62 protein-coding genes (2 of these 62 running past the window's edge) are annotated in these 53,626 nt (G+C 65.8%); 45 read left to right on the forward strand and 17 right to left on the reverse strand.

Features of this window, described 5'->3' with window-relative positions:
- From accC to EEB15_RS22390, 16 genes are all read left to right on the forward strand, one after another.
- A protein-coding gene (gene accC / locus EEB15_RS22315) for an acetyl-CoA carboxylase biotin carboxylase subunit (RefSeq protein ID WP_141512234.1) crosses the window boundary here: on the forward strand, positions 1–1,258 show its 3' portion. Its footprint begins 95 nt before the window's first position; the window shows 1,258 of its 1,353 coding nt (coding positions 96–1,353); its start codon lies off the left edge, out of view; it ends in the stop codon at positions 1,256–1,258.
- Complete coding sequence (gene pxpB / locus EEB15_RS22320) at positions 1,255–1,914, forward strand: 5-oxoprolinase subunit PxpB (RefSeq protein ID WP_141512150.1); 660 nt, start codon at positions 1,255–1,257, stop codon at positions 1,912–1,914. The genes accC and pxpB overlap by 4 nt, the downstream gene beginning before the upstream one ends.
- Positions 1,911–2,903, forward strand: a complete 993-nt coding sequence (locus tag EEB15_RS22325) for a biotin-dependent carboxyltransferase family protein (RefSeq protein WP_141512151.1) — start codon at positions 1,911–1,913, stop codon at positions 2,901–2,903. The genes pxpB and EEB15_RS22325 overlap by 4 nt, the downstream gene beginning before the upstream one ends.
- Before the next feature lie 2 nt (positions 2,904–2,905).
- Positions 2,906–3,313, forward strand: a complete 408-nt coding sequence (locus EEB15_RS22330) for an acetyl-CoA carboxylase (RefSeq protein ID WP_141512152.1) — start codon at positions 2,906–2,908, stop codon at positions 3,311–3,313.
- Positions 3,314–3,315: 2 nt separating this feature from the next.
- Positions 3,316–4,089 carry a LamB/YcsF family protein gene (locus EEB15_RS22335; protein ID WP_141512153.1) on the forward strand — a complete coding sequence of 258 codons (774 nt, stop codon included), beginning with the start codon at positions 3,316–3,318 and terminating at the stop codon, positions 4,087–4,089.
- Positions 4,090–4,173: 84 nt separating this feature from the next.
- Complete coding sequence (locus tag EEB15_RS22340; RefSeq protein ID WP_141512154.1) at positions 4,174–4,920, forward strand: SDR family oxidoreductase; 747 nt, start codon at positions 4,174–4,176, stop codon at positions 4,918–4,920.
- Positions 4,917–5,618 (forward strand): amino acid ABC transporter permease, encoded by a 702-nt coding sequence (locus EEB15_RS22345; RefSeq protein ID WP_141512155.1) that lies wholly within the window; start codon positions 4,917–4,919, stop codon positions 5,616–5,618. The genes EEB15_RS22340 and EEB15_RS22345 overlap by 4 nt, the downstream gene beginning before the upstream one ends.
- Before the next feature lie 4 nt (positions 5,619–5,622).
- Positions 5,623–6,375 carry an amino acid ABC transporter permease gene (locus EEB15_RS22350; RefSeq protein WP_141512156.1) on the forward strand — a complete coding sequence of 251 codons (753 nt, stop codon included), beginning with the start codon at positions 5,623–5,625 and terminating at the stop codon, positions 6,373–6,375.
- A 25-nt stretch (positions 6,376–6,400) separates the two neighbouring features.
- A complete protein-coding gene (locus EEB15_RS22355) occupies positions 6,401–7,135 on the forward strand; it encodes an amino acid ABC transporter ATP-binding protein (protein ID WP_141512157.1) in 735 nt (244 codons plus the stop codon).
- A 39-nt stretch (positions 7,136–7,174) separates the two neighbouring features.
- Positions 7,175–8,020, forward strand: coding sequence for an ABC transporter substrate-binding protein (locus tag EEB15_RS22360; RefSeq protein WP_141512158.1), 846 nt, complete (start codon positions 7,175–7,177; stop codon positions 8,018–8,020).
- A gap of 168 nt (positions 8,021–8,188) precedes the next feature.
- Positions 8,189–9,568 carry an ABC transporter substrate-binding protein gene (locus EEB15_RS22365; protein WP_141512159.1) on the forward strand — a complete coding sequence of 460 codons (1,380 nt, stop codon included), beginning with the start codon at positions 8,189–8,191 and terminating at the stop codon, positions 9,566–9,568.
- 20 nt (positions 9,569–9,588) lie between these two features.
- Positions 9,589–10,434, forward strand: coding sequence for a carbohydrate ABC transporter permease (locus EEB15_RS22370; RefSeq protein WP_141512235.1), 846 nt, complete (start codon positions 9,589–9,591; stop codon positions 10,432–10,434).
- Entirely contained in the window at positions 10,431–11,279 is an 849-nt protein-coding gene (locus EEB15_RS22375) for a carbohydrate ABC transporter permease (RefSeq protein ID WP_141512160.1), read from the forward strand. Before EEB15_RS22370 ends, EEB15_RS22375 begins: the two co-directional genes overlap by 4 nt.
- Positions 11,280–11,377: 98 nt before the next feature.
- Entirely contained in the window at positions 11,378–12,448 is a 1,071-nt protein-coding gene (locus EEB15_RS22380) for an ABC transporter ATP-binding protein (RefSeq protein WP_141512161.1), read from the forward strand.
- Between the two features lie 12 nt (positions 12,449–12,460).
- The gene (locus EEB15_RS22385) at positions 12,461–13,216 is read left to right on the forward strand and encodes a FadR/GntR family transcriptional regulator (RefSeq protein ID WP_141512162.1); all 756 of its coding nucleotides are present in this window, start codon (positions 12,461–12,463) and stop codon (positions 13,214–13,216) included.
- A gap of 69 nt (positions 13,217–13,285) precedes the next feature.
- Positions 13,286–14,992, forward strand: a complete 1,707-nt coding sequence (locus EEB15_RS22390; RefSeq protein WP_141512163.1) for a M3 family oligoendopeptidase — start codon at positions 13,286–13,288, stop codon at positions 14,990–14,992.
- A 24-nt stretch (positions 14,993–15,016) separates the two neighbouring features.
- On the opposite strand, the gene EEB15_RS22395 is transcribed toward EEB15_RS22390, so the two are convergent.
- The gene (locus EEB15_RS22395) at positions 15,017–15,850 is read right to left on the reverse strand and encodes an aldo/keto reductase (protein WP_141512164.1); all 834 of its coding nucleotides are present in this window, start codon (positions 15,848–15,850) and stop codon (positions 15,017–15,019) included.
- 41 nt (positions 15,851–15,891) lie between these two features.
- Here EEB15_RS22395 and EEB15_RS22400 point away from each other — a divergent pair, with 41 nt between their 5' ends.
- The 8 genes from EEB15_RS22400 to EEB15_RS22435 all read left to right on the forward strand — a co-directional run bounded on the left by EEB15_RS22400 (position 15,892) and on the right by EEB15_RS22435 (position 22,759).
- Entirely contained in the window at positions 15,892–16,584 is a 693-nt protein-coding gene (locus EEB15_RS22400) for a TetR/AcrR family transcriptional regulator (RefSeq protein ID WP_141512165.1), read from the forward strand.
- A 155-nt stretch (positions 16,585–16,739) separates the two neighbouring features.
- Positions 16,740–17,294 carry a TRAP transporter small permease gene (locus EEB15_RS22405; RefSeq protein WP_141512166.1) on the forward strand — a complete coding sequence of 185 codons (555 nt, stop codon included), beginning with the start codon at positions 16,740–16,742 and terminating at the stop codon, positions 17,292–17,294.
- Positions 17,291–18,568: a TRAP transporter large permease gene (locus tag EEB15_RS22410; RefSeq protein WP_141512167.1), complete on the forward strand. Its 1,278-nt coding sequence runs from the start codon at positions 17,291–17,293 to the stop codon at positions 18,566–18,568. Before EEB15_RS22405 ends, EEB15_RS22410 begins: the two co-directional genes overlap by 4 nt.
- Positions 18,569–18,597: 29 nt before the next feature.
- Positions 18,598–19,596, forward strand: coding sequence for a TRAP transporter substrate-binding protein (locus EEB15_RS22415; protein WP_141512168.1), 999 nt, complete (start codon positions 18,598–18,600; stop codon positions 19,594–19,596).
- A 20-nt stretch (positions 19,597–19,616) separates the two neighbouring features.
- Complete coding sequence (aroQ, locus tag EEB15_RS22420; protein ID WP_141512169.1) at positions 19,617–20,066, forward strand: type II 3-dehydroquinate dehydratase; 450 nt, start codon at positions 19,617–19,619, stop codon at positions 20,064–20,066.
- Positions 20,063–20,896: a shikimate dehydrogenase gene (locus tag EEB15_RS22425; protein WP_141512236.1), complete on the forward strand. Its 834-nt coding sequence runs from the start codon at positions 20,063–20,065 to the stop codon at positions 20,894–20,896. The genes aroQ and EEB15_RS22425 overlap by 4 nt, the downstream gene beginning before the upstream one ends.
- Positions 20,897–20,921: 25 nt before the next feature.
- Positions 20,922–21,851, forward strand: coding sequence for a VOC family protein (locus EEB15_RS22430; RefSeq protein WP_141512170.1), 930 nt, complete (start codon positions 20,922–20,924; stop codon positions 21,849–21,851).
- Between the two features lie 41 nt (positions 21,852–21,892).
- Positions 21,893–22,759 (forward strand): sugar phosphate isomerase/epimerase, encoded by an 867-nt coding sequence (locus EEB15_RS22435; protein ID WP_141512237.1) that lies wholly within the window; start codon positions 21,893–21,895, stop codon positions 22,757–22,759.
- Between the two features lie 283 nt (positions 22,760–23,042).
- Here the strand turns inward: EEB15_RS22435 and EEB15_RS22440 are convergent, their stop codons facing one another.
- The 3 genes from EEB15_RS22440 to EEB15_RS22450 all read right to left on the reverse strand — a co-directional run bounded on the left by EEB15_RS22440 (position 23,043) and on the right by EEB15_RS22450 (position 26,211).
- Positions 23,043–23,702 (reverse strand): NAD(P)H-binding protein, encoded by a 660-nt coding sequence (locus tag EEB15_RS22440; protein ID WP_141512171.1) that lies wholly within the window; start codon positions 23,700–23,702, stop codon positions 23,043–23,045.
- Between the two features lie 26 nt (positions 23,703–23,728).
- Positions 23,729–25,528, reverse strand: coding sequence for a DEAD/DEAH box helicase (locus EEB15_RS22445; RefSeq protein ID WP_141512172.1), 1,800 nt, complete (start codon positions 25,526–25,528; stop codon positions 23,729–23,731).
- A 233-nt stretch (positions 25,529–25,761) separates the two neighbouring features.
- A complete protein-coding gene (locus tag EEB15_RS22450; protein ID WP_141512173.1) occupies positions 25,762–26,211 on the reverse strand; it encodes a hypothetical protein in 450 nt (149 codons plus the stop codon).
- Between the two features lie 207 nt (positions 26,212–26,418).
- On the opposite strand from EEB15_RS22450, the gene EEB15_RS22455 reads away from it, so the two are divergent.
- The 9 genes from EEB15_RS22455 to EEB15_RS22495 all read left to right on the forward strand — a co-directional run bounded on the left by EEB15_RS22455 (position 26,419) and on the right by EEB15_RS22495 (position 35,633).
- A complete protein-coding gene (locus EEB15_RS22455; RefSeq protein WP_141512174.1) occupies positions 26,419–28,620 on the forward strand; it encodes a DUF1631 family protein in 2,202 nt (733 codons plus the stop codon).
- Positions 28,621–28,783: 163 nt separating this feature from the next.
- Complete coding sequence (ettA, locus tag EEB15_RS22460; protein ID WP_141512175.1) at positions 28,784–30,445, forward strand: energy-dependent translational throttle protein EttA; 1,662 nt, start codon at positions 28,784–28,786, stop codon at positions 30,443–30,445.
- 155 nt (positions 30,446–30,600) lie between these two features.
- Complete coding sequence (locus EEB15_RS22465) at positions 30,601–32,787, forward strand: DUF1631 family protein (protein WP_141512176.1); 2,187 nt, start codon at positions 30,601–30,603, stop codon at positions 32,785–32,787.
- On the forward strand, positions 32,784–33,458 hold the full coding sequence (locus EEB15_RS22470) for a phytanoyl-CoA dioxygenase family protein (protein ID WP_141512177.1): 675 nt from the start codon (positions 32,784–32,786) through the stop codon (positions 33,456–33,458). The genes EEB15_RS22465 and EEB15_RS22470 overlap by 4 nt, the downstream gene beginning before the upstream one ends.
- A gap of 40 nt (positions 33,459–33,498) precedes the next feature.
- Entirely contained in the window at positions 33,499–33,966 is a 468-nt protein-coding gene (locus tag EEB15_RS22475; protein ID WP_141512178.1) for a group II truncated hemoglobin, read from the forward strand.
- Positions 33,967–33,990: 24 nt separating this feature from the next.
- Entirely contained in the window at positions 33,991–34,758 is a 768-nt protein-coding gene (locus EEB15_RS22480; protein ID WP_141512179.1) for a hypothetical protein, read from the forward strand.
- Between the two features lie 33 nt (positions 34,759–34,791).
- Positions 34,792–35,064: a DUF2164 domain-containing protein gene (locus EEB15_RS22485; RefSeq protein ID WP_141512180.1), complete on the forward strand. Its 273-nt coding sequence runs from the start codon at positions 34,792–34,794 to the stop codon at positions 35,062–35,064.
- A gap of 3 nt (positions 35,065–35,067) precedes the next feature.
- On the forward strand, positions 35,068–35,400 hold the full coding sequence (fdxA, locus tag EEB15_RS22490) for a ferredoxin FdxA (RefSeq protein ID WP_141512181.1): 333 nt from the start codon (positions 35,068–35,070) through the stop codon (positions 35,398–35,400).
- A gap of 32 nt (positions 35,401–35,432) precedes the next feature.
- Complete coding sequence (locus EEB15_RS22495) at positions 35,433–35,633, forward strand: hypothetical protein (RefSeq protein ID WP_141512182.1); 201 nt, start codon at positions 35,433–35,435, stop codon at positions 35,631–35,633.
- A gap of 15 nt (positions 35,634–35,648) precedes the next feature.
- Here EEB15_RS22495 and EEB15_RS22500 read toward each other — a convergent pair whose 3' ends face one another.
- Both EEB15_RS22500 and EEB15_RS22505 read right to left on the reverse strand, forming a co-directional pair.
- A complete protein-coding gene (locus EEB15_RS22500) occupies positions 35,649–36,977 on the reverse strand; it encodes a TAXI family TRAP transporter solute-binding subunit (RefSeq protein ID WP_141512183.1) in 1,329 nt (442 codons plus the stop codon).
- Positions 36,978–36,985: 8 nt separating this feature from the next.
- Positions 36,986–37,999, reverse strand: coding sequence for a P1 family peptidase (locus EEB15_RS22505; protein ID WP_141512184.1), 1,014 nt, complete (start codon positions 37,997–37,999; stop codon positions 36,986–36,988).
- Between EEB15_RS22505 and EEB15_RS22510 the strand changes: the two genes are divergently transcribed.
- Complete coding sequence (locus EEB15_RS22510; protein ID WP_158290196.1) at positions 37,998–38,702, forward strand: thiol:disulfide interchange protein DsbA/DsbL; 705 nt, start codon at positions 37,998–38,000, stop codon at positions 38,700–38,702. The genes EEB15_RS22505 and EEB15_RS22510 overlap by 2 nt on opposite strands.
- A 40-nt stretch (positions 38,703–38,742) precedes the next feature.
- On the opposite strand, the gene EEB15_RS22515 is transcribed toward EEB15_RS22510, so the two are convergent.
- Positions 38,743–39,075, reverse strand: coding sequence for a hypothetical protein (locus tag EEB15_RS22515; RefSeq protein WP_141512186.1), 333 nt, complete (start codon positions 39,073–39,075; stop codon positions 38,743–38,745).
- 121 nt (positions 39,076–39,196) lie between these two features.
- Between EEB15_RS22515 and EEB15_RS22520 the strand changes: the two genes are divergently transcribed.
- The 3 genes from EEB15_RS22520 to EEB15_RS22530 all read left to right on the forward strand — a co-directional run bounded on the left by EEB15_RS22520 (position 39,197) and on the right by EEB15_RS22530 (position 41,795).
- The gene (locus EEB15_RS22520) at positions 39,197–40,027 is read left to right on the forward strand and encodes a creatininase family protein (protein WP_233259582.1); all 831 of its coding nucleotides are present in this window, start codon (positions 39,197–39,199) and stop codon (positions 40,025–40,027) included.
- A 5-nt stretch (positions 40,028–40,032) separates the two neighbouring features.
- Positions 40,033–41,382, forward strand: a complete 1,350-nt coding sequence (locus tag EEB15_RS22525) for a hypothetical protein (protein ID WP_370283817.1) — start codon at positions 40,033–40,035, stop codon at positions 41,380–41,382.
- Positions 41,383–41,519: 137 nt separating this feature from the next.
- Positions 41,520–41,795, forward strand: a complete 276-nt coding sequence (locus tag EEB15_RS22530; protein WP_141512187.1) for a hypothetical protein — start codon at positions 41,520–41,522, stop codon at positions 41,793–41,795.
- Here the strand turns inward: EEB15_RS22530 and EEB15_RS22535 are convergent.
- The gene (locus EEB15_RS22535; protein ID WP_141512188.1) at positions 41,792–42,436 is read right to left on the reverse strand and encodes a cation transporter; all 645 of its coding nucleotides are present in this window, start codon (positions 42,434–42,436) and stop codon (positions 41,792–41,794) included. The genes EEB15_RS22530 and EEB15_RS22535 overlap by 4 nt on opposite strands.
- Positions 42,437–42,509: 73 nt before the next feature.
- Here EEB15_RS22535 and EEB15_RS22540 point away from each other — a divergent pair, with 73 nt between their 5' ends.
- Complete coding sequence (locus EEB15_RS22540) at positions 42,510–42,947, forward strand: Cd(II)/Pb(II)-responsive transcriptional regulator (protein ID WP_141512189.1); 438 nt, start codon at positions 42,510–42,512, stop codon at positions 42,945–42,947.
- A gap of 36 nt (positions 42,948–42,983) precedes the next feature.
- Here the strand turns inward: EEB15_RS22540 and EEB15_RS22545 are convergent, their stop codons facing one another.
- The gene (locus EEB15_RS22545) at positions 42,984–43,253 is read right to left on the reverse strand and encodes a hypothetical protein (RefSeq protein WP_141512190.1); all 270 of its coding nucleotides are present in this window, start codon (positions 43,251–43,253) and stop codon (positions 42,984–42,986) included.
- Between the two features lie 3 nt (positions 43,254–43,256).
- Positions 43,257–44,222, reverse strand: coding sequence for a glycerophosphodiester phosphodiesterase (locus tag EEB15_RS22550; protein ID WP_141512191.1), 966 nt, complete (start codon positions 44,220–44,222; stop codon positions 43,257–43,259).
- A gap of 76 nt (positions 44,223–44,298) precedes the next feature.
- Between EEB15_RS22550 and EEB15_RS22555 the strand changes: the two genes are divergently transcribed.
- The 6 genes from EEB15_RS22555 to EEB15_RS22580 all read left to right on the forward strand — a co-directional run bounded on the left by EEB15_RS22555 (position 44,299) and on the right by EEB15_RS22580 (position 47,552).
- Positions 44,299–45,210, forward strand: coding sequence for a hypothetical protein (locus EEB15_RS22555; protein WP_141512192.1), 912 nt, complete (start codon positions 44,299–44,301; stop codon positions 45,208–45,210).
- Between the two features lie 155 nt (positions 45,211–45,365).
- Positions 45,366–45,782, forward strand: coding sequence for a hypothetical protein (locus EEB15_RS22560; protein WP_141512193.1), 417 nt, complete (start codon positions 45,366–45,368; stop codon positions 45,780–45,782).
- A 12-nt stretch (positions 45,783–45,794) separates the two neighbouring features.
- Positions 45,795–46,298 (forward strand): GFA family protein, encoded by a 504-nt coding sequence (locus tag EEB15_RS22565; protein ID WP_141512194.1) that lies wholly within the window; start codon positions 45,795–45,797, stop codon positions 46,296–46,298.
- A complete protein-coding gene (locus tag EEB15_RS22570) occupies positions 46,295–46,537 on the forward strand; it encodes a hypothetical protein (RefSeq protein ID WP_141512195.1) in 243 nt (80 codons plus the stop codon). Before EEB15_RS22565 ends, EEB15_RS22570 begins: the two co-directional genes overlap by 4 nt.
- A 12-nt stretch (positions 46,538–46,549) precedes the next feature.
- Positions 46,550–47,182: a glutathione S-transferase family protein gene (locus EEB15_RS22575; protein WP_141512196.1), complete on the forward strand. Its 633-nt coding sequence runs from the start codon at positions 46,550–46,552 to the stop codon at positions 47,180–47,182.
- Positions 47,183–47,192: 10 nt separating this feature from the next.
- The gene (locus EEB15_RS22580) at positions 47,193–47,552 is read left to right on the forward strand and encodes a DOPA 4,5-dioxygenase family protein (protein ID WP_141512197.1); all 360 of its coding nucleotides are present in this window, start codon (positions 47,193–47,195) and stop codon (positions 47,550–47,552) included.
- Position 47,553: 1 nt separating this feature from the next.
- Here EEB15_RS22580 and EEB15_RS22585 read toward each other — a convergent pair whose 3' ends face one another.
- The 5 genes from EEB15_RS22585 to EEB15_RS22605 are packed head-to-tail and all read right to left on the reverse strand — an operon-like array spanning position 47,554 to position 51,150.
- A complete protein-coding gene (locus EEB15_RS22585) occupies positions 47,554–48,291 on the reverse strand; it encodes an amino acid ABC transporter ATP-binding protein (protein ID WP_141512198.1) in 738 nt (245 codons plus the stop codon).
- The gene (locus tag EEB15_RS22590) at positions 48,275–48,928 is read right to left on the reverse strand and encodes an amino acid ABC transporter permease (protein WP_141512199.1); all 654 of its coding nucleotides are present in this window, start codon (positions 48,926–48,928) and stop codon (positions 48,275–48,277) included. The genes EEB15_RS22585 and EEB15_RS22590 overlap by 17 nt, the downstream gene beginning before the upstream one ends.
- Positions 48,929–48,934: 6 nt before the next feature.
- Positions 48,935–49,597: an amino acid ABC transporter permease gene (locus EEB15_RS22595; RefSeq protein ID WP_141512200.1), complete on the reverse strand. Its 663-nt coding sequence runs from the start codon at positions 49,595–49,597 to the stop codon at positions 48,935–48,937.
- Between the two features lie 6 nt (positions 49,598–49,603).
- Positions 49,604–50,398, reverse strand: coding sequence for a transporter substrate-binding domain-containing protein (locus EEB15_RS22600; protein WP_141512201.1), 795 nt, complete (start codon positions 50,396–50,398; stop codon positions 49,604–49,606).
- Entirely contained in the window at positions 50,395–51,150 is a 756-nt protein-coding gene (locus tag EEB15_RS22605; RefSeq protein WP_141512202.1) for a GntR family transcriptional regulator, read from the reverse strand. Before EEB15_RS22605 ends, EEB15_RS22600 begins: the two co-directional genes overlap by 4 nt.
- Positions 51,151–51,299: 149 nt before the next feature.
- On the opposite strand from EEB15_RS22605, the gene EEB15_RS22610 reads away from it, so the two are divergent.
- Positions 51,300–51,752, forward strand: coding sequence for a VOC family protein (locus EEB15_RS22610; RefSeq protein ID WP_141512203.1), 453 nt, complete (start codon positions 51,300–51,302; stop codon positions 51,750–51,752).
- Between the two features lie 38 nt (positions 51,753–51,790).
- On the opposite strand, the gene EEB15_RS22615 is transcribed toward EEB15_RS22610, so the two are convergent.
- Positions 51,791–52,648 (reverse strand): ParA family protein, encoded by an 858-nt coding sequence (locus EEB15_RS22615; protein ID WP_141512204.1) that lies wholly within the window; start codon positions 52,646–52,648, stop codon positions 51,791–51,793.
- 107 nt (positions 52,649–52,755) lie between these two features.
- Positions 52,756–53,626, reverse strand: the 3' portion of a protein-coding gene (locus EEB15_RS22620; RefSeq protein WP_141512205.1) for a GlxA family transcriptional regulator. The gene runs 101 nt beyond the window's last position; 871 of the gene's 972 nt are visible here — the last part of the coding sequence; its start codon lies off the right edge, out of view; its stop codon occupies positions 52,756–52,758.

The following is a 53,626-nucleotide window of genomic DNA, read 5'->3' on the forward strand; positions in this document are numbered from 1 at the left end:
TTCCGAAGCGGATCGAGACGCGGTCTATGTGCGCCAGGCCGACCAGGCCTTGTGCATCGGGCCTGCAGCGCCGGGGCGCAGCTACCTGAACCAGGCGGCGATCCTGTTCGCCGCGCAGGTGAGTGGTGCCCAGGCGATCCACCCCGGCTACGGGTTCCTGTCGGAGAACGCGGGCTTCGCCGAGCGGGTGGAGCAGGCCGGGCTGACCTTCGTAGGGCCGAGCGCCGCCTGCATCCGGACCATGGGCGACAAGGTTGCAGCCAAACACGCCATGCGGGCGGCCGGCGTGCCTTGTGTGCCCGGGCCCGACACCGCGCTGCCCGATGACCCCGACGCCGTACGCGCCGTGGCGCGGGACATCGGCTATCCGGTGATCGTCAAGGCGGCGGGTGGCGGCGGCGGCCGAGGTATGCGAGTTGTGCAGGGCGAGGCCGAACTGCTGGACGCGTTGTCGCTGACGCGCGAAGAAGCCCGCCGCGCCTTCGGCAACCCCGAGGTCTACATCGAGAAATTTCTGCTGCACCCGCGCCACGTCGAGATCCAGGTGCTGGCCGATAGCCACGGCAATGCGCTGTGGCTGGGCAGCCGCGACTGCTCGCTGCAGCGCCGCCATCAGAAGGTGCTGGAAGAGGCGCCGGCGCCGGGCATCGACGCGGCTGTGATCGCCGCCGTCGGCGAACGCTGCGCGCATGCCTGCCGGCAGATCGGCTACTGCGGCGTCGGAACCTTCGAGTTCCTCTACGAGAACGGCGCGTTCTATTTCATCGAGATGAACACGCGGCTGCAGGTGGAGCACCCGGTCACCGAATTGACGGCGAACATCGACATCGTGCAGCAGCAGCTGCGCGTGGCGCGCGGTGAGCGGCTGGCCCTCACGCAGGCCGACATCGGCTGCCGCGGCCACGCCCTCGAATGCCGGATCAATGCCGAGGACCCGGACACCTTCGCACCGTCGCCGGGGCTCATCGGCGAGTGGGTGCTGCCCGGCGGCTACGGCGTTCGCGTGGACAGCCATGCCGGCACCGGCTACCGCGTGCCGCCGTACTACGACTCGATGATCGCCAAGCTGATCGTGCACGGAGCGACGCGCGACGACGCGCTGCTGCGCATGCGCGCGGCGCTGGACGAGATGCGCGTCGGCGGCATCGCCACCAACCTCGCGCTGCACCGGCAGATCGTGCGGGACGTGGGCTTCTCCGCGGGCGGCGTCGACATCCATCACCTCGAGCGCTGGCTGCAGCAACGGAGCGCCGCATGAAGCGGGACATTGCGACCATCAGCCTGCTGGGCACCAGCGCCTTGTTGTTCGAGGCCCCCGGCGAGATGGAGCTGTCCGTGCAGCAGCGCATCTGGATGCTGGCCCGCGAGGCGCGGGCCTGGCCCGAAGTTCGCGAGGCCGTTCCCGGCATGAACAACCTGATGCTGAGTTTTGGGCGACCACCGCACCGGCTCGATGAACTCCAGATGCGGCTGCATGCCGCGTGGGACGCGGCCCGGCCGCTGCCGCTGGATGGCCGCATCGTCGAATTGCCCGTGGTGTACGGCGGCGATGCCGGGCCGCACATGGCCGATGTGGTCGCCCACACGGGGCTCAGCGTGGACGAGATCGTCGAGCGTCATTGCACGCCCCTCTATCCGGTCTACGCGCTTGGCAGCCATCCCGGCTATTGCTACCTGGGCGGCATGGACCCGCGCATCGCCACACCCCGGCGCAAGGTGCCCGTGGTCAGCATCCCGGGCGGCGCGGTATCGATCGGTGGCGTACAGACCGGCGTTTCAGCGTCTGCGGGGCCCAGTGGCTGGAACACCATCGGCAGCACGGCGATGCACTTCTTCGATCCGGCGCAGGACCCGCCTGCGCTGATGCAGCCCGGCGACAGCATCCGCTTTCGCGCCGAAAAGGTGATCCGATGATCGAAGTCCTTTCCGCCGGCGCGCTGGCCACTGTGCAGGACCTGGGCCGCACGGGCGCTTTGCGCTGGGGCGTGGGCAGTTCGGGCGCGATGGACCCGCTGGCACTTGCGGCCGGCAACCTGCTGCTGGGCAATGAGGAAGGCGCAGCGGGGGTCGAGGTGCCGGTCTTTCCGTTCCAGATTCGTTTTACCGCCGACTGCGCGTTCGCGGTCACGGGCGCCGACTGTATGGCCCGCCTGGACGATGCGCCGATGCTGCCGTGGTGGAGCCACGAAGCCAAGGCCGGCCACGTGTTGCAGCTGGGTGTGCCGCGCCAGGATGGGCCGTGGCGCGCCAGCCGCGCCTACCTATGCCTGGCCGGGGGCATCGACGTGCCGAAAGTGCTGGGCTCTCGCAGCACGCAGCTGCGCGGCGCTTTCGGCGGCCTGGACGGGCGGCCCCTGCGCCGTGGAGACACCCTGCGCGCCATGGCACCGGGCGCCGGCCAACGCATCACCGGATTCGGCCTGCGGCCGCCGGCGCTGGACCTGCCATTGCAGGCCGACGGCGTGACCGCGGTACGCGTGTTGCCCGCGGCCGAGTACGGCAACTACACGGAAGCTTCGCATGCGGCTTTCTGGTCGGAAGGCTGGAAGATCACGGCGCAAAGCGACCGGTATGGCTATCGGCTCGCCGGCACACCGCTGGAGCCCATTGCGCACATCGAGACGCGTTCGCACGGCATCGTGCCCGGCGTCATCCAGGTGCCGGCCAGTGGCCAGCCCATCATCCAGATGTGCGACGCGCAGCCGTCGGGCGGCTATCCCAAGATCGGCACGGTGATCGAGGCCGACCTGTGGCGGCTGGGTCAGGCGCCGATCGGCAGCAGCATCCGCTTCGTCGAGACCACGTGGGACGACGCGATCACCGCGCTCGACCAGACCCAGGAATGGCTGCACGAGGCACGCCGCCTGGTGGACTTGTACCGCGACCAGCGGGCGAGGAGCTGACCATGCGCATAGACGACGTGCGCCAACTGTCGGCCTGGCTGGAGGCCACCGACATCGACATGCTGGAGCTGCAAGGGCCGGGAGAGCGCCTATGCTTGCGGCGCAACGGCAACCGGATCGAAGTTGCCTCCGATGGTGCTGAGGAGTTGGCCGGGCCGCTCACCGTCGTGAAGGCCGAGTCGGTCGGTGTTTTCCTGGACGGACATCCGCAGCGCGCCGAACCCCTGGCGAGTCCGGGCACACGTGTGCGCGCCGGTCAGGCGGTGGGTTTGCTGCAGATCGGCGCGCTGCTGCTGCCCGTCGCTGCTCCGCACGACGGCACGGCCCTGGCGACGCTGGTCGCGCCGGGCACGGCCGTGGGCTACGGGACGCCGCTGATTGAATTGCGGCCGTATGAGGAGAACACTTGATCATGGACATCGACCTCAATGCCGATCTGGGCGAAGGCTACGGCGCCTGGCGCATGGGCGAGGATGAGGCACTGCTCGACATCCTTTCGTCCGCCAACGTGGCCTGCGGCTTTCATGCCGGCGACCCGGTCATCATGGAGCGGACGGCGCGACTCGCGCTGGCGCGCGGCGTCGATGTTGGCGCGCACGTGGGCTTTCCGGACCGCCAGGGGTTCGGGCGCCGTGTCATGCAGATCGAGACTGCGGAACTCGCCGCCATGGTCACCTACCAGTTGGGCGCGCTTGCGGGAATCGCACGGGCCGTAGGGCATCGCATGACACACATGAGCTTCCACGGCGCGCTGGGCAACCTCGCCGCCGCGGACGCCGCCCTCGCGGGTCCGCTGGTGCGCGCGGTCGCCCAGTTCGACCCCAGCCTCATCATCAGTTCCTCGAGCAGCCGGGCCATCGAGACGGCGGCGGCCGAATGCGGTTTGCGCGTCGCCACCGCTTTCCTGGCCGACCGGGCCTATGACGACGAAGGCCTGCTGGTGCCGCGCAAACTGCCCGGCGCGGTGATCCACGACGAGGCCGCGGTGCTGGAGCGGGTGCGCCACCTTCTTGCGCATGGGAGCATCGTCACCCAAAGCGGCCGGACTCTGGCGATGCACCCGCGCTCGATCCTGGTTCACGGCGACACGCCGGGGGCAGTCGAGCTGGCGCGGTCCGTACGGCGCGAAGTCGAAGCCGGCGGCGGCAGGATCGTCCCCATTTCCCACCAGCTGGCCGTGACATAAGGGCGGCTTATCGCACCACACCCAATCCGTCTTGGCGCAAGAGCCCCACGATCGATAAATTGACACAAAGCGTAAAGGAAAGCCATGCCCTTCACTGACTACAAGACCGCCCTCGTGACAGGTGCCTCGTCCGGCATCGGCGCGGCCGTCGTCGAGCGGCTGTGCAAGGAAGGACTTCAGGTGCACGCCCTGGCGCGCGGCGCCCAGGCACTGGAGGCGCTGGCCCAGCGCACCGGCTGCGTTCCTCATGCCATGGACGTGAGCGACCTCGCCGGCATCACCCGGCTCACCGGCGAAGTCGAGTTCGACGTGCTGGTCAACAACGCGGGCGTCGACCGGCCCAAGCCCTTCCTGCAGGCCGATGCGCAAGACATCGACCTCTTGATCGATGTGAACCTGCGGGCCGTCCTGCACCTGTGCCGCCTGGTGGTGCCGGGGATGGTGCAACGCGACCGCGGCCATGTCGTCAACATCAGCTCCATCGCCGGCGCCTACAACTTCGGCGGCAACTCGACCTACCACGCCACCAAGGCCGCAGTGAGCATGTTGTCGCGGCAGCTGCGCATCGACGCTTTCGGCAAGCGCGTCCGTGTGACCGAGATCTGCCCCGGCCGGGTAGCGACCGATATCTTTGCCCATGTGCATGGCGACTCCGCGGAAACCTACGAGCGCTTCGTCAAGGGCTTCGAGCTGCCCCAGGCCGAAGACATCGCCAACGCCATCGCCTTCGCGATCGCCGCGCCGGTGGCGGTGAACATCGGCCACATCGAGATCACGCCGACCATGCAAGTCCCCGGCGGCCTGCAAACCACGCGTCCGGAGAGCGCATGAAGGGCTTCGATGTCATGGCGATCCTGCTGAACCCGGAGTTCGGCAGGATGCTCTGGCACGGCGTGCAGATGACGATGGTGATCGCGCTGTGTTCATGGCTGTTGGGGATGACCCTCGCGGTGATCCTGCTGGTCGTGCGGCTCACCCCGAGCCAGATCGCCGAGCGTGTCGTCAAGGCCTATATCTCCTACCACCAGAACGTGCCGACGCTGGTGCAATTGATGCTGTGGTACTTCGGTATCTCCAGCCTGATGCCCGCTGCCGTGCAGGGCTGGCTCAGTGAGCACAACGGCGAAGCGGTGTTCGCAGTGATCGGCCTGGGCCTGTGCCAGGCGGCGTATTTCAGCGAGGACTTGCGCTCGGGATTGCGCTCCATCCCTGCGGGCCAGGCCGAAGCGGCGCGCGCGCTGGGCCACAGCTACGTGAGCGCGATGCGCCATGTGCTGATGCCGCAGGCGGTGCGCAACGCCTTGCCTGCCCTCGTTAACCACAGCGTCTCGCTGTTCAAGAACAGCAGCCTGGCGATGGCCATCGGCGTCGCCGAGTTGACGCATGCGGTGAAGGAAGTCGAGAACCTCAGCTTCCGCGCGTTCGAGGCCTACCTGATCGCAACCATCGTGTATCTGGGGTTCTCGCTGCTGATCATGGTGGCGGGCGCCTCACTGGCGCGGCGCACGCGAATCCCGGGGGCGAGGTAGCGCGATGACATCCGTCTACGAAATCCTTCGCGACAACTGGCTGCTGATCCTGATCGGCCAGTACCCCAACGGCCCCCTGGGCGGCATCGCCTGCACGTTGATCCTGTCGGTGCTCGGCATCGCGCTCGCGTTTCCGCTGAGCGTGCTCCTCGCGCTGGCCCGGCTGTCGCCTTGGCGCCTGCTGAACTGGCCGGCTACGGGCCTGGTGTACGTGGTGCGTGGCGTGCCGCTGCTGATGGTGATCCTCTGGGTCTACTTCCTGGTGCCGCTCGTGATCGGACACAACGTGTCCGGCTTCGTCACCATGTTGGTCACACTGGTGATCTACGAGGGTGCCTACTTGTCGGAAGTGGTGCGCGCCGGTATCGAGGCATTGCCCAAGGGCCAGATGGAAGCGGCGCGGTCGCTGGGCCACAGCCACCTGGGTGCCATGCGCCTGGTGATCCTGCCGCAGGCACTCTTCAACATGCTGCCCAGCATGCTCAGCCAGTTCGTCTCGACCATCAAGGAAACGACGCTGGGCTATGTGATCAACGTGCCCGAACTCACGTTCGCGGCCAACCAGATCAACAACCAGCTCCTGACCAAGCCGTTCGAGGTGTTCTTCATCCTTGCGGTCATCTACTACGTCGTCTGCTGGTCGCTGACCCGCGCGGCCACCGCCCTGGAGCGGCGCATCGAAGCCAAGCGCGCCGGAACGCGCGGCGCGGCGAAGGCACAAGCTCCGGTCCTGGCTCCGCTGGCGGCGGAGCCGTGACATGGGCCAACCGGAGTCATCCAACATGATCGCTTTCTCCAACGTCAACAAGTGGTATGGCGACTACCAGGCGCTCACCAACATCAACGCCGAGGTCAAGAAGGGCGAAGTGGTGGTGGTCTGCGGGCCTTCGGGTTCGGGCAAGTCGACGCTGATCCGCACCGTGAACCGGCTCGAGGAGATCAAGTCCGGTGAGCTGATGTTCGACGGCCAGAGCGTGCACGCGCCGATGAGCAGCGCTCAGCTGAACCGCCTGCGCAGCCGGATCGGCTTCGTGTTCCAGAGCTTCAACCTGTTTCCCCACCTCTCGGCCCTGGACAACGTGCTGTTGTCGCCGGTGCACGTGCGCGGCGCCAAGCGAACCGAGGCGCGCGAGAAGGCGATGCAGCTGCTCGAACGCGTGGGCCTGGCCGCGAAGGCACATTCTTTCCCGGCGCAGCTGTCCGGCGGCCAGCAGCAGCGTGTCGCCATCGCGCGGGCCTTGGCGATGGAGCCGCCGGCCATGCTGTTCGACGAGCCGACCAGCGCGCTCGACCCCGAGATGGTGGGCGAGGTGCTGGCCGTGATGCGAAGCCTCGCGGCCGATGGCATGACCATGATGTGCGTGACCCACGAGATGGGTTTCGCGCGCGAGGTGGCCGACCGCGTCTGGTTCATGGACGCGGGCTCCATCCTCGAATCGGCCGAGCCCGAAGCGTTTTTCGGCAATCCCCAGCATCCGCGCGCGCAGCGCTTCCTATCGGACCTGCGCTCGCATTGACGTCAACCGCATCCCGCAACTCAACCCTAGGAGCCAGCCATGTCTGTCCGCACATACACCGTTCGCCTCGCCGCCGCAGCCATCGGCCTCGGCGCTTTGTCATCCGCCGCGCTGGCCGACCAGCTGGGGGACATCCAGCAGCGCAAGGAGTTGCGCTGTGGAACCTTCGCCGACGTGCCGCCGTTCGCGGCGCCCGATCCCAAGACGCGCGAGATGGTGGGCTTCGACGTCGACCTGTGCATGGCCATCGCCAAGCGCATGGGCGTCAAGGCCACCGTCACGCCACTGTCGGTCGAAGCGCGTGTGCCCGAAGTGAAGATGGGCCGCGTCGACATCACGGTGGCCAACCTGGCCTACACGCTGGGCCGCGCCGAGCAGATCCAGTTCAGCGACCCGTACTACCTGGCCAAGGAAATGCTGGCCGTGAAGGCGAGCGATCCCGGCACCGGCAAGGCCGATTTCAAGGGCAAGCGGCTCGCTTCCACCAAGGGGTCGACGTCCGAACTCTCGATCAAGCTCAACGGCTCCGAGCCCGTGACGTTCCAGGACACCGGCTCCGCCTACATGGCGGTGCAGCAGAACAAGGCGCTGGGGATGGTGGCCAACACCATGACCATCACCAAACTCGTGAACCAGTCGAAGGCTTCCGGTGTCGAGCTCAAGATGATCGCGGAGCCGATGGCTTTCCAGCCGATCGGCGTTGGCATGAAGAAGGACGAGCCGGCACTGCTGGCGAAGATCAACACCACATTGGTGGAGATGGACAAGGCCGGCGAGATCAACCAGATCTGGAACAAGTGGCTGGGCCCGAACACCGAATTCAAGATGACGCGTGAGGACAAGGTCGTGCCGCTCAGCGAGCTGAAGTTCACTCCGCTGCCCTGAAAGGGCCGTAGCGCGCCACCGTGGATGCCGGATCAAAGTCCGGCATGACGATGCCGGGGATTCGGGTTTTCCCCTGAAGAAGTTAAGTTGTCTTACATCATATGATATCCACCTCGCGATGCCAACGGTCGCGGGCCCCTTTCGGAATCCATGTTGAGGAGACAGCGAATGAAAATCAGGACACTCTGTATCGCCATGGCCGCGGCTGGCGGCTTGCTCTGCACGGGTCAGGCGGCCGCGCAGCAGAAGCTGACCGTGTGGTGGCAAAAAGGCTTCTACAAGGCGGAAGACGACGCGCTCTACGCCGCCATCAAGAAGTTCGAAGCCAAGAACCCGAAGTACAAGATCGATCTGTCGCTCTATGCGCCGCAGGAGATGATCCCGAAGGCGGTGGCCGCGCTCGACGCGGGCAACGTGCCCGACGTAACCTACGGCGACGTGTTCGACTTCCAGGTCACGGCCAAGTGGGCCTACGACGGCAAGTTGGAGGACGTGTCCAGCATCATCGACCCGATCCGCTCCAAGTTCGAGCCTTCGGCGCTGTCCACCACGTTCCTGCTCAATAACACGACCGGCACGCGCGCCTACTACGCGTACCCGATCAAGCAGCAGACCATGCACATCCAGTACTGGAAGGACATGCTGGCCGACGCGGGCTTCAAGGAAGCCGACATTCCGAAGGACTGGAAGGGCTACTGGAGCTTCTGGTGCGACAAGGTGCAGGCCGGCTACCGGGCGAAGAGCGGCCTGCGCTCGTTCGGCATCGGCCAGCCGCTGGGCGTCGACTCGAGCGACTCGTTCTACTCGTTCCTGACCTTCATGGACGCCCACAACGTGAAGCTGGTCAGCGACTCCGGCAAGCTGCTGGTCGACGACCCGGCCGTGCGCACGGGCCTGATCAACACGCTGACCGACTACACGCAGATCTACGCGAAGGGCTGCACGCCGCCGTCCTCCACCAACTGGAAGGACCCGGACAACAACGTCGCCTTCCACAACAAGACCACGGTGCTCACGCACAACGCCACGATCTCCATCGCGGCCAAGTGGCTGGACGACATGAACAACAGCACGCTGACCGAGGCGCAGCGCGCGACGGCCAAGAAGAACTACACGGAGCTCATCGCCACGGCGGGTTTCCCGAACAAGCCGGACGGCACCAAGATGGTCTACCGCGCGGCTGTGAAAACCGGCGTGATCTTCAAGGACGCCAAGGACAAGGAAGGCGCCAAGAAGTTCGTGGCTTTCATGCTGGATGAGGCCAACCTCACGCCGTACGTCGAAGGCTCGCTGGGCCGCTGGTTCCCCGTGACCAAGGCCGCGCAGCAAAGCGCCTTCTGGAAGAGCGATCCGCACCGCCTGGCCGTGTACAACCAGTTCATGAACGGGACCACGCCGTTCGAGTTCACCAAGAACTACAAGTTCACGGTGCTCAACAACGAGAACGTCTGGGCCAAGGCCGCCAACCGCGTGCTTTCCGAGAAGGTGCCGGTCGACAAGGCCGTTGACGAGATGATCGCGCGTATCAAGGCGGTTGCGTCGAATTGACCCAAGCTACCGTCGCTTCGATGCCCGCCGCGGCCCGGCCGCGGCGGGCGCTGTCCCAGTACGAGTGGTGGGGCCGCATGCTGGTCGTGCCCTACCTGCTCGTCTTCGCGGTGTTCGTGCTGTACCCGGTGTGCTATGGCCTCTGGCTGGCGCGGCACCCGGCCAGCTACACCAAGCTGTTCGACGACCCCATCTTCTTTCGAAGCGCGGTCAATACGTTCGTTTTCCTGCTGGTGGCCATCAACGTCAAGATGATGGTGGCCCTGCTGCTGTCGGGCTTCTTCATCCAGGCACGGTGGTGGATCAAAGCGCTGTCGGCGCTGTTCATCCTGCCATGGGCCGTGCCGTCGATCCCCACCATTCTTTCCGTGCGGTTCATGCTCAACCCCGAGTGGGGCGTGATCAACACAACCATCTTCCGCCTGACGGGCCTGGACGGCCCCAACTGGCTGAACGACCCGACGCTGGCGTTAACTTTCTCAATGCTGATGCACATCTGGAAGTCGCTGCCGTTCTGGACGCTGATCCTGATCGCCGGCCGGCTGGCGATCCCGGGTGAGCAGTACGAGGCCGCGTCGGTGGACGGTGCGAGCAGCTGGCAGAAGTTCCGCTTCATCACCTGGCCGTCGATGCGCACGCTGTACGTGACGTCCACCATCCTTTCGGCCATCTGGACCCTGGGCGATTTCAACAGCGTGTACCTCCTGACAGGCGGCGGGCCGGCCGACCTCACGCACGTGCTGGCAACGCTGGGCATCCGCTACTTGCGGCTGGACCAGGTGGACGTTGCGATGGCGTCGATCGTCGTCGCGCTGCCGCTGGTCCTGCCGCTGGTGTACTTCATGATGAAGCGACTCTCGAAATGAAGTTCACGCTCAAGACCGTCACCACCGAAGCCAAGCTGCTGCTCATCGGCATCCCGGTGTTCCTGTGGACCATCATCCCGGTCTATCACATGTTCCTGTTCGCGATCTCGGAGCGGGACTCGGCGACATCGGGGCGCTTGTGGCCCAAGAACCCGACGCTGCAGAACTTCGACGTCGTCTTCAACCAGAAGCACTTCTACCTGGGGCATTTCTGGCAGCAGCTGGGCAACTCGCTGATGATCGCCATCGCCGTGGGCCTGATCACGCTGGTGGTCGCCACCACGGCGGCCTTTGCCATCAGCCGGCTCAAGGTGAGGGGCGGCCGCACGGTGATGAACATGGCGCTGTTCACGTACTTCATCCCGGCAGCGTTCCTGGCCGTGCCGATGTACAAGACCATGGCCAACTACGGCCTGCTGAACAACCGCTGGTCCCTCGTGCTGGCGATGGTCACCATCGCCTCACCGTATTGCATCTGGGTGTTGAAGCAGGCGTCGGACAAGCTGCCCTTCGAGCTGGACGAAGCGGCGCGCATGGACGGCGCCACGCCCATGCAGCTTTTTTACCTGGTCTACCTGCCGTTGATGGTGCCCTCCATGGTCGCCGTCGGCACCTACGCGCTGCTGCTGGCCTGGAACGAATACCTCTATGCCTTCCTGCTGCTGTCCAACGAGACCGACCTGACGCTCGCCGTTGCGCTGGGCAACTTCCTGGCCGCCGACGATTCGCCGTGGGAACTGCTGATGGCCACCGGGTTCGTCTACGCGCTGCCTCCGGCCGCGATCTATTACGCCTTCAAGCGCTACATGGTCGGCGGGCTCACCGCCGGCGCCGTAAAGTCATGAACCACCCCCGAAGCGCCTTCGGCGCCTCCCCCTCAAGGGGGCGCAGCCAGTGGCCCGGCAAAGCCGGTTCCACGGCTGCCCCACGATAAAGCACGGATATGGCATCAGTTTCATTCAGCGCCGTCGAAAAAAGCTTCGGCAAATTCAAGATCATCCACGGCATCAGCTTCGATATCGCCGACGGCGAGTTCGTGGTGCTGGTGGGCCCTTCGGGCTGCGGCAAATCCACGCTGCTGCGCATGCTGGCGGGGCTGGAGGAGATCGGCGCCGGCGAGATCGCGATCGACGGCAAGGTCGTCAACGACCTCGACTCCAAGGATCGCGACATCGCGATGGTGTTCCAGAGCTACGCGCTCTATCCGCATATGACGGTGCGCGACAACCTGGGGTTCTCGCTGAAGCTGCGCAAGGCCGACCCGAAGCTGATTGAGGAGCGCGTGCAGAACGCGGCGCGCATCCTGAATCTCGATACGCTGCTCGAGCGCTATCCGCGTGAACTGTCGGGCGGCCAGCGCCAGCGCGTGGCCATGGGCCGGGCCATCGTGCGCGACCCCAAGGTGTTCCTGTTCGACGAGCCGCTGTCGAATCTGGACGCCAAGCTGCGCGTGGCGATGCGCGCCGAGATCAAGGCGCTGCACCAGCGCCTGAAGACGACCACGGTGTACGTGACGCACGACCAGATCGAAGCCATGACGATGGCCGACAGAATCGTGGTGATGCACGACGGCATCGTGGAACAGATCGGGACGCCCCTGGACCTGTACGACCGCCCGGGCAACCTGTTCGTCGCGCAGTTCATCGGCTCGCCGGCCATGAACGTCGTCGAGGGCGTGCTGCGCCGCGAAGGCGGCCAGGCCTGGGTAGAGGCGTTGGGCCAGCGCTGGCCGGCCCCGGCGCATGGCGATGGTTCCGACGGCCAGAAGGTGCACTACGGTGTGCGGCCGAGCGACATCGTCCCCGCGGCCTCGGGCGAAGGCGTGGCGGCCACGGTGATCGTGGTGGAGCCGACCGGTGCCGAGACCGAGTTGCTCGTCGAAGTCGGCGACGTGCAGATCATCGCCGTGATCCACGGCCGCACGCAGGCCGAGCCCGGGCAAACCGTCTACCTCCAGATCAAAGGCGAGAGCGCCCACCTGTTCTCCACTGCGGACGGCAAGCGCCTGAACTGAAAAGTACCCTGCATGGCCACGATGAAGAACGTTCACGGCAACACCGTCGATCACCTCGGCGAGGCGATCGTGGCCGGGCGCTATTCGACGGGCGCATCGATTCCGCCGGAGCCGAGGTTGTGCGAAGAGCTGGGCGTGAGCCGAACCGTGATCCGCGAATCGGTCAAGTCGCTCGTGGCCAAGGGCTTGGTGTCCACCGGCCCCAAGGTCGGCACGCGCGTGCTGCCGGAAGACCAGTGGAACTGGTTCGATCCGGACGTGATCCTCTGGAAATCCAAGGCGGGCCTGACCCGCGAATTCCTGCGCGACCTGCAGGAGCTGCGCCGCGTCGTCGAGCCGGCGGCGGTGCGCATGGCCGCCGAGCGCGCCACCGCGCAAGACCTGGCCGACATCGCATCGGCTTTCGAAGGCATGCGCCATGCGGTGGAAGAGGGCGGCGACTACGTCACCAACGACCTGCTGTTCCACCAGGGGCTGCTGCGCGCCTGCCACAACCGCATGATGGTGCAGATGGGCAAGGCGTTGAGCGCGCTGCTGCGCACGAGTTTCGAGATCTCCACCAGCCGCAAAGACGGCCCCAAGCTCTCGCTGCCGCTGCACCGCGCGGTGATGGAAGCGGTCATCGCACGGGAGCCGGCGAAGGCCGAGAAGGCCATCCTCGTGCTCATCGATGGCGCCCATCAGGACATCGAACAGGTGTTGTCCAATCGCAAGAAGCTGCCGCGCCTGAATGTTCCGGCTTCCCGCCTGAAGGCCGCCGCCGCCTGAGTTGGCGCCGCTCCCGCAGACGGGGGCCGGGGCCTTGCATTCGGGACGCGATTCAAGTTGAATCGCGCGATGACCCGATACAAGCACTATGCCCAGCGGCCGGAGTTCATCACGCCTGAGTTCCTCCAGGCCGAGTTCGGCACCCTCATTGAAACCCTGCCCGCGGCCGAAGCGGCCGCCGACGCAGCGCCGTGGCTCGAAGCCATTTCGCGCTGGAATGCCTTGCGCGCCTACTCCGAAGGCGAGCACGCACGCCTGAACTACGCCTTCAGCAAGAACTGCCTGGATCCGGAACTCGAGACGCAAGACCGCTACCTGCGCGAGAAGATCCTGCCCGTTCGAGAAGAGGGCGACGCGCAGTTCCTTCCCGCGCTGGGCGGTACGCGCCACCGGCCGGCCATTGCCGCCCAGTACGGCAGTTATTTCCTGGACCGCATGGCGGCCGGACTGCAGACGGTGGACCCGGTGAATTCGGATCTGCGTATCCAGTTGGGCGAGCTGGCCATGCAGTACGACAAGGCCGTTGCATCCGGCGAAGTCACCGTCGGCGGCGAAGCCATGACGCTGACCAAGGCGGTGGGCATCGCCAACGGGTCGGACCAGGCGGCGGTGCGGCGCGAGGCCTACATCGCCTACCGCGAGTGGTTCGTGCAGAACCGTGAAACGCTCGCGGGAATTTTTTCGAAGATGGTCGCGCTGCGCGACCAGATGGGGCGCAACCTGGGTCACGCCAACTTCGTGACGCTGGGCTACGCCGGCATGAGCCGCACCGACTACGGGCCGGCGCAAGCGGCTGAGTTTCGCCGGGGCGTGCGCGAGCACTTCGTGCCGCTGCGCCGCAAGCTGATGGCGCGGCAGGCGCGTGAACTGGGTGACGCGGTGCTCAAGCCGTGGGACGCTTCGTATCACCAATCCTTGGGCATCCCCCTCGGCGCCGTGCCGGTGGAAGGGCAGCTGGATGCGGCGCAGAACGTGTTCTCCAAGCTGTCGCCGCGGCTGGCCAAGCACTTCGAGCACATGCGCGCCAACCACCTGATCGACCTGGAAAACCGCAAGGGCAAGCGCGGCGGCGCCTTCTGCACTTCCTTTCCCGACGAGGGGCAGGTGGCGATCTTCTGCAATTCGACCGGCCAGGCCGACGACGTGCGCACGCTCACCCACGAAATGGGCCACGCCTTCCAGGCCTGGGAGTCGCAGGCCATCGAGCTGGTCGAGCTGCAGTGGCCCACGGCGGAAGCCGCCGAGATCCATTCGATGGGCATGGAGTTCCTGTCCCTCAGGCACATCGACGCGTTCTTCGCCGACGCCGAGCACGCGCGGCGCTTCCGCAAGAAGCGCTGGACCGGCGCGGTGGAACTGATCACCTATTGCTGCGTCGTGGATGAGTTCCAGCACTGGGTGTACGAAAACCCCGCAGCCTCGGCCGACGAGCGCGACGCGCAGTGGGACCGCATCTGGGAAACCTACATTCCCGGCCTCGACTTCAGCGGCATCGAACAACATCGCGCCGCGCGCTGGTATGCGCAGTTGCACATCTTCCGCCTGCCGTTCTACTACATCGACTACGCCATCGCCGAGACGGGTGCGATGCAGCTCGCGGTCATGGACGCGAAGGACCCGGCGGCCGCGATGGAGACCTACATCGAGCTGTGCCGCATCGGCGGCACGCGCGGGGTACTCGACATCTTCAAGTCGGCGGGGCTGCGTTCGCCTTTCGATGCCGGCGTGATGGCGGATCTGGCCGCGCACGTGGCGCGGGAGTGCGAACTGGCCTGAGGATCGCTTCCGCTTCGAATTCCGTCATAGCATTTCAAGCGGCGTCGAACCGTCGGGCGGCGGGAACAGCGTGTCGAGTTCTTTCAGTTGTTCGGCCGTGAGCGGGTGTTCGACTGTATGGGCGTTCTGCTCCAGCCGCTCGCTGCTGCCGGTCTTGGGAATCGCCACCACGCCGTCTTGTGCAAGAAGCCACCCGATGGCGGCTTGCGCCGGCGTCATCCCGTGCCGCTTCGCGAACGCCGCCAACCCGCGGTCTCGAACCAGCCTGCCTTCTTCAAGCGGCGAGTACGCCATCACCGGGGTGCGCCGCTCGCGCAGCCACGGCAACAAGTCCCACTCGATGCCTCGCCGGCCGAGGTTGTAGAGCACCTGGTCGGTCTGCACGGCGCCGCCGCCGGGCACGCCGTGCAGTTCTTCCATCGCCGCCAGGTCCAGGTTGCTCACGCCCCAGTGGCGAATCTTGCCCGCACGCTGCAGCGCCTCGAAAGCCTCCACCGTTTCCGCCAGAGGCACGCCGCCCGCCCAGTGCAAGAGGTACAGGTCGATGGTTTCGATGCGCAAGCGCTTCAGGCTGTTCTCGCAGGACGTCGGCATCGCACGCCGCGACGCGTTGTGTGGATAGACCTTGCTGACGATGAAGACATCGGTGCGCCGGCCCGCGATGGCTTCGCCGACCAGCGTCTCGGAACGGCCGTCGCCGTACATTTCGGCCGTGTCGATCAGCGTAAGGCCCAAGTCGATGCCTCGGCGCAGGCAGTCGACTTCTGTTCGGCGTCCGGCCAGGGCGTCGCCAATGTGCCAGGTGCCCTGGCCGAGCGCGGGCACCGTTTCACCGCAGGGAAGCGTGACGTATTTCATGACCGCAGTATCGCTCCGGCGCCGCCGTCTATACTGCCAAAATGAACGAACTGGTACATCGCCGCGCCGCGAAACCACCCATGAAGAGCGTGCCCGCGGCGGGCAAACGCGAGCCGACGCGCACCAACGATCCCGAGCGCACGCAGGCCAATATCCTGCAGGTGGCGGAGGTCGAGTTCGGCGAAAAGGGGCTCGCCGGCGCGCGCATCGACGAGATCGCGGCCGCGACGAAGACCAGCAAGCGGATGATCTACTACTACTTCGGCAGCAAGGAGGGCTTGTACCTCGCCGTGCTGGAGGAGGCGTACCGGCGCGTCCGCGACATCGAGGCCGAGTTGCACCTGCAGGACCTGGAGCCCGAGCAGGCGCTGCGCCGGCTGGTGGCCTTCACCTTCGATCACCACCTCAACCACGAGAGCTACATCCGCCTCGTGATGTCCGAGAACATCAACCGGGGGCAGTACCTGGCGCAGAGCGCACGCATCCAGGAACTGAACGTGCCCGCCATCGCGGCGATTCGCAACCTGTACCAGCGCGGCGTCAAGCGCGGCGTGTTCCGCGCGGGGCTCGACCCGGTGGATATTCACGCGTCGATCTCGGCGCTGAGTTTCTTCAACGTTTCGAATCGGCACACCTTCGGGCTGATCTTCAAGCTCGACATGCAGTCGGCCGCGTACGTCGCCCACCGCCGCGACAACGTCGTCGAGATGATTGCGCGCTTCGTGAAGCGCTGACCCACCCCCGAAGCGCCTTCGGCGCCTACCCCTCAAGGGGGCGACACCAGCGGCCCGGCAAAGCCGGTTCCGCGGTGCCCCTGGCTCTGGTCCGGGTTATCCCTAATTTGAGAACTAACCAGTTCGTACAAAATGCGAAGCAGGAGACCCCACCCATGATCCAGAAAGCGATCGACCTGCTGTGCCGGCTGTTTTCCGTCCTCATGGTCGCGTTCCTCGCGGCCATGGTTGTGATGGTGTTCGGCAACGTTGTACTGCGCTACGGCTTTAACTCCGGCATCACGGTGTCGGAAGAGCTGTCGCGCTGGCTGTTCGTCTGGATGACGTTTCTCGGCGCGGTCGTCGCGCTGCGCAACCACGGGCACTTGGGCACCGACAGCCTCGTGTCGCGCCTGCCGGTGGCGGGCAAGAAGATCTGCCTGGGCACGGCGCACCTGATCATGATTGGCCTGTGCGTGGTGATGGCCCGGGGCGGTTGGCAGCAGACGGTCATCAACTACGGGACGTCGAGCGCGGTGATGGAGGCGTCGATGGCCTGGCTCTACGCCAGCGGCGTCGTGTTCGCCGTGCTGGCCGCGCTGATCGTCGCGCACGATTTCTGGAAACTGGTGTCCGGTCAGCTTGCCGAAGACGAACTGATCGGCGTCGTCGAGTCGGAAGAAGATGTGGTGCCCGGCAAGGCCGCCGCACACGGAGTGCCCGCACCATGACCATCGTCGTCTTCCTGGGCTCGCTGTTGGGCACCATGGCGTTGGGCTTGCCCATCGCCTTCGCACTGCTCGCATGCGGCGCCGCGCTCATGTGGCACATGAACATGTTCGATGCGCAGATTCTTGCGCAGAACGTCATCGAAGGCGCCAACAGCTTCCCGCTGCTGGCCGTACCGTTCTTCATGCTGGCCGGCGAGATCATGAACACCGGCGGGCTGTCGCGGCGCATCGTTCACCTCGCGATGACACTGGTCGGCCATGTCAAGGGCGGGCTGGGCTACGTGGCAATCATCGCGGCGGCACTCATGTCGGCGTTGTCGGGATCGGCCGTGGCCGACGCCGCCGCGCTCGCGGCCCTGCTGCTGCCGATGATGACGCGCGCGGGCTACAACCGGGCCAGCTCGGCCGGCCTGCTGGCATCGGCCGCCGTGATGGGCCCGATCATTCCGCCCAGCATCGGTTTCGTCGTGTTCGGCGTCGCGGCCAACGTGTCCATCACCAAGCTGTTCATCGCGGGCATCTTCCCCGGCATCATGCTGGGCGCGGCGCTGTGGGTCACCTGGTGGTTCCTCGTGCGCAAGGAAAAGACGGAACCAGCACCGCGCGCGAGCCGTGCCGACGTGCTGAGCGCGCTCAAGGACGCGACGTTCGCGCTGGGCCTGCCGCTGATCGTGATCGTGGGCCTGAAGATGGGCGTGTTCACGCCCACCGAGGCGGCCGTGGTCGCGGCCGTCTACGCGCTCGTGGTGTCGATGGCCGTGTACCGCGAACTCAAGTTCTCGCAGCTATACGGCCTGTTCCTGGCGGCGGCGCAAACCACGGCCGTGATCATGTTCCTGGTGGCGGCGGCCATGGTGTCGGCCTGGATGATCACGGTGGCCAACCTGCCGGCCGAACTGGTGACGCTGCTCAAGCCGCTGCTGGACCAGCCGACGCTGCTGCTGCTGGCCATCATGGTGATCACCATGCTCGTGGGCACGGCCATGGACATGACGCCCACCATCCTGATTCTCACGCCCGTGTTCATGCCGATCATCCGTGCCGCCGGCATCGACCCGGTGTACTTCGGCGTGCTGTTCATGATCAACAACTCCATCGGCCTCATCACGCCGCCGGTCGGCACCATCCTGAGCACGGTGGCGGGCGTCGGCAAGATCAGCATGGACGAAGTCACGAAGGGTGTCTGGCCCTTCATGCTGGCCCAGTTCACCGTGATGTTCCTGATGGTGCTATTCCCGCAGCTGGTGATGGTGCCAGCGCGCTGGTTCTATTGAGTTCGATCCCAACCCCCTGGAGACAAGCCATGAAGAGAATGTTCATCAAGACCCTGGTCGCCGCCGTCGCCCTCGCTGCCTTCGGCGGTGCGTATGCGCAGACCAAGACCATCAAGTTTGCCAACCAGAACGCCAAGGGCCATCCCATCATCCTGGGCATGGAGAAGTTCGCCGAGATCGTGGAGGCCAAGTCCGGCGGCAAGATGAAGGTCAACGTTTTCCCGGGCGGCGCGCTGGGCAGCGACCAGGCCAACGTGTCGGCCCTGCAGGGCGGCACGCTGGAGATGGCTTCGATGAACTCGGGCATCTTCGCCAACGTGGTGAAGGACTTCGCCATCTACGACTTCCCCTTCCTCTTCGGCAACCCGAAGGAAGCGGATGCGGTGGTGGACGGGCCGTTCGGCAAGTCGCTGCACGCCAAGCTGGAAGAAAAGGGGATGCACGGCCTCGCCTACTACGAGCTGGGTTTTCGCCAGATCACCAACAGCAAGCGGCCGATCACCAAGGTGGAAGACATCGCCGGCCTGAAGCTGCGCGTCATTCCCAACCCCATCAACGTCGACTGGGTGTCGGCGCTGGGCGCCAACCCGACGCCCATGCCTTTCCCGGAGTTGTACGCGGCCCTGGAGCAAAAGGCCGTGGACGGGCAGGAGAATCCCTACGCCACCATCAACGGCGCCAAATTCTATGAGGTGCAGAAGCACCTGGCCATCACCAACCACCAGTACAACCCGCAGTCGGTGGTGATCAGCAAGAAGTTCTGGGATTCGCTGTCGGCCGACGAGAAGAAGATCGTGCAGGACGCCGCGACGGAGTCCGCGAAGTACCAGCGTGAGCAATCCCGCTCCGCCGCCGCCGGCATCCTGGACAACCTGAAGAAGAACGGCATGCAGGTCACCGAGCTGCCGCCGGCCGAGGTGGCCAAGCTGCGCGAGAAGATGGCCCCGGTGATCGCCAAGCACTCCGCGAGCGTCGGCGATGCGACCGTGAAGGCCGTGATGGCCGAACTGGACAAGGTCCGCAAGTAAACGCAAGGCGCGGCGGCGGTATGAAAAAAGTCCTGGTCTTGAACGGGCCCAACCTGAACCTTTTGGGCACCCGCGAGCCATCGCAGTACGGCACGGCGACGCTGCAGGACGTGGAGGGGATGTGCCGCGCCGCCGGAGAGCGCCTGGGCTTCGAGGTCGAGTGCTTCCAGAGCAACTGGGAGGGCGCGCTGATCGACAAGATCCACGAGTACGGGCGGCTGTACAAGGAAGGCGCAGCCCACGGCTGCGTCTTCAACCCCGGCGCCTTCACCCACACCTCGGTCGCGTTGCACGACGCGATCAAGGGCGTGGACGGATTGCCCGTCATCGAATGCCACATCTCGAACGTGCATGCGCGCGAATCGTTCAGGCATCACTCGTATGTGTCGCCCGCTGCGGCGGGGATCGTGATCGGCTTCGGCGTGGACGGCTATGTCCTCGCCCTCGAAGGACTGGCGCGCAAATGCTGATCGACGGCAACACGGAGCTGATCGCCCACCTGGGCTATCCGACGCACGCGTTCAAGGCACCGATGATCTACAACCCGTACTTCGAGTCGGTCGGGGTCAATGCGGTGGTCGTGCCGATGGGTTGCCGTCCCGACGCGTTCGCGGACGTGTTGCGCGGCGTGTTCGCGCTGGAAAACATCCGCGGGGCGCTGATCACGATGCCTCACAAGGTGCCGGTCGTGGGGCTGCTCGACGAAGTGTCCCCGGCGGCCCAGGTGGCCGGTGCCTGCAACGCCGTGAAGCGCGACGCCGACGGGCGGTTGCTCGGCGACATGTTCGATGGTGAAGGCTTCGTGCGCGGCTTGCTGCGCAAGGGCCTGCAACTGGCAGGCGCTCGTGCTCTCGTCGTGGGTTGCGGCGGTGTCGGCTCAGCCATCGCGGCTTCGCTCGCCAGCTCAAGCGTTGCCTCGATCGCGCTGTTCGATGTGGACCCGCACTCCGCGCAGTCGCTCGCGCAGCGGCTGCACACCCACTACCGCGAAATCGAGGTCACCACCGGCAGCAATGACCCGGCCGGGATGGACTTGGTGGTCAACGCAACGCCGTTGGGCATGAACGCTGGCGATCCCTTGCCCGTGGACATTTCGCGCCTTGACGCAGGCACCTTCGTCGGCGAAGTGGTCATGCGAAGCGAGATGACGGCTTTCCTCGCCGCGGCGCAGGCACGCGGCTGCCGCGTGCAGGTCGGCACCGACATGCTGTTCGAGATGATCCCGCCTTATCTCGAATTCTTCGGATTTCCCACGACGACACCCCACACGCTGCGCGCCGTCGCACGACTGCAATACTGATCACGCCCCACAGAAAGGTTTCGCCATGAGCGACTTGCTCCTTCATCCGGAACACGCGCGCGAGCCGCAGCAGGACTCCTTCAGCGACGAGGCCAATCCGCTGGGGCTGGACGGCGTCGAGTTCGTCGAGTACGCGACTTCGAAGCCGCAAGCCCTGGGCCAGGTGCTGGAGATGATGGGCTTTCGGCCCGTGGCCCGCCACCGCTCGCGCGAAGTGCTGCTGTACCGGCAGGGCGGCCTGAACGTGGTGGTCAACGCGCACCCACCGGACGGCGAGGGCGGCGCGGCGTCGGCGCAGGAACAGCCTGCGATCAGCGCGGTGGCTTTGCGCGTGCGCGATGCGCGCGCCGCCTACCGCCACGTGCTGGAGCGCGGCGCGTGGGAGGTGCCCACCCACCCCGAAGCGATGGAGCTGAACATCCCTGCGATCCATGGCGTGGGCGGCACGCGCATCTATTTCATCGACCGGTACCGCGAGTTCTCGATCTACGACGTCGACTTCATCCCCATCCCGGCGGTGGACCCGAAGCCGCCCGCCGTGGCCGGTCTCCACTTCTTCGGCGTCGTGCAATACATCGGTGCCTGGCGCAGCGATGACTGGACGCAGTTCTACAGCGAGCTGTTCGGCATGGTCTTGATCCCCGACGAGCAGCGCTTCGGCATCATGCCCGCGGGCCGCCTGCTGCGCGCGCCGGCGCTGACGCCGGGCGCCGGCTTCATGCTGCAGCTGGTGGAGCCGAACCCGGATGCCGACGACAACAGTGAGCGCCTGCAACGCATCGGCCTGGGCGTGCCGGATGTTTTGGCGGCGGTCAATGCGCTGCGGGCGCTGGGCATGGAGTTTGTGGAGACGCAGGCCGCGCATACCGAGAAGCGCGGCGCGCTGACCAAGACCTACCTGGGCAGCGTGGTGTTCGAGCTGGTCCACAGCGACGCTGCCGGAGCCACGCCGTGACCGACACCCGCAGCCTCCAGCACGCCATCCTCGGCTTCGGGATGGACACCATCACGCTGGCCGGCCCGCTCGAAGCCAAGCTCGAAGCGATGCAGCAGGCCGGCTTCAGCCAGGTGATGCTCAAGGCCAATGACCTGGTCGGCCACCCGCAAGGCTGGCAGGCGGCGGTGAAAGTGGTGCGTGCCAGCGGCCTGCGCGGCACGGGCTTCCAGGTGCTGCGTGACTTCGAAGGCTTGTCGGGCCACCTGCACCAGTACAAGGTCGACATCGCCAAGACCATGCTCGAGATGTGCGCCGCGTTGGAGTGCAAGGTGCTTCTCGCTTGTTCGTCGACGTCGACTCACGCCAGCCCGGACCTGGACCACATCGCCCGCGACCTGCGCAAGCTGGCCGTGCTGGCGATTCCTTTCGGCATCCGCATCGCCTACGAAGGCCTGTCCTGGGGCCGCACGGTCAATGAGTTCACCACCGCCTGGGATGTGGTGTGCCGCGCCGATTGCCCGAACCTGGGGATGGGCATCGACTCCTTCCACATCCTGGCCGCGAAGACGCCGCTGGATGCGATCGACGACCTGGACCCGCAGAAGATATTCCTCGTCCAGCTGTCCGACTTCATGTGGCAGGAAACGCGTACCTTCGAAGAGCGGATGGCGACGGCGCGCACCTTCCGCGTGTTCCCCGGGGAGGGCGTCCACACCGCGCCGCTGGTGGACCTGGTCAAGCGCATCGACGCGCTGGGCTACGCCGGCGACTACAGTTTCGAAGTCTTCAACGACGACTATGTGCAGATGCCGCTGCCCATGGTCTCGCAGCGCGCGCGCCGTTCGGCGCTGTGGCTGGCCGAGGATGTGCTGCGAAGGTCGGTGCCGCTGCCGGGGCAGATGCGGTTGAAGAGCGTACCGGGCTGACAACCGTTGACATTCCGCGCAGGCTGGAATGCAAGTGGGTTCGTGCGGGGAGCGGGCTTGGCGCGGCGGATACCCCGCACCCTCCGTGTCCCCCGTCGCCCTATGGGCGTACTCCTCCTTTACCTGCGGGTGCAGGGTACCCGCCACCCCAAGCCCTAGTGGTAGTGGGCAAGCCGACCGTTGGGCGGGCGCCGGCGTCCCTGGCCCGCTTCATGTCAATCCGACATCGGCAAAACGTGCAGGGAAAGTCTCGTTTTCGGCCTCCCGGCAAGAAAGATGAAAGTCACTTGCCGCGCATCTGTCCCGAAAGCAGGACATGCCTGCCGGTGCGCCTCGGCACGGCGTCCAGCAGGGCGCGCGCCACGTCGGCAGCGGCGATCGACTTGTAGTTGTTCGGAATCAGGGGCGTCAGAACGCGGCTGATGTTCATGGCCAGCTTCTCGCCGCTGCGCAACGGCTGCCCGAGCGCTTCGCGGTCTCCGGCAAGGAACGAAGGCTGCGCGATCACCAGCGTCTCGAATCCCATCGCCGACAGGGCGTCTTGCGTTTCGCCTTTGACCCGGTTGTAGAAGATGCTGGAGCGCTTGTTCGCGCCCATCGCGCTGACAACGCCCAGCCGGGTCGCGCCCGCGGCTTTCGCGGCCCTTGCCACAGCGACGACGGCGTCGAAATCCACCGCGCGAAACGCTTCCTGGCTGCCCGCGACCTTGATCGTGGTGCCCAAAGCGACGAAGGCCTCGCCGACGCGGGGAAGCGCCGGCAAAGCCTTGGAAAAATCGACCCGGTGCTGGGTCAGTTTGGGGTGCTCGAGATCGAGTTCGCGGCGGCCCAGGGAATGGACCGCGGCAACGGAGTCATCGGCCAGCAAACCTTGGAGGATTTCACGGCCGACGAGGCCCGAGGCCCCGGCGATCAGCACTGAGCGGGGCAGGGCAGCGTCCATGGTGGACGCATCCTAACCCCGAACTATCAGCGTGCGAAGCGCGAAGGCGCGCGTTGGCCGTTGCCGCCACCACCACCGCCGCCGCCGCGACCCCGGTTGCCGCCGCCGCGGCGGCCGGCGCCCATGCTGTCGATGCTGGTGCGGGTCGGGTCGGGCTGGCCGCCCACGTTCACGCGCTGCACGCCGGTCATGTCGCGGCGCCCGGGCATGTTGGTGCGCAGCGGATCGATGTTGCGCGGCATGCGGTCATCGTCGTGGTCCTCGCGGTCCTGGCCCTGCATGGGTTGCTGCTGTTGCTGCGGCTGCGTATTCCGCGGCGGGCGGGCTTGCTGCTGTGCGCGTTGGCCCTGGGGCTGTGCGCCGTTGCGGCCGCCGTTGCGCCCGCCATTGCCATTGCCGTTGCCGGCGCCCGAACCATTGCGTGCGCCGTTGCCATTGCCGCCACCGGAGCCGTTGCGGGCCCCGTTGCCGCCGCCGCCATTGCGGCCACCGCCACCGCCACCGCCACCGCCGCCGTTGCCGCCGCGTGCGGCTTGCTCGCCCTTGTTGTCGCGGATGCGCTGCATCATTTCCTGGCGCGCGGCCTTGGCGGCGGCCATCATCACGTCGCGGCTCGGCGGCTTGCCGGCGCCGCCCCAGATCGTCTGGCGGCCCATGGCGATGGGTTCGCCCTTTTCGCCGGGTTCGGGTTCAAAGCCGGGGATCACGACGGCGGGGATGCGCTGCTTGGTGAAGCGCTCGATCTCCTGCATCCAGCCTTCTTCGTCCAGGCAGACGAAGCTCACGGCGGCGCCTTCGTTGCCCGCGCGGCCAGTGCGGCCGATGCGGTGCACGTAGTCTTCCGGCACGTTCGGGATTTCGTAGTTGACGACGTGCGGCAGCTCGTCGATGTCGATGCCGCGGGCGGCGATGTCGGTGGCCACCAGCGCGCGGATTTCGCCGCTCTTGAAGCCGGACAGGGCCTGGGTGCGGGCCGACTGGCTCTTGTTGCCGTGCAGCGCCATCGCGGTGATGCCGTTCTTCTCGAGGAACTCGGCAACGTTGTTGGCGCCGAACTTTGTGCGGGTGAATACCAGCACCTGGCTCCAGTCGTGTTCCTTGATCACGTGCGCCAGCAGCGCCTTCTTTTTGCTGCGGCCGACCGGGTGCACCGTTTGCGTGATGCGTTGCACGGTGGTGTTGCGCGGCGTCACCTGGATGCTCTGCGGATTTTTCAGCAGGCCGTTGGCCAGGTCGCGGATCTCGTCGCTGAAGGTGGCGGAGAAGAGCAGGCTCTGCTTTTCCTTGGGCATCAGCGCGAGGATTTTCTTGACGTCGGGCAGGAAGCCCATGTCCAGCATGCGGTCGGCTTCGTCGAGCACGAGGATTTCGACAGTCGACAGGTCCAGCATGCCTTGCTGCTGCAGGTCGAGCAGGCGGCCCGGCGTGGCGACCAGGATGTCAACGCCGGCCTTGAGCCTGCTGATCTGCGGATTCATGCCCACGCCGCCGAAGATGACCGTGGAGGTGAGTGTCAGGTACTTGCCATACGTGCGGATGGACTCTTCCACCTGCGCGGCGAGTTCGCGCGTCGGCGTGAGGACGAGGGCGGCGATGCCGTCCTTGCCGAACTTGTTCTTCCTGCTGGTGCCGGCGTTCAGCTTGTGCAGCATGGGCAGGGTGAAGGCGGCCGTCTTGCCGGTGCCGGTCTGGGCGCCGCCGAGGAGGTCGTGGCCTTCGAGCACGGCGGGGATCGCCTGGGCCTGGATGGGGGTGGGGGTGTCGTAGCCTTGCTCGTGCACGGCTTTCAAGATGGCGGGTGCCAGCTTCAGATCATCAAAAGTCATTTAGTAGTGCGCCATCCATGGCGCTTGGGAATCGGCCTGTACGGTGCAGGGCACCGAGCCAGTCAAAGGCAGATGAGGTTTCAGGTGGGAGCCTGCGCTTCGAGAACCGAAGCCGCTTCGTCCCCAGCGAATCGCTGAGGTTGCGGGCAACTGGAGTCCGCAACAGGGTCTATTGTCGCATGGATCGCGGATGAGCGTGGGGAGCAGCGCCCATCCGGCCCGTGCGGCGCGCTTCACGCATGCACCAGTTGCTTCAGCTTGTTCAGGCGCAGCGCCATCAGCGGCGTGGCCTTGAGGTGCTTGCACAACAGGTCGACGACATCGGTCAGGTCCTGCATCGACTGCGCTTTCTCGATCTGCAACTGCGCCTTGATGCGGGCCGTGAATCCGAGGTCCGCCGCCATCGAGGTGGCGAGTTCGACGACGGCGCGATAGCGGTCCGATTCGCTCAGTTCGACTTCAACCGGTTTGACCTTCTCGGCCGCGTCACGCAACACCACCAAGCCGGCGGCGATCAGGTGATCGAGCGCCGGCTTGCAGCTATGCACCGGCATCATGTCCAGCAGGTCCTCCAGGTGGCGTTCACCATCGCACAGGATCAGGACCTGCCGCTGGGAAGGGGTCAGGGGATGGGCGCGGCCCTGCATTTCGCCACGGCCGGCGTCGGTTTTGACGTAAAGCATGTTGACCTCGCGCGGGTTGTTTGTGTCACATGGTCAGCATGGTTACCATTGCTTACGGATGATTGACAAATAGTGCTCAACTAGGGCAAATACCGACCCATGCCTCGATCCATGTCTCATTTGCCCCGCGCGGAGAGAGGGCGTGCCTGGAAAAAACTGGCGCCGTCGCAGGGAGCGGAGATAATCGATTTGCCTTAAAAAAGTACCATGGCCACCCTGCTGAAGCTACGACTCGGCGTCTCCGACGACCCCACCGCATTCCAGCCGTCGCTCAACGACTGCCTGGAGGCCATGCTGCAACAGGCCGACGTCCTCGTCACGGACATGCTCGAGGGGCTGATGGCCGCGACGTCGCCCAACAGCCCGCGCCGTATCGTCGGCTTTCAGCAAACCGGCACCAAGATGGCGATCCAGAACCTCGCCGGCAATTCCGTCGCCGTCACCGCCACGTACCGCGCCGAGCTCACCCGCCTGGTGTACGAAGGCGGCGGCAAAGAGCAGGTCCACGCCGAGTTGCTGCGTTTCGAGGACCTGCGCCTGTTCGAGGACGACGAGCTGGACCAGAGCATCGAGGTGGCCCGCGCCCAGCAGGAAGTGTCCCTCGCCGTCGACGACGTCCTGCCTTCGCTGGATGCGCTCGTCAGTACCTTGCTGGGCTGGCGGACCATCCAGCCGGGCCTGAACCCGTTGCGACCGGAAGTCTTCGTGCGGGCGTTGCAGACGACGCTGCTGGAGCATGTGCCGGACACCTCGGTTCGCGAAGCCCTCATCACCCCCGCGGCGGGCCTCTTGGGCTCGAACCTGCGCAAGCTCTATCGCGAGTTGTCGGAATGGCTTCGCTCCACCGGGCTCGAGCCTGCGGTGCCTGTCGGCGGAAAGGTGCAGAAGGGCACAGGCGCCGCGGGCGCGCCCGTGGCCGACTCCATGGCCAAGACGCTGCTGACGCTGGACCGCTTGCGCAAGCTCCTGCATGGCGATTTCGATGCCAAGGCCGCGCCCCGGGATTTTCTCCATACCATGCCCGCGTCGATGTCGATGCTTCAGGAGATGAAGCAGGTCGACGTGCTCGTGCAAAAGCTGGAGGCCCGGCCGAAGGCCGCACCGCCGGTCCAGGCCGTCGACATGCTGCTGGAGCCCGACAACAAGGCGCAGGAAGAGCCCGCACCCCGGCTCGGCACGCAGCTGGGCAAGGAAGTCGTGCGCCTCATGTTCGACAACCTGACCGCCGACAAGCGGCTCCTGTCCGCCTTCAAGGCGCAGCTCAAGGCAATCGAGCCGGGTGTGCTGAAGCTGGCAGAACAGGACTCGCGCTTTTTCAGCGACCGCACGCATCCCGCCCGCCAGTTCCTGGACCGCATCACGCAGCGCAGCCTGGCTTATTCCAGCGAAAGCGATCCGGGCTGGGGCCGCTTTCTCGTGACCGTGGAAGGGGCCGTGAAGTGGCTGGGCAGCAAGGTGATCGACGCCGAAACTTTCGGCGAGTTGATGGACCACCTGCATGAACAGTGGAGCGCGCACGACGTCGTCCTCAAGCACCGCCGGGAAGAGGCCGCGCGCGCGTTGCTGCACGCCGAACAGCGCAACCTGCTGGCGCAGAAGCTCGCTACCGACTTCGCCACGCAAACCGAGGGCCTGGACGTTGCCGATTTCGTGGCGGACTTCCTGCGCAATTCCTGGGCCCAGGTCGTGGCCGAGGCCCAGCTCAGCTGCGCCGACGGTTCGGACGACCCGTATGGCTACCGGGCATTGGTCGATGACCTGATCTGGAGCGTGCAAAAGAGCACTGCCACGCGCGGGCGCGCCAAGCGCCTTGTGCAAATGATTCCCGGCCTGCTGGCCAAGCTGCGGGAAGGCCTGAACCGCATCGAATACCCGCCGGAACTGACGGCCCGTTTCTTCAACAGCCTCATCACCATCCACCGGGCCGCCGTGCACGAGGGCCGCGACGCGATCAGCCAGGCCGCCGCCGATGCGGTGGAGGCGCAGGAATCGGAATTCAGCGACAGCATGGGTGCCGAGGCCGAACTGTGGCTGGACAAGCAGGAGTCCGTGGATTCCGGCTACCTGGACAGCGGGGCCCTGAAGCCCGAGCACGTGGCCAGCCCTGAGGCCATGATGGAGGAGCCGAGCGGCCCGGCCCGCGCCAACGACATGAAGACCGGCACCTGGGTCGAGCTCATCGTCAACAACAAATGGATCCGGGCCCAGCTGACATGGGCCAGCCCGCACGCGACGCTGTTCATGTTCACGTCGCAGGCGGGCACCGCGCATTCGATGTCGCGCCGCACCATGGACAGGTTGCGCGCGCAGGGCCTCATCAAGGTGATTGCCGAGCGCAACGTGGTGGACGAAGCACTCGACCAGGTCGCCAAGGCCGCGCTGAAGAACAGCCTGGACGGGAAGAACTGAGCTTCATGCCCTCTCCCTCTGGGAGAGGGTCAGGGTGAGGGCATCCCTTGCCGGCCCTCACCCCCGCCCTCTCCCAGAGGGAGAGGGGGTAATACGTGACAATCCCGCATCCCCCCGATAATCGAGGGTTTGCACCCGCAGCTCCCCCTTTAAAGAAATCCCCATGGCCCAGTACGTCTTCACCATGAACCGCGTCGGCAAGATCGTCCCGCCGAAGCGACACATCCTCAAGGACATCTCCCTGTCCTTCTTCCCCGGCGCCAAGATCGGCATGCTGGGCCTGAACGGCTCGGGCAAGTCCACGCTGCTCAAGATCATGGCCGGCGTCGACAAGGAATACGAGGGCGAGGCCACGCCCATGCCCGGCCTGAACATCGGCTACCTGCCTCAGGAGCCCAAGCTCAACCCCGAGCACACGGTGCGCGAGAGCGTGGAAGAGGCCATGGGCGAGGTCTTCGCCGCCAAGGCCAAGCTCGAAGAGGTTTACGCCGCCTATGCCGAGCCCGACGCCGATTTCGACGCGCTGGCGGCCGAACAGGCGCGGCTGGAAGCGATCATCGCCACGTCGGGGACCGATTCAGAGCATCAGCTGGAAATTGCCGCCGACGCATTGCGCCTGCCGCCCTGGGACGCGGTAATCGGCGTGCTGTCCGGCGGCGAAAAGCGCCGCGTCGCGTTGTGCCGCCTGCTGCTGTCCAAACCCGACATGCTTCTGCTCGACGAACCCACCAACCACCTGGATGCCGAATCGGTCGAGTGGCTGGAAGTTTTTCTCACCCGTTTTTCCGGCACCGTCGTCGCGATCACTCACGACCGGTACTTCCTCGATAACGCCGCCGAATGGATCCTGGAGCTGGACCGCGGCAACGGCATCCCCTGGAAGGGCAACTACAGCACGTGGCTGGAACAGAAGGGCGAGCGCCTGGCGCAGGAGCAGAAGACCGAAGAGGCCCACTTCAAGGCGCTGAAGAAGGAATTGGAATGGTCGCGCCAGAACCCGAAGGCGCGTCAGGCCAAGAGCAAGTCGCGCCTGGCCCGCTTCGAGGAACTGTCCGACGTCGAATACCAGAAGCGCAACGAGACGCAGGAGATCTTCATCCCCGTGGCCGAGCGCCTGGGCCAGCAGGTGATCGAGTTCCACAACGTCACCAAGTCCTTCGGCGACCGCGTGCTCATCGACAACCTGAGCTTCACGGTGCCGCCCGGCGCCATCGTCGGCATCATCGGGCCGAACGGCGCCGGCAAATCGACGCTGTTCAAGCTGATCGCCGGCAAGGAAAAGCCGGATTCGGGCGAGGTCGTGATCGGCTCGACCGTCAAGATGGCCTTCGTCGACCAGCACCGCGACGAGCTGGAAAACCAGAAGACCGTGTGGGAAGACGTGTCGGGTGGCCTCGACATCCTCACCGTGGGCAAGTTCCAGATGGCCAGCCGCGCCTATTGCGGCCGGTTCAACTTCAATGGCGGCGACCAGCAAAAGCGCGTCGGCACCCTATCGGGCGGCGAACGCGGGCGCCTGCACCTGGCCAAGACGCTGATTGCCGGCGGCAACGTGCTGATGCTTGACGAGCCGTCGAACGACCTCGACGTGGAAACGCTGCGCGCGCTGGAAGACGCGCTGCTGGAATTCGCGGGCAGCGTCATGGTGATCAGCCACGATCGGTGGTTCCTGGACCGGATCGCCACGCACATCCTCGCGGCGGAAGGCGATTCGCAATGGACGTTCTTCAACGGCAACTACCAGGAGTACGAGGCCGACAAGGTCAAGCGCCTGGGCGAAGAAGGGGCGCGGCCTCACCGGATGAGATACAAGGCCCTTAAATAGCGCACCTTCGGGCGCTTTTAAGTGCTCGCAGTGCAGGCGGACCGCGAAGCGGCCGCTGACTGCGAGCGGGGGCGGTGGAAGCCGGGGCGGGTTGAGCGGTCTGGCTTGGGTTTGCGGCCTGCATCGCATATGCTGTGGCCCAGGGAGAGTCATCCATGTCCGCGGCGCCCCAGAACACTACCTACCAGGCCCTCTATCGCACGTGCATGAAAGAGGCCGCCGCCCAGGGGCGCGGCCTGATGCAGCGACTGGTCCGCCGCGCCGCCATGGCCATGCCGCAGCGCGCGGCCACGCACCCGGACGAGCGCGAGCGCAAGCTGCTGGGTGAGGCGGCGCGCACCTTGCTCAAGCATGAAGGCGCCCTGTGCGAAGCGTATCCGCAGGCGCTGCTGGCCGAGTTCGCCCATGCCATTTCCGGAGACACCCGCAAGACGGGCGTGCTGAGCTTCGATTCGCTCGAGCTGATGGGCGACGACCAGATGCAGGAAAGCGTCGATCTGCTGCGCTTGCAGCAGATGGTGCTGGTCGAGGTCGAGGCTGAACTGGCCGAGCTCAACGCCCTCGTCTGCGCGGTACAGGGCCTGCGCAGCGTGCAGGCCGAGCGCAACCCGTTGCGCCCGGAAGTCTACGTGCGCAGCCTGCGGACTGTCGTGCTGCAAAGCCCGGTGCCGGCGGGTATGAGAAACCGGTGGATCCAGTTTCTCGGGGAGGCGCTGCCCCAGGAGTTGGCGAGGGCCTACCAGGAATTGTGCGTGATCCTTCGCTCGCACGGCGTAGTGGGTGCCGGCTTCACAGCCACGCCCACGCCCGAAAAGGACGAGGCCATTCAGGAATGGCGCGCGGACAGGGCCGTGGGCCAGCGCGGCGGGCTGCTCAACGTCAAGGAATTGCGTGGCCTGCTCACCGGTGAGTTGGACGGCGCGCCCGCTGCACCTCCCGTCGAGCCCTCGGCCACGTCGCCCGAGTTCCCGATGACAATGCCCGCGGCGCTTGAGGCGCTGCAGGAGATGAAACAGGCCGACCAGGTGATGAAGCGGCTGCAGCAGCGCGACGTCTCGGCCCACGGCCCGCGGGGCCTGGCCCAGGCGTTGGGCCAGGAGGTCGTCGCGCTGATGGTCGAGAACATCGCAGCCGACGCACGGTTGTTGCCACCGGTGCAGCAGTTGGTGCGCGAGTTGCAGCCCGCGCTGGAGCGGCTGGCGCTGGGCGACCCGCGGTTCTTCAGCGACCGCCGGCACCCCGCGCGCAGGATGCTGGAGCAGATGACCCAGCGCAGCCTCGCGTGGGAGTCGGTCGGGGCGCCCGGTTTCGCGGCCTTCATCGAACCGCTCCAGCAGGCGGTCGAAGTGCTGCTGTCGACGCACATCGAAGGCGCGGAGCCTTTCGACTTCGCGGTCACATCGCTCGAAGAGGCGTGGGGCGATCTGCAGCAGCGCGACCGCCACTACCGCGAGAAGGCGGTGCGCACGTTGCTGCAAGCCGAGCAGCGCAACCTGCTCGCGGAAAAGATCGCCAAGGAAATGCGCGGCCGTGCCGACGTTGCGGGCGCGCCGCGCGAGATCGGCGCGTTCATCACCGGGCCGTGGTCGCAGGTGCTTGCCCAAGCAAGGCTAGGTGACGACACCGGTTCGCCCGACCCGGGCGGATTCGCCTCAGCGGTCGCCGACCTGGTGTGGAGCGCACAGCCGCGCGTCGCATCGGCCAACACCGCGCGGCTTGCCAGGCTGGCGCCGCAGCTGATGGAAAAACTGCGCCACGGCCTGGCCACCATCGACTACCCTGCGCCCGCCGCACAGCGCTTCCTCGCCCATCTGGCCGGTGCGCACGACCAGGCCATGAACGCCGCGGCGCAACCCGGCCGGCCTGTGTCGCTTTCCACCACCATGACGAGGGAGGAACTCGAAGCGATGCTGGGCGACGAGGACAGTACGCCCGGCCCGTGGCTCGGCCCGACCGAGGCGCAGCAATCGGGGTTCCTGCCGACGCATCAGTCGATCGCGCCCCGGCCCCTGTTCCAGGAAACGCAGCCCGCTGCATGGGACACGCGACCCGGCGCGCTGACGCCCGTCGTGACCGAAGCCGGCCTGCCGCCGGGCGCCTGGGTCGAGATGATGATCGACGGCGGCTGGGCGCGCTACCAGGTCACGTGGGCCAGCCCGCACGCCACGCTGTTCATGTTCGCCAATGCCGCGGGCAAGACGCACTCGATGACGCGGCGGCTGCTCGACAAGATGCTGCAGAACGGCACCCTGCGTGTCATCTCCCGCGAGGCAGTGGTTGACGGCGCGCTCGACGCGGTCGCGCAGGCGGCGTTGCGCAACAGCCTGGACATCAGACTTTGAGCGCAACTGAACTTGCCGACCAAGGTTTCACCGTGGTTGCGGGTGCTTTGTCGCCCGCCGAATGCAACGGCCTGGCGATCGAGGTCGCGAATGCGGTTTCAACGGGCGTCGGCAGCCGGCGGCTTCTCGCCCAGGGTTGGTGCCGGTCGCTTGCGGCGCGCCTTGGTGAGAGCCCCAAATTTGCCGGACTCGTTCCGACCGGCCATGTGGCAGCGCAGTGCACCTACTTTTCGAAATCGGCCTCGCACAACTGGTTGGTGCCCATCCACCAGGACCTGAGCGTTCCGGTGGCCGAGCGAGTCGATTCGGCCGTCCTGCGCGGATGGTCCGAGAAGGAGGGCGAACTTTTCGTTCAGCCTCCCGTGGCGGTGCTCGAAAGCCTGGTCGCCGTACGCATTCACCTCGACGCGTGCACCGAGGTGGACGGCCCGCTGCAGGTGGTTCCGCGGTCCCATATGTTGGGCGCAATCGCGCCAGGAGCCGCGGCCGAAGTGCGCGCCGCGCGGGGCGCCGTCACCTGCGCGGTCGACGTGGGCGACGCGTTGGTGTTGCGGCCGCTTTTGCTGCACGCCTCGTCGAAGTCGACGGGATCGAGCATGCGGCGGGTGCTGCATTTTCTTTTCGGGCCGCCGGAATTGCCTTATGGCCTGCGGTGGCAACATGCGGTTTGACAAGCACCGCGACAAAAGCTCCAGCTGAAATCTGAAACTCATGCAAGAACAGACGCCTACTCTCTACGAATGGCTCGGCGGCATCGACGCGCTGAACCGCCTGACGACGCGCTTTTACGAGCATGTGAACGACGACGCCCTGCTGGCGCCGGTGTTCGCGCACATGGACGCGGGCCACGCAGCGCATGTGGCCGCCTTTTTGGCGGAGGTGCTCGGTGGGCCGACGGCCTACTCGGAGGCACATGGCGGCCATCCGCACATGATCCGGCAGCACCTGAACCGCCATCTGACGCAGGACAAGCGTCGGCGCTGGGTGTCATTGCTCCTCGAAACGGCCGACGAGCTGGGCATGCCCGACGATCCGGAATTCCGCTCGGCGCTGGTCGGCTACCTGGAGTGGGGCTCGCGGCTGGCGGTGATCAACTCGCAGCCCGGCGCGGAGGTGAACGCCGACGCTCCCATGCCGAAGTGGGGCTGGGGCGAGGTCAAGGGACCGTATGTTGGTTGATCAGTGAGAAGGGGTCGAGTCGATATGCGCGGTGTTCTCCTCACGCTGGCTCTGCTCGGCGCCGTGGTGTTCGGCGCCGCTTTCGTCACCTCTTTCCTGAACCCTCTGCTGGTAGAGCGGGGCGCGCGCGAAGTCATCCGGATTGAGGTAGAACGCAGGGTGGGCGAGAAGATCGAGAGCCTCTCGGCCGCTCGGATCGTGAGCTTGGGCCAGAGAGCTCTGGGCAAGACCGACGCCGAACTCGAAGACGCGAAGCGAGAACTGGCTGCGGGCATCCCCCGGAAGGTGGCTGAAGTGGTGACCGCCATGCTGAATGCGGACTGCGAGTGCCGGAAGCGGATGGCGGCAGCGGCGACAGGGGCGCAGGAAGCGCGCATCACACAGCTGGGCCAGGTGCGCGAGCGGCTGGCGGGTCTCATCGAATCCGCGTATGCCTCGGTAGCCTCGAACCTGATGAAGGAATTTCGGGTGTTCACGGGATCCAATGCCGCGGCGTTCGCCCTGCTTTGGCTGGTGACGTTTTTCCGAAAGGGGGCGGCCCTGCAGCTGTTGTTGCCGGCGGTCGTGCTAACAGGGGCGGTAGCGCTGACAGGAGGCATCTACATCTTCAACCAGAACTGGCTGCACACCATTGTGTACAGCCAGTACCTGGGGCTCGCGTATGCGGGCTATCTCGGGCTGGCGGCGGTGTTCCTCGCCGACGTGGTCATGAACCGCGCCAGGATCACCACACGGCTGGTCAACGCCTGGCTCCAAGTGGTCGGTTCCGCCGTCCAGGCTGTGCCATGCTGAGCCCCAAGTGATCGAAGCGAGGACACACGCGAGATGACCATCGAAATATCAAAGGAAGCGCGCAAGGAAGCCATTGCCTCCATCGAGCGCTACTTCCTGGAGAACATGGAGGAAAAGATCGGCAATATCGCTGCCGGTGCGCTGCTGGGCTACTTCCTCGAAGAGATCGGACCGCTCGTCTACAACCAGGCGGTGGCGGATGTGCAGGAGCGGCTGCAAGTTCGGGTGTCGGAGCTGGACATCGAGCATCACGAGGATGAGTTCCAGTATTGGCGCAAGTTCGACCGGCAGAAGAAGGGCAAGTGACCGGTGCCATTCGTCGTCACCGAATCCTGCATCCAGTGCAAGCACACCGACTGTGTCGATGTCTGCCCGATGGACTGCTTTGTGGAAGGGCCGAACTTCCTGGTCATCAACCCTTCGGAGTGCATAGACTGCTCGGTCTGCGTTCCCGAGTGCCCGGTCGACGCCATCGTCAATGCGGACGAGATCGCGGAAGGCCAACGGGCGTTCGTCGAACTCAACGAGCGGTTGGCGAATCACCCCGGCTGGAAGCCGATCAACCGGTCGAAGCCCGCTTTGCCAGACCACGAAGCCTGGGCTGGCGTCAAAGCCAAGCTTCACCTTCTGCGGCTCGAATAGCGATCCGGCGGCCGGGCGCTAACATTCCGATCATGGAAAAAAGAAGACTCCGCGTCGGCAGCGCGATCTCCCCCGAGGAGTTCGACGAGTTGTCCGACGAGCAACTCGAACGCCTGGTGCCCAAGGCCTATCGCGAATTCTTCCCGGGCAAGGACGGCTGCGCGGACGGCTACTTCTACCTGCACGACGGCACGGCCTGGAGCTTCTACAAGGGCGGCCTGCTCGACGAATAGCTGCCTGCGGCGTGACTAAGCAGTGCGCCGCTCCAGGCGCCTGCGCACCATGTTGATATTGTTGCGCAGCGCATAGAGTTCGTCGGCATACGACAGCGGCACGGTGATGCCGCCGACTTTTTCTTCCAGCGCGTCCAGCTCTTTCGCGAAGTTCTTGGGGTCGCCGCCTTCGGCCTCCATTTGCTGTTCGATCGCGCTCAGTTGCCCGTACCAGCGGAACACGCGCGAGCGGATGCGGAACGCGTACAGCGGCGGCACGATGCGCGACAGCGGCAGCAATATGGCGATGATGATGCCCAGCGCCAGCCACATGCGCTCGACCAGGTTCGCCAGCCAGAAGGAAAGGTAGCGCTGCAGGAAGGGCTGGCCGCCCTTGATGGCGCGTGCGGCCTCGCGCGACACCGGGTATTCGCTGTGCTCGATGGTCGGGAACGCCGCGGCGCGATTGAACCAGCCGGCGGGGCTGTGCACGTCGCGGGCGGCCTGCGTGAACAACTGCAGCAGGGCAGGGTGCGTGGTTTCGCGCGTCAAAAGCGCCGTGGTGGTCGCGACCAGGCGCAGGTCCGTGGGCGGCAGGTCGCGCGCCAGGTCGACCACGCCACGCGGCAGCACTACGGGCGTGAGGAACGGGAAGCGGCGCGAGTAAGCCTCGCTCTGCGCGAAGTCCATCAGCCGCACACCCGGCGTCTGCAGCAGCATCTGCACCATCAGCGATTCGGGCGCCGAAGCGAAGACGATGGCATCCATTTCCCCGGCGAGGAAGGCCACGGTGGCCGGCGTCTGCTCCAGCTGCGAGACCTTGATGCGGGACTTGTCGATGTTGTTCGCTTCGAACAGTTTGTCCATGAGGCTGGGCACGCCGCTGCCCGCCGTACCCACGTTCAGGTGCAGCCCCTGGAACTGCGTGAGCGCCGTGAGTGTTTTGGTGGCCGTGACCTTGCGCGCCGAGTCCTCGCGGTAGAACAGCCACACCGGCTCGACGAACAGGCTGCCGAGCGATTCGAGGCCGCTCTCGTCGGTGGCAGCGCGCTCGTTGGTGCCGCCTTGCACGAACCCGAGATCGGCCTTGCCTTCGCGCAGCAGCCGCAGGTTGTCGGAGGAGCCCTGGCTTTGCAGCAGCACGACCTCGATGCCGTTGGTCGCCAGCGCTTTCCGGTAGCGCCTGCCGAACTCGTCGTAGGCGCTTTGCGCCGGGCCGGTCGCCACCGTCACGCGCTTGGGTGGTGTCGGGTCCAGCCAGATGTAGGCCAGCACGAGCAGGCCAATGGCCAGCAGGGCAACCGGCCCGACGGAAATGAACAGGTCGCGCAGCGACAGCAGCGTGTAGCGGATCGTTTGGGGCACGTGCGGGGTCACAGGTCGCCGGCGGCAGGCAGGCGCAGCTTGCCGATGGTGATTCCTTGCGCGGCGCGCACTGCGCGAACCACCGCCAGCGCCACGGCTTCTGCCGCCATCGTGCCCAGCACCATCATGCCCAGCGACTTGCCTGCGCGGCCGGTGCCCAATGCGAACAGGGTGTCCCCATCCGACATCGTGTGCACCGGGTTGATGCTGCGCGCCAGCCCGTCGTGGCCCATGGTGGCCAGGCGGCAAGCCTGCGCCTTGGTGATCACGGCATCGGTGGCGATCACCCCGATGGTGGTGTTGGTGCCCGCCAGGTGCGGCTTGGGCGGCTCACCGCGCAGGAGCGCGCGGCGCGAGTCGAGAAGCGCTTTGCCGTTGCGGGTGCGCGCGCCGGCGATCGGCAGCGCCGTGTCCGGATCGATCACATCCCCGAGCGCGTTGCAGGCAATCAAGGCGCCGACCGTGACGCCATCGACCGTGACCGATGCGGTGCCGATGCCGCCCTTCATGCCACGCTCGATGCCGAATATCTTCCCGATGGCAGCGCCCGTGCCGGCACCCACGTTTCCTTCCGCAGGGGCTTTGGCCGACGCGAGTTCACACGCGCGGTAACCGGCATCCGCATCGGGGCGGATCGTCGCGTCGCCGACCAGCAGGTCGAACAGAACGGCGCCCGGCACGATGGGGAGGCGCACCGGCCCGACCGGGAAGCCCACGCCCTGCTCTTCGAGCCAGCGCACGACGCCGGTGGCGGCGTCCAGGCCCCAGGCGCTGCCGCCGGCCAGCAGGATGCCGTGCACGCGATCGACGAGGTTCGTGGGCGAGAGCAGGTCGGTTTCGCGCGTGCCGGGCGCCGCGCCGCGCACATCGACGCCGGCGACCGCGCCTTCGCGCGCAATGACGACGGTGCAGCCCGTCGGCCGGCGCGTATCCGTGAAATGCCCGACTTCGATGCCGGCCACGTCGGTGATGGCGCCGGTGCGGTGGGGCTTGCGAGACGGTGACACGGAGGAACGGACCATGAATTCATTATGCGATGCCCTTAGACTGCTCACACCATCGCAACGCTTCACCGCTCGCCTCGCCATGCCCAGCCGCCGCCGCTTCTCGCTCTTCGCCGCCTCGTCACTTCTGGCCGCGGGGTTTCCCGCCGCGGCGCAGGGCCAGCCCGTGGAGGGCAAGCATTACCAGGTGGTGTCGCCGAAGCAGCCCACCCGCGATCCGCGGCAAGTGGAGGTGCTGGAGTTCTTCGCGTACAGCTGCCATCACTGTCACGACTTCGAACCCGCGCTGGACGCCTGGCAAAAGCAGCTTCCGGCCGGCGTCGCGTTCCGGCGCATCCCTGTCGCTTTTCGCGAGGAACTGGTCGTCCACAACGAGATCTATTGGGCGATCGAAGCGATGGGCCTGGTGGAGCGGCTGCACCGGAAAGTATTTGAAGCCGTCCACGCCAGCCGCGACCAGTTGAAATCCCCGCAGGAGATTGCAGCGTTCGTCGCAAAGAACGGCGTGGATCCGACGGCGTTCATCGACACGATGAAGTCGTTCTCGGTCGCGGGCAAGGTCAAGCAGGCCTTTGCCCTGACCAACGGCTATGGGGTGGAGGGAACGCCCTCGCTCGGTGTCGACGGAAGGTGGCTCACCTCCGGGTCCATGGCTGGATCGAACCCCCGATCGCTGGGCGTGGCGGAGTTTCTGGTCGAGCTCGCCAAAACCAGCCGCTAGTCACCGCCCGGCGCTCAGATGCCGGGTGCGGGCGGCAGGGTCAGGTACTGCGCCCGGCCTCTGGCACGCGGCGGCGCCGTTTGATGATCACGACGGGGGCCGGCGCGGGATGAGCCTCCCGGCGAAGTGGCGCGCGCGGCGCCGTGCGGCGGGCAGCGTCGATGGCCCTCTTCACCTGGCCGGTGGCGAGGGGCGTCACGTGGTCGCCATTGACTTGCAGGTACTGCCCATCGGCCGTTTCGGCCAAGGCGCCGACCTGTGCGTTGCGGGCGACGCTTCCCAGCAAGCGAAAGTCGCTTCCTTCCGTGCGGGCATACGTAAACCGCGCCCAATGTTCGTCACCCAGCTGAACACGCCAGCTCTTGTCATTCATCCACGTACCTCACGAACTTCCTGTGCTGCCGGCTCGTTACGGGCAGCCTTTCCCGGTCAGGGTATTTTATCGGGGTCCCGGATCGCCGGCGCGGCGCCTCCATCTGGAATAATTCGCCACCATGCCAAAACGCACTGCTTGCGCCGGGATCGTCCTGGCCGGGCTGATGACCCTTGCGGCTCTCCCGGCCCGCGCTGCCAGCCTCCAACTCGACGACCTCACCTGGACCGAGGTGCGCGACGGCCTGCGCGCGGGCACGACGACGGTGATCATTCCCGTGGGCGGCACAGAGCAGAACGGGCCGCACATGGCATTGGGCAAGCACAACGTGCGCGCCGGGGCGCTATCGGCGCGCATCGCAGCCAAGCTCGGCCATACGCTGGTGGCGCCGGTGCTGGCTTACGTGCCGGAGGGCCGCATCTCGCCGCCCACCGGCCACATGCGCTTTCCCGGGACGATTTCGGTGCCGGAAGACGCTTTCGCGGCGGTGCTGGCGGGCGCCGCGCGCAGCCTGAAGCAGCACGGATTCCTGGACATCGTCTTGGTAGGCGATTCCGGCAATTACCAGGAGCAGCTCAAGAACGTGGCCCAACGGCTGAACCGCGAATGGGCGTCGGGCCCGGCTCGCGCGCATTACATCGCGGCCTACTACGAGGCCGCGACAACGGATTTTGCGCAGTCGCTGCGCGCCCGTGGCATTGACGGCCAGCCGGGCGGCACTCACGCCGGCGTCGCCGATACTTCGCTCATGATGGCGATCGACGCCTCGCGCGTTCGGGCCGACCGCCTGAAGGCAGCCGACGCCGCCTCGCCGGCTCTCGGATTGGGAGGCGATCCGGGCGCCTCCAGCGCCGCGCTGGGGCAAGTGGGCGTGGACATCGTCATCGACAAGACAACGGCTGCCATCCGGCAGGCCATCGCCGTGCGCAAGCCGGCCGCAAACAAGGAGTGAATGGAATGAAAGTGGGCAGTAACAGGATGGCGGCGCTGGCCGCGGCGATGGCGCTGGCAGGCAGCGCGTGGCAAGCAGGCGCGCAGCCGGCATCGGCGCCCGTCAAGCCGGGTTCGGCGGTGGCCAGGCCCGCATCCGCGGCGGCGAAGCCTGCGTCGGCGCCGGCCATCGTCACCATCCCGGGCATGCCGCCCGTAGTGGATCGCAACAACCTTTACAGCGAAACGGTCGCGGGACGCCTCGCGCCTGCCGTCGTGGGCGCGCTGGAGCGTGTCTACGTGCCTAACCGCAGCAGCCGCACGGTGTCGGTGATCGACCCGGCCACCATGAAGGTGGTGGACACGCTGAAGGTCGGCATCGACCCGCAGCACGTGGTGCCTTCGTGGGACCTGCAGACGCTGTGGGTGGCCAACAACGCCGAAGGCCGCAAGGACGGCAGCCTGACGCCGATCGACCCCAAGACGGGCAAGACGGGCCCGAGCATCCCCGTGGACGACCCGTACAACCTGTACTGGTCACCCGATGGCAAGTACGCCATCGTGGTCGCCGAGGCCTACATGCGGCTGGATTTCCGCGACCCCAAGACGATGAAGCTGGAGTTCTCGATTCCCACGCCGGAGTGCGCGGGCATCAACCATGCCGATTTCTCCATCGATGGCCGCTTCGCCCTCTTCACCTGCGAGTTCGGCGGTGCGGTGTCCAAAATCGACATGGTCAACCGCAAGGTGATCGGCACGATTCGGCTTTCGCCCAAGTTCGATATGCCGGGCGTGCAGGAGAAGCTCGAGCAGGAAGCCGCCAAGCGCGACAAGCAGATGCACGCGATGGGCCACTCGCACGGTGGCGCGCCGGCGCGGGGCAGCCTGTTGGGCATGCCGCAGGACGTGCGCGCCTCGCCCGACGGCAAGCGGTTCTACATCGCCGACATGGTTGCGGACGGTGTGCACATCGTCGACTTCGAGTCGTTCCGCCAGGTCGGCTTCATTCCGACGGGCGTCGGCACGCACGGGCTGTACCCGAGCCGTGACGGAAAATTCCTCTACGTGGCCAACCGCGGTAGCAACAAGATCCGTGGCGGCAAGTCCGGCAAGGGCAGCGTGACGGTGATCGAGTTCGCGACCGAGAAGGTCGCCGCCACCTGGTTCGTCCCCGGCGGCGGCAGCCCGGACATGGGCAACGTCAGCAACGACGGCAAATGGCTGTGGCTGTCCGGCCGCTACGACGACGAGGTCTATCGCATCGACACGTCGAATGGCGCCATGGTGAAGATCAAGGTCGGCCGTGAGCCGCACGGCCTGACCGTGTGGCCGCAGCCGGGCCGCTATTCACTCGGGCACACCGGCAACCTGCGCTGAGTTGTTCAGGCGGCAGGACAAGTCCTACAGGTGGACCCCGCGGTCCGCCGACAGCTTTCCCGTGCCGAGCTTCCTACAGTGAGTGTCTCGTCGGCGCCGCCGGCGGATCATTCGACACGCCCCAGAGGAAGCACACCATGAACACAGAAACCAGCGACAGCATGACCAGCATGAACGGCCCCGGCGTCACGGCCACCCTGAATGGCAACGCCAACGTGGTCCACCGTGTGGCGCAAAAGGCCCACGAGACCGTGGACAAGCTCGAACACACGGTTGCCACGGGCAGCGAACGCGTGATGTCGATGCAGGAAGAGTACGGCAGCTATGCCCGCGAGCACATCAAGGCACACCCCCTGAGCACCGTGGCCGGCGCGTTCGTGGTGGGCATGCTGCTCGGCAAGATACTGCGCTAAGTACCCCGGGCGAGTTCCTTGCGGGCCTGGCCGAAAACCGACCAGCCCGCACTGAGCGCCAGCCCCGCCATCACCGCCGCCACGCCCAAATCGGGCCACGGCGTGCCGGTGCCGAACACTCCCAGCGCCGCCAGCATCACCGCCACATTGCCGATCGCATCGTTGCGGGTGCACAGCCACACGCCGCGCATATTGGCGTCACCCTCGCGCCAGGCGTAAAGCAGCCCCGCCACGCCGAGGTTTGCGGCGAGCGCCATCGCACCCACTACCCCCATCGTCAGAGCCTCGGGCGCGACGCCCTGCGTCGCCGCCCACACCGTCTTGCCCAGTACGAAGCACCCGAAGGCCAGCATGCTCACTGCCTTGACGAGTGCTGCGCGGGCGCGCCACACTGCTGCCAGGCTGAGCACGGCCAGCGTGACGGCGTAGTTCGCCGCATCGCCGAAGAAATCGATGGCGTCGGCCAGCAGCGACACGGAGCCGGATCGCAACCCCGCGGCGATCTCGATCGCGAACATCAGCGCATTGACGGCCAGCGCGATCCAGAGCACCTTGCGGTAGCCGGGGGCGGATGGGTCGCCCGTGGCGTGATGGTGGCCGTGGCTGTGATCGTCGTGGTCATGATGGCAATGGGCGGACATGTGTTTCCTGTTTCCTTCAGGGCTATTGGAAACCCTGGAGCCGCTCCAGGGTCAAGCGGCTTAGGATGGCGCCATGAAGATCAGTGACCTGAGCCGCGCGACGGGCGTCGACGTGGACACCATCCGTTACTACGAGAAGGCGGGCTTGCTCCCCGCGCCCGCGCGCGAGGGCAACGGCTATCGCAGCTATGGCGACGGGCATCTCGAACGGCTCGCCTTCGTGCGGCATTGCCGCGCCCTGGATATTCCTCTGGCCGATGTCAAGCGCCTGCTGGACTTCGTTGGCGGCGCGCGCGACGAAAGCGGCGACATCGACGCGCTCATCGCGTCGCAGCTGCTGCGGGTGCGTGCCCGGCTGAAGAGCCTGCGCGCGCTCGAGCGGCAGCTGGTGGGCTTGCGAGACAGCTGCGACGCGGACCACGCCCGCCATGAGTGCGGCATCCTGCAGGAACTGGTGGCGGCGGCGCACGGCGAAGCCTGCGCCTGCCATCCGACGGCCGGGGCACGATGAACGCCGCACTGCCGTTGCCACGCATCACCGCCACGGTCATTGCGCCGGGAGCTTGGCCCGGGCCTTGGTGATCCAGAGTTGCAGGTTGTCCAGCATGCCGTCCTGGCTGAACGAGCAGCTCTCCCCACTGAAAAGGGCGCTGGATTCCAGGCGGTCCAGCAGGTCGTCCAGTACCTGGCGGTAGGCCGGTGGCAGCGCTTGCAGCAGTGCCTCGTGGTCGCGTGCCTGCGCGCAGAAGGCCTGCGCACCCACCTCGCCGCGGCGCAACCGGTCCAGCGTGGTTTGCAGGGTGTCGAGTTCCTGCATGGGTCAGTTTTTCGCGATGGGCGCCGGCAGCGCCATGCCGCGTGCCCGCATCACGGTGCGCAGACGGTCGGGATAATCGGTGATGATGCCGTCCACGCCCCAGCCGATCAGCCGTTCCATGTCGGCGGGGTTGTTGATGGTCCAGGGAATCACCTTCAAGCCCAGCGACTGGGCTTCCTTGACGAGCGGCTCCGTGACCGCGCCGCCATTGGGCGACCACACGGCGCCGCCGGCGGCCTTGACCATCTTGGGCGCACTGCCGAAATCCGCGAACTTCAGGCCGGCCGTCCATTCGCCCGACTGCAGGTTGTCGTTGTTGGCGGTCTGTACCGAGAGGTAAACGGTGGGGATCGCCGGCGCGAGCTGCTGCACCAGCTTGAGCGTGCGCCAGTCGAAGCTCTGGATCGTCACGCGCGATGCCATGCCTGCTTCGCTCACCACCTTCAGCAGCGCGCGCGTCATTTCCTCGGGGCCCAGCGTGTCGCCCGGCTGCGACGGGTTGATCTTGGTCTCGATGTTGAAGCGCACGTCCTTGGCGCCCAGCGCCTTGACGCGTTCGAACAGGGCCGCCAACGTGGGCATGCGCGTGCCGTCGCGGGGCTGCTGCGAGTCGAAGGTTTTGGCGTAGGCCGATTCGGGATTGACACGGCCGATGTCATACGCCTGCAGTTGCGAGAACGTCAGCGACCGAAGCAGCGGGCCTTTGGTACCCGGCAGCCATTGGCCGGCTGCGTCGCGCGTGATCGCCGGATTGAGGTGCGGATCATGCGCGATGACGACCAGACCGTCGGCCGTCACACCCACGTCCAGCTCCAGCGTGGTGACGCCGATCTCCAGCGCCCGCTCGAACGCCGGAAGGGTGTTCTCCGGCGCGTTGCCGCGCGTGCCGCGGTGGCCTTGGAGGTCGAACGCGAAAGCGGGCAGGGCCAGTGCGGCGGCCAGCAGGAGAAAGGCAGAGATGTTTCGCATAGGTCCATTTTGCCGCGCGCTGAGGCGATGTCGATATCAGAGCAAAATCAGGACGTTACAACTGTCGGAGTAAGGGATGCGAACCGTGCTAGGAATCGCGATAGCGCTGCTTTGCGTGGGTGCCGTTGCATCATCGGAACCGCGAAGCGGGGCCTCCAAAAACTCTGCGCATCCACTAGGCAATTTCACGAGTGGGAGTCAGGCTAACGATCAGCCGATCGGCACCAAGAACGCACCGATTTTCATAGAAGGATTGATCGTCACCAGGCCGAGCGAGAAGGAAACACAACGCGAAGAGAAGGAGAATAGGGACAAATCAGCGAACGATACCTTGGCAATCCGAATAAATGGCTTGACCGCGCTGTTTACTGGCTTGGCGTTTCTGACTGCACTTGGTCAAGTCTTTCTGTTCTACAAGCAACTTCGCTATATGCGCGAGAACTTGCGGGATGCCAAGACGGCCGCTGATGCCGCGAAATCCAGTGCCGACGTTGCACGAGAGGCGCTGGAAAAGCTGGAGCGGGCAATTGTTGTGCCGACAAGAGTTACTTACTATTGGCATGGAGACACGGACAGACCTGGGAAGTTTTGGTGGTCATTTCATCCCGCGGTAAAAAATGCTGGGCGAACACACACGGTGGACATGCGAATGTCCTTCAACTCGGTCCTTAGGGATAGCCCGATTCCCGAAGACTTTGAGTTCTCCTATCTGACACCACCGAGACCACTGAACTTGGGCCCTGAGATGCTCGCAGAGTGGGGAGGACACGGCATTTCGGCAACAGACGAAACACTCATCGCCATAAGGGAGGGAAAGAAGTTCTACTACTTCTGGGCGGAGTTTTCGTACAAGGACGTATTTAGCCAACAGCGCCATCTGACGCGCGTTTGCTATCAAATTGGAGCAGTCCTTGGCGATCCGGCTAGCCCTCTTGAACCTCACACTATCAGCTTCGCCATACACGAACAGTACAACGAAACAAGCTAACGCTTGGACCGCTCCGAACACACATCCTGTACCCGAAGGTTGCTTTGGAGTCTGACCGACACTTGCCCGCGGCGGGCTGGGCATTGCCCGGATAGCGCCTTCCACCTACACTGCGCGCTGTTCGGCACGGCTTTTTCATCACGAGGTGACTGGTAATGAACAAGAAATTCGTGATCGCCTGGGTGGCTGTCTTCGTCGCCTGGATGGCGGGCAGCTTCGTCGTCCATGGCGTACTGCTCCATGCGGACTACGCGGCGCTGCCGAATCTGTTCCGCCCGGAGGCGGACGCGCAGAAGTACTTCCCGCTGATGATCTTCGCGCACGTTATCCTGTCCGGCGCCTTCGTGTGGATCTACTCGCGCGGCGCCGAGGCCAAGCCCTGGCTGACGCAGGGCCTGCGTTTCGGTCTGGCGGTCGCACTGCTGACGTCGGTGCCCATGTACCTCATCTACTACGTGGTGCAACCCATGCCCGGCGCGCACGTGGTCAAGCAGATCGTGTTCGACAGCATTCTCCAGCTGGTGTTGGGTGCGCTGGTGGCCTTCCTCTACCGCGACGCCAAGGCGGCCTGAAGGAGCCTGGCCATGGCATCGATCTTCCCGCTGGAAGGCGGTTGCGACTGCAAAACCGTGCGCTACCGGATGGAGACGCGCCCTCTCTTCGTGAACTGCTGCCACTGCCGGTGGTGCCAGCGGGAGACCGGCGCGTCGTTCGCGCTGAACGCGATGATCGAGGCCGACCGCGTCACGTTGCTGGGCGAGGAGCCCGAAGTGGTCGACACGCCCTCGGCCAGCGGCCAGGGCCAGAAAATCGCGCGCTGTCCAAAGTGCCGCATCGCAGTGTGGAGCAACTATTCGGGCGCCGGCCCTTCCGTTCGCTTCGTGCGCGTCGGCACGCTGGATGAGCCTGACCACCTGCCGCCGGACATCCACATCTTCACCGGGACCAAGCAGCCTTGGGTGATGCTGCCTCCGGGCACGCCAGCCGTGGCCGAGTACTACGACCGCAACGAATACTGGCCTGCCGAGAGCCTGGCGAGGCGCGAGGCGCAGCTGGCGAAGATCGCGGCGGCGAAAGCGGGTGGATGATCGCCTTGCGATTTCATCGCTGGTGGCTTGCGATGGCCTGCGCGTTGCTGACGCCATGGGTGGGTCCGCACGTCGACAGGTACCTGCCACTCGGTGGGCTGCTGCTTCGAGTACGCACAGAATCACCCGATGCCGCGTTCTGGATCATCGCGGCGCTGCTGCTTGCCGTCGCCTATGGAGCCTGGTTCGCCCTGTTGAGCGTGCTGTCGGCATGGCTCGCACGCCGGCGCCGGCTTTGAAATAATCGCGCCATGTACACACTCTATGGAACCCGCGGCTCGGGCTCGGCTGCTGTCGAGATGGCGCTGGAGCTGGCGCGCTTGCCGTACCGCATCGTCCGGGCGTCCGAGTGGGAGCCGGACTCGGCGCTGGATGAGCTGCGCAAGGTCAATCCGCTGGGCCAGATCCCGACGCTCGTGACGCCGGGCGGGCAAGTGATGACCGAGAGCGCCGCCATCCTCATCCACCTGGGGCTCGACGCCGCCGGCCCCGGGCTGTTGCTCCCGGTGGATGCAGCGGCACGCGCGCAGGCGATACGCGGGCTGGTCTTCATCCCCGCCAACTGCTATAGCCGCATCACCGTCATCGACTACCCGCAGCGATTCACCATCGCAGCCGACGAGAAGGCGCTGGACGCGATCCGGCAGGGCACACGCAAGGACTTGCATCGCAACTGGGAAGTCTTTGCCGACACGTTCACCCGCCAGCCGTTCCTCTGCGGCGACACGCCGGGTGCGCTGGACTGTCTCGCTGCGGTCGTGTCTCGATGGTCGGGAAGCCGTGCGCACCTGCGGGAGCACCGGCCCGCTTTCCATGACGTGCTGATGCGCATCGAATCGCATGAGACACTCGCGCCGGTGTTCAAGCAGCACTGGGACAACTGAGGTTCAAACCATGCCGCGCCGTCCGCAAAACATCCACAAGGCGTATCACGCCCACGTCTATTTCGACGCCGCGACGGTGCCGCGAGCACGCGCGCTCGTCGCCGAAGCGGGTGGGTTGTTCAGGGTGCAGGTCGGGCGCGTTCACGAAACCGAGGTCGGCCCGCACCCGCGCTGGAGCTGCCAGCTCGCATTCAGCGCGGCGGAGTTCGACAAGGTGATTCCATGGCTCGACGCGCATCGCGACGGCCTCGACGTCTTCGTGCATGGCCTGACGGGCGATGACCTCGCCGATCACACCACGCACGCCTACTGGCTGGGTAACGAGTGGCCGCTGAAGCTGGAGATGTTCACGCGCGGTGCGGCCACCTGACTCAGTCGTGCAACGACGACAGGAACTGTTTCAGCTCCGGCGTCTGCGGATCGCCGAACAACTGCTGCGGCGGGCCCATCTCATGAACGCGGCCCTGGTGCATGAAGATCACGCGGTCGCTGACTTTGCGCGCGAAGCTCATTTCGTGCGTGACCATCAGCAACGTCATGCCTTCCACCGCGAGGCTCTCGACCACGCGCAGCACTTCGCCCACCAGCTCCGGGTCGAGCGCGCTCGTGATTTCGTCGCACAGCAGCACCGCCGGTTCCATCGCCAGCGCGCGGGCGATGGCCACGCGCTGTTGCTGGCCGCCGGACAATTGGTCGGGCATCGCGTCGAACTTTTCGGCAAGGCCGACGCGCTCCAGCAGCTTCTTCGCCAGCGCAGTGGCGCCAGCCACGTCCTTCTTCTTCACCAACGTCGGCGCCAGCATGATGTTGCGGCCGACGGAGAGATGCGGGAACAAGTTGAAGCTCTGGAAGATCATGCCCACGTGCTGGCGCAACTCGCGCATGGCGGCGGGGCTGTCGTGCAGCAGGGGTTTGCCGTCGACCGTCAGCGCGCCATCCTGGAACGTCTCCAGGCCGTTGATGCAGCGAAGCAGCGTGCTCTTGCCCGAGCCGCTCTTGCCGATGATGGCGATGACTTCGCCGCTTTCGACTTTCAGGTCGATGCCCTTGAGTACCTCGTTCGTCCCGAAGGACTTGCGCAGGGCGGTGATTTCAACGATGGGCCGCATTCATGCGCCTTTCCAGTTGCTTCGCGTAGAAGCTGATGGGGAAACACAAGCCGAAGTAAAGCAGCGCGACGCAGCTGTACACGACGAAGGGCTTGAACGTGGCGTTGGTGATCATGGTGCCGGCCTTGGTCAATTCGATGAAGCCGATCACCGAGGCCAGGGCCGTGCCTTTGATCACCTGCACCAGGAATCCCACGGTGGGCGGGATCGCGATGCGCGTGGCTTGCGGCAACACCACGTGGCGCAGCTGCTCCCCGAAGTTCATCGCCAGGCTCTGCGCGGCTTCCCACTGGCCCTTGGGGATGGATGCGACGCAGCCGCGCCAGATTTCCGTGAGGAAGGCGCTTGTGTAGAGCGTCAACGCCAGCGCGGCGGCCACCCAAGGCGAAGTGTTGATGCCGAAGAGCGCGATGCCGAAGTACGCCAGGAACAGCTGCATCAGCAGCGGTGTGCCCTGGAACAATTGCACGTAGCCGCTCACGAAGCGCTGGGCCCAGATCGATGGAGTGAGCCGCATGATCAGAAGGGCCAGGCCCACCAGCCCACCGCCGATGAAGGCGATCAGCGACAGCGCGACGGTCCAGCGGCCGGCCAGCAGCAGGTTGCGGAAGATGTCCCAGACGGTGAATTCGACCATATTGTCCTAGCGGCCGAAAAGAAAACGCGGACCGAGCCAATTCAAGAGCCGCCGCACCGCGATCGACAGCACCAGATAGATGCCGGTGGCGATCAGGAAGGCTTCGAACGCGCGGAAGTTGCGGCTCTGGATCAGGTTGGCGGCGTAACTCAGTTCCTCGGTGGAAATCTGTCCGCAGACGGCCGAACCGAGCATCACGATGATGATCTGGCTGACGAGCGCCGGCCAGACTTTGCGCAGCGCCGGCGGCAGCACCACGCGGATGAAGATCTGGGCCCGGTTCATCGCCAGGCTCAGCGCTGCTTCGATCTGGCCGCGTGGCGTGGCTTCGATGCCCGCGCGGATGATCTCGGCGGCATAGGCGCCCAGGTTCACCACCATGGCGATGATCGATGCGGTCTCGGGCGAGAGCTTCACGCCCGCGGCCGGCAGGCCGAAGAACACGAAGAACAGCTGGACGATGAAGGGCGTGTTGCGGATCAACTCCACGTACACGCCCACGACCGTGCGCAACCACGCGCCTCCGTACGTCCGCGCCCAGGCGCAGGCGACGCCGACGACGACCCCGATGACGGCCGAGATGACGGTGAGGCCGAGGGTCCACACCACGCCCTTGAGCAGCATGCGCCACTCGACGAGGATGGAGAGGAAGTCGAAGGTGACGCGCATGAGTTATTAGTTGGGCAGATCGCCGGCCGGACGCCCGAGCCACTTCATCGCCATCTTGTCGATGTCGCCGTTCTTCTTGGCATCGGCCAGGATCTCGTTGACCTTCAGGCGCAGCTTGTCCTCGCCCTTGCCCACACCGATGAAGTTGGGCGAATCCTTCAGCACGAACTTGTATTCGGTACCCAGCTGCGGATTCTTGGCCATCATGTTGCCGGCCACTTGCGCGCTGGTCGCGACCAGCTGCGTCTGGCCGGCGACGAACGCGGAGACGGTGGAGTTGTTGTCCTCGAAGCGGCGCAGCTCGGTGGTGGGCGGCGCGACCTTGGTCAGCTCCATGTCGTCGACCGAGCCGCGCGTGACGGAGATCGACTTGCCCGCCATGTCGGCCGGCGATTTCACGGCCAGAGTCTTGGGGCCGAACACGGCGATGAAGAAAGGCGAGTAGGCGGCGGTGAAGTCGATCACCTTTTCGCGATCGGGATTCTTGCCCAGCGTGGAAATCACCAGGTCGGCCTTCCTGGTCTGCAGGTAGGGGATGCGGTTGGCCGAGGTCACCGACAGCAGTTCCACCTTCACGCCCAGCTTGCCGGCGATGTAGTTGGCCATCTCGATGTCCAGGCCCTGCGGCTTCAGGTCGGTCCCGACGAAGCCGTAGGGCGGGAAGTCGGTGGGGATCGCGATCTTGATCTCTTTGGACTTCATGATGTCGTCGAGCGCCGTCTGCGCCTGCGCGGCACCGCCGGCGGCCACCAGCGCGGCGGCGGCCAGGGCGATCGAGAAACGCCGTTTGCTGATCTTCATAACACTTCTCCTAGGTAGGTCGAACGGGACGCCCGCGCTTTGCGGGCTGGGGATGATTCGCTTGTATGCAACTCTTGTGCCTTGCCTTTGAGCGGGGCCAGGGCTTGGCGCAGCTTGGCCAGCGGGTCGGCGTCGCCGGGCATCTGCAGCTTGACCTGCCAGGTGGACAGGTGGGCAGCCATGAGCTGTTCGGCCTTGCGCAGGTCGCCGGCTTCGAGCGCGGCGACGATGTCGACGTGCTCGGCGCACGATTGCGCGGCGTCTTCCGGCGACTGGTAACGCATCGCGATGAGCGTAGTGCGGGCGGTGAAGTCGCGCAGCGTTTCCGCCAGCAGCGAGTTGCCCAGGCACTCGGCCAAGCAGACGTGGAAGTCGCCCAGCAGGAAACTGCGCGCGCCAATGTCGGTGCCCTTGACGGCGGCTTTCTGGCGAGAGATGTGGGACCGCAAACGGGTGATGGCCGACTTGTCGACCTTCTTGGTGCTGCGGATCAGGCCCGTCTCGATCACGCGGCGGGCCTCGAAAGCCTCGCGCGCTTCATCTTGCGAAGGCTCGACGACATACCAGCCGCGCCGGGCACTGACGGTGACGATGCCGCGCGCGGCCAGGCGTGTCAACGCTTCGCGCACGATGGTACGGCTGCAGTCGAACAGCATGGCCAGCTGCTGCTCGCCCAGGCGAGAACCCGGTTCGAGCTTGCGCGCCATCACGGCTTCGAGGATGCGGTCGCTGATTTCGGACGAAGTGGCCATGTTTCAATGTATAGCAGTTCTCGTGCCATTGGTATACAAGACTTGCGCACCAAAACAGGGGTTTCCCGGGGGTCGGACGCCCGACGCGCACCAGCTTGGTTCGATCGAGGCCCCTATCATGGGCATCCACTTTTCAAGGACGCGGCAACATGGCGGAAGTCACGGGCATCGACCATATCTACATCACGGTCAGCGACATGGCGCGGTCCGAGGCGTTCTACGACAAGGTGCTGGCGCAGGCCCTGGGCTTTCGCAAGAACCGGTTCGAGATCGGCGGTGACCCGCATGTGCAGTACTACAACCGGCTCTTCGGCTATGTCATCCGGCCCGCGCGGTCGGCCGCGGCGCACGACCCGTACTCGGCGGGTCTGCACCACTTCTGCTTTCGTGTGGACAGCATCGCGGACGTGGAGTCGGTGGCGCAGCAACTCCGAGACGCCGGCATCGACGCGACGCCGGCCGGCTTGCATCCGGGCTACGCGCCGGACTACTGGGCGACGTTCTTTACCGACCCGGACGGCGTGCGGCTGGAAGTAACCAACTACCGGCAGGAGCGGCGCGACCGGCACGACCGGTGGGAGGAACTCGGCCGCACCGGGTGATGGCCCCCGGGCTGATGTCTCAGCGTGCAATGATCAAATCAGCGCTTCAGGAACTGCGGAATCTGTGCCTTTTCCGCTGTTGCAACGGGCAAGGTCCGTACCGGCGCGCTGTGCGACACGGCGGCTGCTCGCGAGCCCGACGCCGACATCAGCCTTGAACCATGGACCAGCGCTTCCTGCGCCGGCATCAGGCTCCCGGGCCGCGAAGGGCCCACGCGCGTACCCTGCGCCGCGGAGGGTGACGGATCGTTCGCGGCCACCGGCGGCAGCAGCACCGGCCGCATCCACTCGATGATCGGTGCCCATTGCGCCAGGTCGGCCGCTGCCTGGCTGGGCGGCAGGTCGAACATGGTCAGGCCTCGTTCGAGGCTGCGCACGTACAGCTGGGTTTCGCGCAGAGGGCCGAGGAAAGGAACGCCCAGCCCCCGGGACCATTCGGCCAGCGACTGCGCTGCGCTGGTGCGGCCGTCGATTCGCATGCCCACGACGGCCAGCCGGCAGCGGCCCGATGCCACGCGGGGCAGGGCCATCAGCTCGGCGTGGCAGGCGGCGGCCGATTCGCGATCGAACATCGACGGGCACACGGGCATGATGATCGCGTCGGCGAACATCACGACGCGGGCCAACTCGAATCCGTGGATGCCGCCGGGGGTGTCCAGCACCACATGCGTGATGCCTGTCGGCACGCGCAGCATGTTCTTCTGGTCCATCGCCCAGGGGGCGATTTGCGGCAGTGCCGGGTCGCGGCGCTTGAGCCAGCCGCGGCTGGATTGCTGGCGGTCCACATCTCCCAGCATGACCGAATGGCCCTGGCGTGCGCACCACGCCGCCACGTGGGCGGCGAAGGTGCTCTTGCCGCTGCCGCCTTTGCGGTTGACGACTGCGATCACGGGCATGAAAACTCTTTCCGGGATGCGGGAGGGGGATACAGTTTGGAACAAAACTGCTCGGCCGTCCAGAGGCGAATCCCCAAGCGCCTTTCGCGCTAGTTGTTTTGTAGCAGTTATGCGTCGGAGGGGCGGCCTGCCATGCCGAAGCGGTGCCAGGCGCGCCGCAACTGGGTGTCGGAGCTGAAGCCCGCCAGTTCCGCTGCTTGGGCCACGCTGCGGCCCGACTCCAGCGCCGCCTGTGCCACGGCGAGGCGGATGCGGCGCAGGTAGTGGAGCGGGGCGGTGCCGGCGTGCTCGATGAAGAGGCGCGTCAGGTGCCGTGGCGAAGTGTGGCCGACCTCCGCCATGCGCGGGACGGTCCACTCCGCGTGCGGCTGTGCGCTCACCGCGTCCTGTACGCGGTGCAGCGCCGGGTGCATGTGATTGCGATAGGCGAGGAAAGGAGACAACTCCGGGTCCTGCGGGCCGCGGCGCAGCGCGACCACCATGGTTTGCGCTACTTGCGAAGCCAGCGCCGCACCGCACTCCTGTGAGACCAGGTGCAGCGCGAGGTCGATTCCTGTGGTGATGCCGGCACTCGAAGCGACGGCGTCGTCGATCACGAAAACGCGATTGGCGACCACCTCGCATCCGGCAGCCACGCTGCGAAGTTCATCCAGGTGCTGGTGATGCGTGGTAGCGCGCCGCCCCTTGAGCAGGCCCGCATGCGCGGCGATCAACGCGCCGGCGCACACGGTCACGAGGCGCAGGCCGTCCTGCCCGGGCGTGAACCCCCGCAGCCAGTCGATGGTCTGCGGTGCGCCCGCCTGCTTGGCGTCGAACATGCGGCCCGGCATGCCCACCAACACGACCCAGCTGGGCGAGGGCAGGCGGGGCGGAAGCGGCTCGACCCCCGCCACGTGCAGCCCCACCGAAGTCTGCGGCGCCGCGTGGGGGCCGACGAAGTTCAGCTCGAAGCGCGGAGGGCGCTCCTGGGCGGCCAGG

Source organism: Ramlibacter sp. WS9, assembly GCF_003797765.1.
Classification (GTDB): Bacteria; Pseudomonadota; Gammaproteobacteria; order Burkholderiales; family Burkholderiaceae_C; genus Ramlibacter.

What these genes read in the sequence shown, in the direction of transcription:
- pxpB (WP_141512150.1), top strand. Translation starts at nt 1,255, where the DNA reads ATGAAGCGGGACATTGCGACCATCAGCCTGCTGGGCACCAGCGCCTTG.
- EEB15_RS22325 (WP_141512151.1), top strand. Translation starts at nt 1,911, where the DNA reads ATGATCGAAGTCCTTTCCGCCGGCGCGCTGGCCACTGTGCAGGACCTG.
- EEB15_RS22330 (WP_141512152.1), top strand. Translation starts at nt 2,906, where the DNA reads ATGCGCATAGACGACGTGCGCCAACTGTCGGCCTGGCTGGAGGCCACC.
- EEB15_RS22335 (WP_141512153.1), top strand. Translation starts at nt 3,316, where the DNA reads ATGGACATCGACCTCAATGCCGATCTGGGCGAAGGCTACGGCGCCTGG.
- EEB15_RS22340 (WP_141512154.1), top strand. Translation starts at nt 4,174, where the DNA reads ATGCCCTTCACTGACTACAAGACCGCCCTCGTGACAGGTGCCTCGTCC.
- EEB15_RS22345 (WP_141512155.1), top strand. Translation starts at nt 4,917, where the DNA reads ATGAAGGGCTTCGATGTCATGGCGATCCTGCTGAACCCGGAGTTCGGC.
- EEB15_RS22350 (WP_141512156.1), top strand. Translation starts at nt 5,623, where the DNA reads ATGACATCCGTCTACGAAATCCTTCGCGACAACTGGCTGCTGATCCTG.
- EEB15_RS22355 (WP_141512157.1), top strand. Translation starts at nt 6,401, where the DNA reads ATGATCGCTTTCTCCAACGTCAACAAGTGGTATGGCGACTACCAGGCG.
- EEB15_RS22360 (WP_141512158.1), top strand. Translation starts at nt 7,175, where the DNA reads ATGTCTGTCCGCACATACACCGTTCGCCTCGCCGCCGCAGCCATCGGC.
- EEB15_RS22365 (WP_141512159.1), top strand. Translation starts at nt 8,189, where the DNA reads ATGAAAATCAGGACACTCTGTATCGCCATGGCCGCGGCTGGCGGCTTG.
- EEB15_RS22370 (WP_141512235.1), top strand. Translation starts at nt 9,589, where the DNA reads ATGCCCGCCGCGGCCCGGCCGCGGCGGGCGCTGTCCCAGTACGAGTGG.
- EEB15_RS22375 (WP_141512160.1), top strand. Translation starts at nt 10,431, where the DNA reads ATGAAGTTCACGCTCAAGACCGTCACCACCGAAGCCAAGCTGCTGCTC.
- EEB15_RS22380 (WP_141512161.1), top strand. Translation starts at nt 11,378, where the DNA reads ATGGCATCAGTTTCATTCAGCGCCGTCGAAAAAAGCTTCGGCAAATTC.
- EEB15_RS22385 (WP_141512162.1), top strand. Translation starts at nt 12,461, where the DNA reads ATGGCCACGATGAAGAACGTTCACGGCAACACCGTCGATCACCTCGGC.
- EEB15_RS22390 (WP_141512163.1), top strand. Translation starts at nt 13,286, where the DNA reads ATGACCCGATACAAGCACTATGCCCAGCGGCCGGAGTTCATCACGCCT.
- EEB15_RS22395 (WP_141512164.1), bottom strand. Translation starts at nt 15,850, where the DNA reads ATGAAATACGTCACGCTTCCCTGCGGTGAAACGGTGCCCGCGCTCGGC.
- EEB15_RS22400 (WP_141512165.1), top strand. Translation starts at nt 15,892, where the DNA reads ATGAACGAACTGGTACATCGCCGCGCCGCGAAACCACCCATGAAGAGC.
- EEB15_RS22405 (WP_141512166.1), top strand. Translation starts at nt 16,740, where the DNA reads ATGATCCAGAAAGCGATCGACCTGCTGTGCCGGCTGTTTTCCGTCCTC.
- EEB15_RS22410 (WP_141512167.1), top strand. Translation starts at nt 17,291, where the DNA reads ATGACCATCGTCGTCTTCCTGGGCTCGCTGTTGGGCACCATGGCGTTG.
- EEB15_RS22415 (WP_141512168.1), top strand. Translation starts at nt 18,598, where the DNA reads ATGAAGAGAATGTTCATCAAGACCCTGGTCGCCGCCGTCGCCCTCGCT.
- aroQ (WP_141512169.1), top strand. Translation starts at nt 19,617, where the DNA reads ATGAAAAAAGTCCTGGTCTTGAACGGGCCCAACCTGAACCTTTTGGGC.
- EEB15_RS22430 (WP_141512170.1), top strand. Translation starts at nt 20,922, where the DNA reads ATGAGCGACTTGCTCCTTCATCCGGAACACGCGCGCGAGCCGCAGCAG.
- EEB15_RS22435 (WP_141512237.1), top strand. Translation starts at nt 21,893, where the DNA reads ATGGACACCATCACGCTGGCCGGCCCGCTCGAAGCCAAGCTCGAAGCG.
- EEB15_RS22440 (WP_141512171.1), bottom strand. Translation starts at nt 23,702, where the DNA reads ATGGACGCTGCCCTGCCCCGCTCAGTGCTGATCGCCGGGGCCTCGGGC.
- EEB15_RS22445 (WP_141512172.1), bottom strand. Translation starts at nt 25,528, where the DNA reads ATGACTTTTGATGATCTGAAGCTGGCACCCGCCATCTTGAAAGCCGTG.
- EEB15_RS22450 (WP_141512173.1), bottom strand. Translation starts at nt 26,211, where the DNA reads ATGCTTTACGTCAAAACCGACGCCGGCCGTGGCGAAATGCAGGGCCGC.
- EEB15_RS22455 (WP_141512174.1), top strand. Translation starts at nt 26,419, where the DNA reads ATGGCCACCCTGCTGAAGCTACGACTCGGCGTCTCCGACGACCCCACC.
- ettA (WP_141512175.1), top strand. Translation starts at nt 28,784, where the DNA reads ATGGCCCAGTACGTCTTCACCATGAACCGCGTCGGCAAGATCGTCCCG.
- EEB15_RS22465 (WP_141512176.1), top strand. Translation starts at nt 30,601, where the DNA reads ATGTCCGCGGCGCCCCAGAACACTACCTACCAGGCCCTCTATCGCACG.
- EEB15_RS22475 (WP_141512178.1), top strand. Translation starts at nt 33,499, where the DNA reads ATGCAAGAACAGACGCCTACTCTCTACGAATGGCTCGGCGGCATCGAC.
- EEB15_RS22480 (WP_141512179.1), top strand. Translation starts at nt 33,991, where the DNA reads ATGCGCGGTGTTCTCCTCACGCTGGCTCTGCTCGGCGCCGTGGTGTTC.
- EEB15_RS22485 (WP_141512180.1), top strand. Translation starts at nt 34,792, where the DNA reads ATGACCATCGAAATATCAAAGGAAGCGCGCAAGGAAGCCATTGCCTCC.
- EEB15_RS22495 (WP_141512182.1), top strand. Translation starts at nt 35,433, where the DNA reads ATGGAAAAAAGAAGACTCCGCGTCGGCAGCGCGATCTCCCCCGAGGAG.
- EEB15_RS22510 (WP_158290196.1), top strand. Translation starts at nt 37,998, where the DNA reads ATGAATTCATTATGCGATGCCCTTAGACTGCTCACACCATCGCAACGC.
- EEB15_RS22505 (WP_141512184.1), bottom strand. Translation starts at nt 37,999, where the DNA reads ATGGTCCGTTCCTCCGTGTCACCGTCTCGCAAGCCCCACCGCACCGGC.
- EEB15_RS22515 (WP_141512186.1), bottom strand. Translation starts at nt 39,075, where the DNA reads ATGAATGACAAGAGCTGGCGTGTTCAGCTGGGTGACGAACATTGGGCG.
- EEB15_RS22520 (WP_233259582.1), top strand. Translation starts at nt 39,197, where the DNA reads ATGCCAAAACGCACTGCTTGCGCCGGGATCGTCCTGGCCGGGCTGATG.
- EEB15_RS22525 (WP_370283817.1), top strand. Translation starts at nt 40,033, where the DNA reads ATGAAAGTGGGCAGTAACAGGATGGCGGCGCTGGCCGCGGCGATGGCG.
- EEB15_RS22530 (WP_141512187.1), top strand. Translation starts at nt 41,520, where the DNA reads ATGAACACAGAAACCAGCGACAGCATGACCAGCATGAACGGCCCCGGC.
- EEB15_RS22535 (WP_141512188.1), bottom strand. Translation starts at nt 42,436, where the DNA reads ATGTCCGCCCATTGCCATCATGACCACGACGATCACAGCCACGGCCAC.
- EEB15_RS22540 (WP_141512189.1), top strand. Translation starts at nt 42,510, where the DNA reads ATGAAGATCAGTGACCTGAGCCGCGCGACGGGCGTCGACGTGGACACC.
- EEB15_RS22545 (WP_141512190.1), bottom strand. Translation starts at nt 43,253, where the DNA reads ATGCAGGAACTCGACACCCTGCAAACCACGCTGGACCGGTTGCGCCGC.
- EEB15_RS22550 (WP_141512191.1), bottom strand. Translation starts at nt 44,222, where the DNA reads ATGCGAAACATCTCTGCCTTTCTCCTGCTGGCCGCCGCACTGGCCCTG.
- EEB15_RS22555 (WP_141512192.1), top strand. Translation starts at nt 44,299, where the DNA reads ATGCGAACCGTGCTAGGAATCGCGATAGCGCTGCTTTGCGTGGGTGCC.
- EEB15_RS22560 (WP_141512193.1), top strand. Translation starts at nt 45,366, where the DNA reads ATGAACAAGAAATTCGTGATCGCCTGGGTGGCTGTCTTCGTCGCCTGG.
- EEB15_RS22565 (WP_141512194.1), top strand. Translation starts at nt 45,795, where the DNA reads ATGGCATCGATCTTCCCGCTGGAAGGCGGTTGCGACTGCAAAACCGTG.
- EEB15_RS22570 (WP_141512195.1), top strand. Translation starts at nt 46,295, where the DNA reads ATGATCGCCTTGCGATTTCATCGCTGGTGGCTTGCGATGGCCTGCGCG.
- EEB15_RS22575 (WP_141512196.1), top strand. Translation starts at nt 46,550, where the DNA reads ATGTACACACTCTATGGAACCCGCGGCTCGGGCTCGGCTGCTGTCGAG.
- EEB15_RS22580 (WP_141512197.1), top strand. Translation starts at nt 47,193, where the DNA reads ATGCCGCGCCGTCCGCAAAACATCCACAAGGCGTATCACGCCCACGTC.
- EEB15_RS22585 (WP_141512198.1), bottom strand. Translation starts at nt 48,291, where the DNA reads ATGCGGCCCATCGTTGAAATCACCGCCCTGCGCAAGTCCTTCGGGACG.
- EEB15_RS22590 (WP_141512199.1), bottom strand. Translation starts at nt 48,928, where the DNA reads ATGGTCGAATTCACCGTCTGGGACATCTTCCGCAACCTGCTGCTGGCC.
- EEB15_RS22595 (WP_141512200.1), bottom strand. Translation starts at nt 49,597, where the DNA reads ATGCGCGTCACCTTCGACTTCCTCTCCATCCTCGTCGAGTGGCGCATG.
- EEB15_RS22600 (WP_141512201.1), bottom strand. Translation starts at nt 50,398, where the DNA reads ATGAAGATCAGCAAACGGCGTTTCTCGATCGCCCTGGCCGCCGCCGCG.
- EEB15_RS22605 (WP_141512202.1), bottom strand. Translation starts at nt 51,150, where the DNA reads ATGGCCACTTCGTCCGAAATCAGCGACCGCATCCTCGAAGCCGTGATG.
- EEB15_RS22610 (WP_141512203.1), top strand. Translation starts at nt 51,300, where the DNA reads ATGGCGGAAGTCACGGGCATCGACCATATCTACATCACGGTCAGCGAC.
- EEB15_RS22615 (WP_141512204.1), bottom strand. Translation starts at nt 52,648, where the DNA reads ATGCCCGTGATCGCAGTCGTCAACCGCAAAGGCGGCAGCGGCAAGAGC.